Raw genomic sequence first — 55888 nt, 5'->3', positions numbered from 1 at the left:
CGCGAGCATCGCCAGCGTATTGAGGTATCGCGACACCACGACCGCATTCCCGCCCGCGCGCGGGTCGTAAAGCATCGCGAAGCCAAGGCCCATCTGCTGTCCGATGAATTCGCCGGCCGCATCGATGGCCGCAAACGCAATCTGCATCGTCATCCCAATGGCCGCGCCGATCAAAAACTGATTCACGATGATCCACACGCCCGCCGCCGAAAACACCGTCGCCTGCGGCATGGCCGGCAACGTCGGCGCAACGATCAGCGTAACGAACGCCGCAAGCGCGATCTTGACACGCATCGGAATGGCCATGTGGCTCAGAATCGGCGCCGTCGCCACGACCGCGAGAATACGCACGAACGGCCAGAGAAAGGCGGTCAGCCAGCCATTCAGCTGCGCATAGGTGACGGAAAACATCGCGGCGGCTCAGCCCGTAATGCCGGGCGTGATGGTGAACACATGCCGCATGTAGTCGAGCAACGTGGAAAGCATCCACGGCCCGGCGATGACGAGCGTCACCGCAACGGCAATCAACTTGGGAATGAACGACAGCGTCGACTCATTAATCTGCGTGGCCGCCTGAAACAGGCTCACCACCAGACCCACGACCAGCGCCACCAGCAGCAGCGGCGCGGCCAGCAAGAGCGCGACATACATCGCCTGATGCGCCATCGTCATGACGGATTCGGGTGTCATCTCAAAGTCTCAACAAGTCAACAAACGAAGGTCGATCAACGAAGGTCGACCAACGAAGGTCAGGAAACGAAGCTCTGCGCAAGCGAGCCGATCAGCAACTGCCAGCCATCGACGAGCACGAAAAGCATCAGCTTGAACGGCAGCGCAATCGTGGAAGGCGAAACCATCATCATGCCCATCGACATCAGTACGCTCGCCACCACCATGTCGATGATAAGAAACGGAATGAAGATCGTGAAGCCGATCTGAAAGCCCGTCTTCAACTCGCTCGTCACGAACGACGGCACGAGCAGCGAGAGCGGCACGTCCTCGGGACCGTTCATCGGCGGGGCCTTCGAAATGCGGGCGAAAAGCGCAAGATCCGATTCGCGCGTCTGCTTCAGCATGAACTGCTTGAAGGGCGCGACGCCGCGCGTCATCGCCTGCTCCATCGCGATCGTGCCTTCGGAGAAGGGCTTGTACGCGTCGTTATACGCCTTGTCGAGAACCGGCGACATCACGAAGAACGAAAGAAAGAGCGCCAGTCCGACGAGCACCTGATTCGGCGGCGTGCTCGACGTGCCGAGCGCCTGGCGCAGCAGCGACAGCACGATGATGATGCGCGTGAAGCTCGTCATCATCAGGACCATCGCGGGGAGGAACGAGAGCATCGTCAGCAGCAGCATCGTCTGCACACTGAGCGAATACGTCGTGCCGCCGTTGGGGCCGGGGCTCGTGTTGAACGCGGGCAAACCCGCCGTGCTTTGCGCGAGCGCCGCGTACGGCATCACCGCGATGACAACAGGCAGCGCGACTTTGATTCCGCGCACGATGTGACGACTGACCTGCATTACTTGCTCCCGCCTACGAAAACGTAGTCATGTTCGACAGGCTGAATTGTCGATCAGGCGGCTCGCAAACGATGGCGGGAAAAGAGGGGGGATTCGGGGCTAACTCGTCCTATTGCGAACGACGTTCAGGCCCGTTTTCCGGCGCCGAAATCAAAAGCGCGCGGCCCTCGCGGACCGCGCGCTCAGTGACCACTGCCAGAGCGACAGCTTACTTGCCGCCGCCGGCGAACTTCTGCAGCCGCTTGCTCGCTTCGCCTGCGAGGGCATCGCAAAAGCGCTGGCCGAACGAGCCTTGCAACGTTTGCGCGGGCGAGGGCGCTTGACCGGCGGGAACATCGACTTCAGCCGATCCGGCCGGCATCGTATGCAGGAGCCGCACGTTGCCGGGCCCCGCGCCGAGCACGAGCCACGTGTCGCCCACTTCGACGACCGCCACGCGTTCCTTGTTGCCGAGCGATGCACCGCCTACCACCTTGACGATGCCGCTTCGCTTGCCGCCCTGAAAGCCGAACTTGCGGGCGAGCCATGCGCAGCCGAACACGAACCCGATCACGATGAGGAGACCGAGCAGCGTCTGCAGCACCGCGCCGAAACCGAGCGACGGCACCGCGCTTCCCGCACCGACGCCCGATGCGATCTGCGCCGCGTGGTTCACCGCGTTCATATCGGCGGCGCGGGCGAAGGACGACACCGCCAGAAGCGGTGCGGCGAACAACGAGCCAGCGGCGATGCGTTTCATCGATTCAGCTTCCGGATACGTTCGGACGGCGTGATGATGTCCGTCAGGCGGATGCCGAACTTGTCGTTGACGACGACCACTTCGCCTTGCGCGATGAGGCAGCCGTTCACGAGCACGTCCATCGGTTCGCCGGCGAGACCGTCGAGTTCCACGACCGAGCCTTGCGCGAGCTGCAGCAGGTTGCGGATGGCGATCTTCGTGCGGCCGAGTTCCACCGTCATCTGGACGGGAATGTCGAGAATCATCTCGATGTCGTTGCGCGTGGACGGCGTCGCGGCTTTCGACAGCGGCTGGAACACGCCGGCGGAGGCGACCGGCGTATCGTTGCCGTTCTGTTCGGCGAGCGCGGCGGCCCAATCGTCCATGGCCATTTCTTCGTTGTTCGAAACGGTCGCGCCGGGCTGCGTGTCTTCCTGCATCAAATCACTCATAACTACCTTCCTTCGGGGAATCGCTTGCGCTGATCATGTTCTGGACGCGCAGCGCGTATTGACCATTGAAAATTCCGTAGCCGCATTCCATGACGGGCACGCCATCCACTTTCGCGACGACGTGCTCGGGAATGTCGATCGGCAAAACATCGCCCGCGCGCATGTTGAGCAACTTCTCGAACGACGAGCGAATCTCCGCGAGATCGACCGTCAGCTCCACTTCCGCCGATTGCACTTGTTGCGACAGCACACGCACCCAGCGGCGGTCCACTTCGAGCGCTTCGCCCTGAATCGGCGATGAGAGCACGTCGCGGATCGGTTCGATCATCGAGTACGGGAAGCAGATATGCAGCGTGCCGCCCGTCGAGCCGAATTCGATCGTGAACTGCGTGACGATGACGATTTCGTTCGGCGTCGCGACGTTCGCGAACTGCGTGTGCATTTCCGAGCGCATGTATTCGAACTGCAGCGGACGCACGCTGCGCCAGGACGCCGCGTAGTGTTCGAACACGAGGTTGAGCAGCTTGTGGATGATGCGCTGCTCGGTCTGCGTGAACTCGCGGCCTTCGACGCGCGTATGGAAGCGCCCGTCGCCGCCGAAGAGGTTATCGACGACGAAGAACACGAGATTCGGATCGAACACGAACAGCGACGTGCCGCGCAGGGGCTTCACGTGGACGAGGTTCAGGTTCGTCGGGATCGGCAGATTGCGCGTGAATTCGCTGTACTTCTGCACCTTCACGGGACCGACGGAGATTTCCGCCGAGCGCCGCATGAAGTTGAAGATGCCGACGCGCATGAGGCGCGCGAAGCGGTCGTTGATGATTTCGAGGCCGGGCATCCGGCCGCGGACAATGCGTTCCTGCGTCGCGATGTTGTAGGGACGTACGCCGGCGCCGGGTTTGTTCTCGTCGGAGACCTGGTCTATTTCGCCGGTGACGCCTTTGAGGAGGGCATCGACCTCCTCTTGCGACATGAACTCTTCGTGGCCCATGACTCTTTCCGTTCCTTAGTTTGGTGCCGGGGGCTTACTGGACGACGAACTCGGTGAAGAGCACTTCATCGACGCCGGCGGGCTGATCGGGCGTGCTGGCGGTGGCTTCGACTGCGCTGCGCAGTTCGGCTGCGAGCTTGCGTTTGCCGTCGATGGTCGCGAGTTCTTCCGGGTGTCTGGCGGAGAGGATCAGCAGCACGCGGCTGCGGATTTCCGGCATGCGTTCGGTGAGGGCGGCCTGGCCTTTTTGATCCTTGAGCTTGAGCGTGAGCCCGACGCGCAGGTAGTGCATGATGCCGTCGTCGGATTGCAGGTTGACGGTGAGCGAGTCGAGCGGGAAAAACACGGGGGGCGGCAGCGGCGCGGGTTTCGCGGGGCCGTGGTTCGTCTTGCCGATGAGGAAGTAGGCGCCGCCGGCGCCTGCGCCGAGCAGGACGATTGCGCCGATCGCGACGATCAGGATGCGCTTGAGTTTGCCGCTTTTCGCGGGAACGATGGGTTGCTGGTTTGCGGTCGTGGTAGCCATGAATGCGTGCCTCTTTCGATAGGATGCATTGTTCGCTATCGCACCGAATTGTGATGGGGGGAATAGAGGGGGGTTTCGGGGTTATCTTTGGGTTTTGGACGGGGATTGGCGCTCGAGGGGGGACGCTGGCGCTTGGTCTTCGGTTCTCGGCGCTTTGCCTGGCGTTGTGCTTGTTATCGCGTCGGGCTATTGGCTCGCACGCCTTCTCGCGGCAGGGCAATTTTTCTTTGCGGTGAACTTGTATTCGTGTCGGTCTATTAGCACGCCCCTCCCCGGGGCGGGGGTCACTTTCTTTGCCGCTGCAAAGAAAGTAACCAAAGAAAGCAGCTTTTCTGGCCCAAAGCACAGACGCGTAACCACTTCGTAGAACATCGGTGGCACTCAGCTTGACAGAGCCCTGAATCACCTTCCACGCCCACTGACGACTAACGTCCTCCGAGCCCCTTGGCTCGACAAAACCAGTGGGGCACCATGCGCAACGCACGCTCAGCGCGAATCGGTATTCACAGTCCAAGATTTGCCTCCCACGCCCACTGACAACTAACGCCCCGAACCTCTTGGCTCTACAAAAACCAGTGGGGCGCGAGACGCTACTCACACTCAACGAGAACGATCACTGTGCAAGAGTGGATAAAAGGAGCACGCTGCTGGGGCGCACACCAAGCGTTGCACGGCGGCAAGTTTGATGATTAACCGAGTGAGTTTCTGTGCGCGTGGTACTGAGCGCACAGTAGGTTTTGACGAGCCAAGGGGCTCGGAGGACGTTAGTAGTCAGTGGGCGTGGAAGGTGATTCAGGGCTCTGTCAAGCTGAGTGCCACCGATGTTCTACGAAGTGGTCACGCGTGTGTGCTTTGGGCCTGAAAAGCTGCTTTCTTTGGTGACTTTCTTTGCAGCAGCAAAGGGTAATGTACCGAGAACTGTGCAAAAAGCTGCTGGCGGGAAAGTGCTTAGGAACGGTGGCCGTGGTGTAAGTTGATGAGTGTCGAATTCGTCAACCTGCCTTCGGGAGGGCTTGCACCATGGCCACGACCAAGCGTAGTACGAACCGGCGGCCAGTGGAAGCGCTGGTTGCCGGCGACCGCGACCTGATGAAGGCGCTCATGAAGGATGCGCTTCAGGAAGTGCTCGAAGCGGAGATGACCGAGCTGCTGGGGGCATCGCCTAACGAGCGGACCGAGACACGCAGTGGCTATCGAGCCGGTTACTACAGCCGCGGGCTGGTAACGCGCATCGGCAAACTGGAGCTGCGCGTGCCGCGTGATCGGCATGGTGAATTCTCAACGGCGCTGTTCGAGCGCTATGCGCGCAGCGAGAAAGCATTGGTGGCCGCGCTCGCCGAGATGTACGTACAGGGCGTCTCGACCCGCAAGGTCAAGGCGATTACCGAAGAGCTATGCGGTCACAGCTTCTCGGCCTCAGCGATCTCCGCCATCAATAAAGGGCTGGACGCGACGCTGGCGAAGTTCGCGCATCGGCCGTTAGAGGAAGCGTATCCGTATCTGATTGTCGATGCGCGCTATGAGAAGGTGCGTGATTCAGGCGTGATTCGCTCGCAGGCGGTGCTGATTGCCATCGGCATCAACTGGGAAGGTCACCGGCAAGTGCTGGCCGTGGAGCTGGCGAACCGCGAGAGCCATTCGAGCTGGAAGGAGTTCTTGCTGGGGTTAAAAAAGCGCGGGCTCTCAGGCGTGGAGTTCGTCGCCTCGGACGATCATGCGGGCCTGAAGAAGGCCATCGGCGAGGTGCTTCCTGAGGCCGCCTGGCAGCGCTGCTACGTGCACTTTCTGCGTAATGCGCTGGACTATCTGCCACGCAAGGCCGATGACGACTGCTTGCAGGAGTTGCGCTGGATGTACGACCGACGCGATTTGCAGGAGGCGCAACGAGATCTCGCGGCGTGGATTACCAAGTGGCAAGGAAAATATCCGAAGCTAGTAGATTGGGTTGAAGGCAACATCGCCGAGACGCTGACGTTCTACCGGCTGCCGCGTGCGCATCACAAGCATTTGAAGTCGACCAACATGCTTGAGCGCCTGAACGAAGAGATCAAGCGGCGCACGCGCATCGTGAGGATCTTCCCGAACGAGGCCGCGTGTCTGCGCTTAGTCAGGGCGCTATGCAGTGAAACGCATGAAACGTGGCTGGAGGATAGCCGCTATCTGAACATGGCCCTGCTGGCCGAGCAGAAGAAGGAGTTCTTGCGCGCTGCTGCATAACGGGCGTGCGGCGCTGCGGGCTACGCCCTTCGCACCGCACGCCGCAAAGAAGGATCAACTGAAACCACCGGCATCCGGTTTCTGCACAACTTGACGCACAGAACTCAGCAAAGAAAGTTACCCCCGCCCCGGGGAGGGGCGTGCTAATAGACCGACACGAATACAAGTTCCCCGAAGCGAAGGCCAACGCAGACGCAAGAGCAAAAGCAAAAGCAAAAGCAAAAGCAAAAGCAAAAGCAAAAGCAAAAAAGCTACCGCCTGAAGCCTCAGGCAAACGTATCCACGAGTCCCACAACCCGCCGCACCGGCAAACCAGCCCCCGAAGCGCTGCCAGCGATACCAACACCGCCAGCAGTACCCCCACGCCGGCCGCCACTGTCGCCCTGCTCACGCGAACCCTGATCCTGCCGCCCAAACGCCGATCCATCCGAAACAGAAGCACTCCCAAGGCTAATGCCATTCGCCTCCATGGCCTCCCGCAGCTTCGGCATAGCCGCCTCGACGGCCTCCCGAACCTGCGCATGCTGCGAAACAAACAGCGCATGCGCATGGTTATCGGCGACCTGGAGCGTCACTTGCAGCGGCCCAAGATCCTTCGGATTGAGCGTCAATTCAGCACTCTGCTGATCCGCATTCGACAAAAACACCACCTTCTGACTGAACGCATCGTCCCAGCCGGACCCGCCCACGTGCGGCGCAATCGCCGCGCTCGTCGCCGCCGTCATCGCGTCCTGCGGATTCGATACCACCGAACCCGCCGATGCCGTCTGCATCGCCACCGCGTGCGCCGCCGCGTCCGCTGCCTGCTTGTACGCGGCAGTCGCTCCATCGGCAATAACCGGCGTCAGCGCGGCCTGCGCATGAGTCACCGCAGTCGCGTCACCCTGAACAGCGGCGGCCGCATTCTTGCCATCGCCCGTCGATGCATTCGTCAACACCACACCACGCGCGCCCTTGCCGCCGCTCGGCAAATCCTTGCCGGCTTCCGCGCCAGCGTGTCCCGACGCCGCCGTCACGACCGCAGCCGCCGGCGGATTGCTCATCGCCGCCAGCGCAGCTTGCAACGCGTCCGGCGCCGATTTCGCATCGCCGGTTTTCTTCGTGTCGCCAGTCGCGGATGCATCGTCATCCGTCGATACCGTCGTCAAGCTGCCCGTCGCCGCATCCGCGAGATCGGCGAGCGTCGCGTCGTCGGCAGCAGCATCGGAATTCGCGTCTGCATTCGCAGCACTAGCCGCATTCGCAGCATCGGCGCGCGCCTTCGCGTCGGCGGCAGCCTTGGCCGCTGCATCGGCGGAACCGCCCGGCTTCGTCGATGACGTCGCCTTCGATCCATCCGCGCTTTCGGTCTTGTCCGCAGGCTTCGATGCGTCCGCCGCAGCATCGCTCGCATCCGCAGACGACGATGCCTGCGCGTCATCACTTTGCTTGGCAGCGCTGTCGTCGGACTTGGGCGCGTCATGCACGCTCGACTTGTCGCCCGAAGTCAGCGCCTGCGCCGCTTGCGCCTCTGCATTGGCGCGATCGGTGATGCTCTGCAGCGTCAGCCCGAACGACGCGCCCGCGCTCGCCGCGCGCCGGGCCGCCGATGCGCCCGAAGACGAAGACGATGACGATGACGAAGCACCCGTCAGCGCGCCAGTAAATGAAACGGAGGACATATCAGTCTCTGAAAATCGATGAATGAACTACACGCGGACAAACGCCGCTATAAATCTCAAGCCCGTGCAGCACGCATGCGAAGCACCTTCGCCGCATGCTCGTCGGCCTCGCGCTGTTCGACGCGCGCCGCTTTCTTCGCAAGCACCGCTTCGCCGCGCGCCGCAAGCACTTCGTAACTGCCGACCTTCTGCTTCTTGAGCCGCCACTCGGGCTTCATCGCCTCGATGCGGTGATCCGCCATGACGAGCGCCGCGCGCTGCTGCGCGATGGCCGCATCGAGCGTATCGACGAAAGCCTGAAAATTGCGCAGCGTCTGCGCCGTCGTGCCTTGCTGCGCCGATGCCGTGAACTTCGCGTGGTACTCGTCGCGATAAGTCACGAGCGATGCGAGCTGCGCCTCGGCGTCGTTTTTTTCCTGCTGCAGTTTGCCCAGCTTTTTGGTGGCGGAGTCGAGCTCTTCTTGCGCGAGTTCGATAAGCGTGTTGATCGGCAGATTCTTGGACATGGACGTGCGGTCTCTGTGGTCGGGGTCTACGCGTTCTTATGACGAATGGCTCGAATACTAGTCGAAAAGCTGATGCAACAAATCGAGGCTCGGTTCAAAATTTGCCTGCTCACGAAAGCCTTGCTGTAAAAACGACTCCATCCGCGGATACAGCGCAATCGCACGGTCCAGCAACGCATCCCGTCCGTGCGAATACGCACCGACATTGATCAAATCCTTGTTCCGCTGATAGCGCGAAAGCATCTGCTTGAAGAGACGCACGCGCTCGAGATGCTTGTCGTCGATGATCGATGTCATCACGCGGCTGATCGACTGTTCGATGTCGATCGCCGGATAATGCCCCGCTTCCGCCAGCGACCGGTTCAGCACGATATGCCCGTCGAGAATCGCGCGCGCGGAATCGGCGATCGGGTCCTGCTGATCGTCGCCTTCGGTGAGCACCGTGTAGAACGCGGTGATCGAACCGCCGCCTTCCGGTCCATTGCCCGTCCGCTCGACGAGCGCCGGCAGCTTCGCGAACACCGACGGCGGATAGCCCTTCGTCGCGGGCGGCTCGCCGATGGCAAGCGCGATCTCGCGCTGCGCCATCGCGTAGCGGGTGAGCGAATCCATCAGCATCAGCACGTGCTTGCCCTGATCGCGGAAATATTCGGCAAGCGAGGTCGTGTACGCGGCGGCCTGCATCCGCAGCACGGGCGATACGTCCGCCGGCGCGGCGACGACCACCGAGCGGGCAAGTCCGTCCTCGCCCAGAATCTGCTCGATGAATTCCTTCACTTCGCGGCCGCGCTCGCCGATCAGCCCGATCACGATCACTTCCGCGCTCGTGTAGCGCGCCATCGTGCCGAGCAACACCGATTTACCGACGCCCGAGCCCGCGAACAACCCCATGCGCTGGCCGCGTCCGACCGTGAGCAGCGAATTGATCGCGCGCACGCCGACGTCGAGCACTTTATGAATCGGCTCGCGATTCAGCGGATTGATGACGGGCCCGGCCAGCGGCGCATCCATCTTCGCGCCAAGCGGGCCGAGGCCATCGAGCGGGCGGCCGGAAGCATCGACCACGCGGCCGAGCATTTCCCAGCCGACGGGCAAACGCTTCGCGCCCGCCATCGGATCATTGATCGGCGCGCTCTCCAGCGGATACACCCGCGCGCCGGGCAGAAGACCCGCGACTTCGGTCGTCGGCATCAGGAACAGCTTGTCGCCCGCGAAGCCGACGACTTCGGCTTCGGCTGCCGGGATCGCGCTGCCGGGCGGCAACTCGATCATGCATTCCGATCCCACGCCCATCTTCAGACCGACCGCTTCGAGCACGAGACCCGCGGCGCGCGTGAGGCGGCCGCACGGACGCAGCGGCTTCGCAATGGCGTTGCGCGACTTCAGCGCGTCGAGCTTGTCGCGCCACGTGTCGATGTGCGGATTGCCCGCGAGCGCGGCCAGTTCGGCGATCGTGCGCGCGGCGTGCGTGTCGGCCTGTTCGTCGGCGGCGGCTTCGTCGCCCGCGAGCGGTCCGAACGACGCCCGCGCGAGTTCCTGTTCGAGCGCGCTCAGTCCATCCTGCGTAATCCGGTTGTTCACCACGGCTTGTTCCTCCCGAGCGCGGCGGCCACGCGTTCCCATCGCGATGCGTTGGTCGCATCGATTTCCCCGGTCGCGGCGTGCGCCTTGCAGCCGCCGCGTTCGATGGCCGGATCGGGCCGCACCGTCCAGCCGGCGGCTTCGAGTTCTTCCTTCAGATACGAATCGACGACCGGCAAATCCGTCGGGCTGACGACGAGCGTCGGCGCGCCCGAAAGCTCCGGCTCGGCGGCGATCACTTCACGCGCCACGGCCACGAGCGCGGTCGGATCGAGCGTCAGATGCTGACGCACGACCTGCTGCGCGATGTCGATGGCCAGCGCCGCGAGCGATTCCGCGATGGCGGCGTCGGCGGCCTGCAGCGCGGTCTTGAACGTGTCGGCGATTTGCGCGAGTTGCGCCGCTTGCGCGAGCGCTTCCTTGCGGCCTTCCTCGAAGCCCCGCGCCTCGCCCTGCTCGAAGCCCGCCTTGAAGCCCAGCGCCTGACCGGCGACGTGCCCCTTCGCGAGACCCTGCGCATGGGCGTCTTCCTCGACGCGGCGCAGATGCGCTTCGAGCGCAGCCTGTTCCGCCGCGCTGTTGTCGACGGTGACGGGATCGAACGACGCCATCTCCCAACGCTGATACGCCGACACGTTGGCCCTTGCCGCGGCAGCGTCAGACATATGCGTCCTCCGCCTTGCCGCCTAGCTGGATCTGGCCGTTCTCGGCGAGATTGCGGACGATCTGCAGGATCTTGCGCTGCTGCTGCTCCACTTCCGACACACGCACCGGACCGCGTGAATCGAGGTCTTCGGCGAGCAGTTCCGCCGCGCGCTGCGACATGTTCGACAGGAACTTCTGGCGCAAGCCGGGCTGCGCGCCTTTCAGCGACACGATCAGCGTTTCCGACTCGACTTCCTTCAGCAGCAACTGGATCGCGCGGTCTTCCAGATCGAGCAGGTTCTCAAACACGAACATCTGGTCGATGATCTTCTGCGCGAGTTCGGCGTCGTACTCGCGCACGTTCGACAGCACGCCTTCCTCGTGATTGCTCGACATGAAGTTGAGAATCTCCGCCGCCGTGCGGATGCCGCCCATCGGCGCGCGCTTCAGGTTGTCGCTGCCCGAGAGGAGCGTGGTCAGCACGTCGTCGAGTTCGCGCAGCGCGGCGGGCTGAATGCCGTCGAGCGTCGCGATGCGCAGCAGCACATCGTTACGCAGCCGGTCGTTCAGGAGCGACACGATTTCCGAAGCCTGATCGCGGTCCAGGTGCACGAGAATCGTCGCGATGATCTGCGGATGCTCGTTCTTGATGAGTTCCGCGACCGCGCCCGAGTCCATCCACTTGAGGCCTTCGATACCGCTCGTATCGCTGCCTTGCAGAATGCGGTCGATCAGCGCGCCGGCCTTGGTTTCGCCGAGCGCCTTCGTCAGCACCGAGCGGATGTATTCGCTCGAATCGAGCGACAGCGCGGTGTGCTTTTCGGCTTCCTGCACGAATTCGGTCAGCACGTTGTCGAGCTGCTCGCGCGTCACGTTCTTCAGCGCCGCCATCGTCGCGCCGATTTTCTGCACCTCGCGCGGCGCGAGATACTTGAAAACGTCGGCGGCTTCTTCCTCACCGATCGACATCAGGAGGAGAGCGGCTTTATTCAGGCCTTCAGCGTTCATCGGACACCCAGTTCTTCACGACGGTCGCAACGATTCTCGGGTCCTGGCGCGCGACCATCCGCGCGTAGTCGAGATTGCGATCGAATTTAGCCTTGTTGCTTTCATGACCGAGGAGACTCACCTCGGCATCCATTTCTTCGTCAACCTTCTTCTCGCCGGCCGCCGCCGGGCCGTCGAGCAGCGAGAGCTCGTCCGGCGCACCGGCCAGCGCGGGCGCGACTTCAGGCGGCGGCGGGAAGGCGCGGCGCATCGCCGGCTTCACCATGCTGAAGTACAGGAACAGCGCCACGATGCCGATGCCCACGTACTTCGCGAGCGAGATGCCGCGCGCGATCATGTCGGGCGTGCGCCACCACGGCACATCCGGCGTCGCGTTCAGGTCCGACGAGAACGCGCTGTTCACCACGTTGACGGAATCGCCGCGCTTCTCGTCGTAGCCCATTGCGTCCTTCACGAGCTGCTGCACTTGCGCGAGCTTGTCGGCGGCGAGCGGCGTCATCGTGACGTTGCCCTTCGCATCGACCTTGCGCTCGAAGTTCACGACGACCGCCACGGACAGACGCTTGATGCCGCCCGTCGCCTGCTCGAAGTGGCGCACGGTGCGATCCACTTCATAGTTCGTCGTCGTGTCGCGGCGCTGATTCTGCGGCGTGGACTTCGTCGCGGCCGTGCCGGATGCGGCGGCATCGATCGGCGCGGATGCCGCTTGCGGCGGCTGGTTCGACAGCGCGCCCGGCACGCCCGTCGCACCGCTGCCCGACGTTTCGCTCGATTCGCTCGATTGCTGGCTGCGGATCGCCGTGCTCTGCGGATTCGCGTTCGGACCATAGCTTTCGGCCGTCTGCTCGAGCTTCGAGAAATCGATATCCGCGCTCACCTGTGACCGCGCATTGCCGGCGCCGAAAAGCGGCGCGAGGATCGCGTCGATGCGCTTTTGCGTGTTGTGCTCGATCTGCTGCACGTACTTCAGTTGCGATGCGTCGAGGCCGCTCGCGGCGCTCTGGCTCGTGAGCAGGTTGCCGTCCTGATCGACGATGTTCACGTTCTTCACCGGCATGTCCGGCACGCCCGACGACACCATGTGCGCGATCGCGAGCACTTGCCCTTCGTCGAGCACGCGGCCGGGGTAGAGGTTGACCATCACGGAGGCGGTCGGCAGTTCCTTGTCGCGCACGAAGACGCTCGGCTTCGGAATCGCCAGGTGCACGCGCGCCGACTTGACCGACGAGATCGAGCCGATGGTGCGCTCGAGTTCGCCTTCCAGCGCGCGCTGATAGTTGATCTGCTCGGCGAACTGGCTGATGCCGAACTTCTGGTTGTCCATCAGTTCGAAGCCGACCGAGCCGTTCTTCGGCAGACCCTGGCTCGCGAGACGCAGACGCGTCTCGTGAACCTGCTCGGCCGGAACCAGAATGGCGCCGCCGCCTTCGGCCAGCTTGTACGGAATGTTGCCCTGCTGAAGCGCGGTAACGATTGCGCCGCCATCGCGATCCGACAGATTGCTGAACAGCACGCGATAGTCCGGCTGGCGCGACCAGAGCAGCAGCCCCGCGACGACCATCGCCAGCACGGCCACCGCGATGATCAGCGGCACGCGCGGGTTCGAGCGGAATTGCGAAAGCATCGGCACGCGCTGTGCGAAGCCGCCGAAATTGCCGCCCGACAGGCCCGCGCCCGCAGCGGCGCTTGCGGCCGCGCCGGGTTGCGCGCCCGCCAGGCCCATTCTGGCGTCGGGCGTAATCAAAGAGTTGTTGGGCGTTTCCATTTGGCGTCGATACTCCGAATCTTGGCGTCTTCCCGTCGCCGCCGTTCGTCAGCGGTTGAGGAGTCTTTTCACGATGGGGATTATCCGCACAACATTGCAAGTCGATTCGATGAATAGAGCCGGGTTTCCCCCGTTCTTCGGGCGGTTTGGAAGCGCACCCGCTGCTAATCTTTTTCAAGCCCGGCGAGGCGTCAAATGCGCCGCCCGGACATCCTTCTGTTCTTTGCAATAGCGTTGCAGTCATACGGAGTCAACATGAACTTTCCGATCAATCCGCTTTCCGCCGCACTGAGCGCGATCCAGTCGATGTCCGCGCAGGCGGCCGGCGGCGCGACGGCGTCCGGCGCAGTCACCGGCGCGGCCTCCGGCGCAGGCGCAAGCTCCGGCGCGGTGAGCGCGGGCAGCTTCGCGGATGCGCTGAAATCGTCCATCGACAAGATCAGCGACAACCAGACGAAAGCGGTCAACGAAGCGCACGCGTTCGAAATCGGCGCGCCGAACGTCTCGCTCAACGACGTGATGGTGGACATGCAGAAGGCGAACGTCGGACTGCAGTTCGGCCTCCAGGTCCGCAACAAGCTGGTGTCGGCGTACAACGAAATCATGCAGATCTCCGTCTGACGCGTTCAGACGCCGTCCGTGCGACCCGGCCGTTCGGGCCCCGCAGCCTTGCCCCTAAAGCTTTGCCGCGTTTCTCCGATAACCCCGATAACAGCACGGCGAACGATGGTTCGCTCGCGACAGCGGGCGGCGCCTTCGTGATTTCCGCCGGCACCGATTTCTTTCCGGACACGCGATGGGCGTCCGGACGGGCGGCGAATCGCCGCGCCGGCATCGCATTCAGGGAGAGCCACGATGTATTCGCAGGGACAGGCGGGAGCCAACGCATATGCGCGCGTCGGCGTTCAGACGGGCGTGATGGGAGCCAGCCCGCACCGGCTCATCGTGATGCTTTATCAGGGCGCGCGGCAGGCCATCGCGCAGGCGCGGATGCATCAGCAGCAGAACAACATCGGGGCACGCGGGGCGGCGATCACCAAGGCGATCAACATCGTCGAAAGCGGCTTGCAGCAGGCGCTGAACAAGGAAGCGGGCGGCGAAATCGCGCAACGGCTGGACGCGCTGTATTCGTACATGACGCGCCGGCTCCTCGAGGCGAACCTGAAACAGGACGAGAAGATGCTCGTGGAAGTCGACGACTTGCTCGCGACGCTCGAGGAAGCGTGGGTTGGAATCGGACCGGAAGTGGCGCAGATGACCGCGGCAGCCGTCTGAACGAAGCGGCGGGCGACTGCCAGAGAAGAATGAAAACCACACAAGAATACTTCGCTCACTACGAAGCCATCGCCGCACTTTCCGCCCAGATGCTGGTCGCGGCGCGCGAAGGCGACTGGAGCGAACTAAAGGCGATGCAGGGTGTGTATCGCGAGCTGATCGACCAGTTGCAGGAGACGGATGCCGGGTCGGAGCTCGACGAAAGCGCCCGCGCGCGCAAGCTGGATCTGGTGAAGAAGATTCTCGCCGATGACGCCGCCATTCGCGATCTGAGCTCGCCGAGCCTTGCCCGCCTGTCGGCGCTTTTCACTGTCAACAGCACGGCGCGCGTTCTTAAGAAGATGGTCGGACTGCGTTGAAAGACGCGCCGCGCTTAGCGGACGCACTTGAGGATTTCGGCATGACAGGACTCGACTCCACGCTGGCGGCACTGCTTGCGAGCCGCACCGACCTCGTCCTGTCCGCTATCCGCGCGGCCGATGGCGTCAAAGGCGCAGCCGGCGCCGCCGCTGGCCGCACGACGACCCAGGCGGATACATCGCATTCCGTCGATACGCCCGTCACGCCCGCATCCGGCGCGGCGAACGCGGCGGCATCGGCGAGAACGGAGCTTTCGGACGTCGCGCGCACGCTCGACGTCATTTCGCGGCTCGGCGGCGCGGCGCCCGCCGTCATCGGCGATACGCCTCTCTGGCCGACGCCCCCACGCCCCGCGAGCGCCTTCGCCGCGCTCACCACCGGTCTTTTCGATACCGCTTTCTCCGCCAACGCTGCCGCCGTCGCCGCTGCGCGCGCCGCGAGCCTGAACCTGCCGCCGCTGCCGGCGTCCGTGCTGGCGGGCGAACTGGCGAAAACCGTCCGCGACAGCGGGCTCTTCTACGAATCGCATCTCGCGCAGTGGCTGGCGGGGCAGCGCACGGCGGCGTCGCTCGGCAACGAGCCGCAGGCGCACGTCGATGCCCGCGCGATGCCGCTCGACTTCACCGACGAATTCCACACCGCAGCCGGCGTTCCGGACACGCCCGCGCCGGCGCCGATGCCCGCGCGCCCCGTCGCGATGCCGCAGACGCCGCAGCAGGCGGCGGCGCTCGCGGCATCGGTGCGCGACGCCCCGGCATCCGTGCTATCGAATTCGCAGACGGCGAGCGCCGCGCCGGCGACGAGCGCGCAGCCGGGATCGCATGAATCGGCGGTGCAGGCGTCCGTGACGGCGGGCATTCATCCGGCGACGCTCGATGTCGTGCGCCAGCAGCTCGACATGCTCGCCAACGGGCAGTTTCGCTGGCAGGGCGAGGCGTGGCCGGGGACGCGCTTCGAATGGGAAATCGGCCGCGAGCCGCGCGACGCCCGCACGCCCGACGCGCCCGCCGACGATCGCGCCTGGCGCACGCGCGTGACGCTTTCGCTGCCGGCGCTCGGCACGGTGGACGCCGAACTCGTGCTGACTGGCGAGCAATTGACGGTGCGCATAAAGGCGAGCGATCGCGGCGCGGGCCGCCTTGCGTCGGATGGCGCGGCTTTCGCGCGTCAACTGGAAGCGGCGGGGATCGCGCTGGCGTCATTCTCCGTGCGTCCGGCGGACGGCGCCGCGGACTTCGACCTCGGCGAGCACGGCGCGAGCGCGAAGCCGGTGCGCTCGCCGCTCGCGCATCTGTTTGGCAGCGACGGAGGCTCGGCATGAGCACGCCCTACAGCCGTAAGCAGGCGACGGCGCTGACCTACGACGCCGCGAATCACGAAACGACGCCGCGCGTCGTCGCGAAGGGTTACGGGCTGGTCGCGGAAATGATCGTGCAGCGCGCGAAGGAAGCGGGCGTGTACGTGCACGACTCGCCCGAAATGGTGTCGCTGCTAATGCAGGTCGATCTGGACGCGCATATTCCGCCCGCGCTTTATCAGGCGGTGGCGGAATTGCTGTCGTGGGTTTATCGGCTGGAGAACGAGGAGCCGATTCGGGAAGCGGGGCGAGCGGTTCGCTGACGTACGACGCATCGCTCCCCGCTATCCCGCAAGCGCCCTTTCCACGATCCCCCCGTGATCGAACCGCGCCGGCAACGTTCCGTATACCCGCCCGGTATCGCCGCGCGCATCGCCGAGTCGCGTGTCGAGGAACGCCTGCGCCACATCCGCAGGCGCATGGCGCGCCATCAGCACGGCTTGCGCGCATAACGCCAGCCGCTGGGCGATGCCCCGCGCCGACGCCTCGCGCGACGACGCATCGCCCGTCAGCATCGCCACCAGTCCCTGCAGCGCCGCCCCGAGCGCCGGCTGCGTCGCCGCCGTCTCGCGCCAGTCGTCGAACAGCGCGTGCGCCGCGTCCTGTTCGCGCTCGAACGCGCGCAGCACGTCGAGACACATCACGTTGCCGGAGCCTTCCCAGATCGAATTGACCGGCGCTTCACGATAGAAACGCGCCATCGGTCCGGTCTCGACGTAGCCGTTGCCGCCCCAGACTTCCATCGCCTCGCCGGTGAATTCGAGCGCGCGCTTGCACACCCAGAACTTCGCCGCCGGCGTCACGATGCGCCGCCACGCGCGCTCGTGCGGCGCGCTGCCCGCCGCCGCGCTCTGCTCGAACGCGCCCGCGAGCCGCATGAACAGCAGCGTCGCCGCTTCCGATTCGAGCGCGAGGTCCGCCAGCACGTTGCGCATCAGCGGCTGATCGGCGAGCCGCGCGCCGAACGCGTTGCGATGCCGCGCGTGATGAATCGCCTGCACGAGCGCCGCACGCATCAGCGCCGCGCTGCCGATCGCGCAGTCGAGCCGCGTGAAGTTCGCCATCTCGATGATCGTCGGCACGCCGCGTCCTTCGTCGCCGATCATCACGCCGTAGGCATCGAAAAATTCGACTTCGCTGCTCGCATTCGAGCGGTTGCCGAGCTTGTCCTTCAGCCGCTGCACATGCACCGCGTTCTTGCGGCCGTCCGGCGCGAAGCGCGGCACGTAGAAACACGACAGCGCGCCTTCGTCGGCGGTGCGCGCGAGGACGAGATGCGCGTCGCATTGCGGCGCCGAGAAGAACCACTTGTGGCCGATCAGCCGATATTCGCCGCCGCGCCCGCCGCCACCGATCGCATGCGCCCGCGTGCGATTGCTGCGCACATCCGAGCCGCCTTGCTTTTCGGTCATGCCCATGCCGATCATCATCGAGCGCTTGCCCGCTTCGAGCGGGATGTCGCGCGGATCGTGTTCACGCGACAGCAGCGGCGCCGCGAGCCGCGCGTACAGCGCCGGTTCGCGGCGCAAGACGGGAATGCTCGCGAAGGTCATCGTGACCGGACAGAGCGACCCGGATTCGAGCTGGCCGTGCAGAAAGTAGCCCGCGCAGCGCGCGGCCATCGATCCGGCGCGCGCCCGGGGTTCGAACGGAAGCGCCTGCAGGCCCTCGTGACGCAGCCGGCGCAGCAATTCGTGCCACGCCGGATGAAACTCGATGGCGTCGATCCGTTCGCCGCGCGCATCGTGCGTCGCGAGTTCCGGCGCGTGGCGGTTCGCCAGGTCCGCGAGCGCGAGCACGTCGGGCTGCGTGAGGGCGCGGGCATCGCGCGACAGCGCCTCCGCATGCCACTGCGCGCCCTCGCGCCCGACGGCGGCGGCGAGCGCGCGGTCGGCCGAGAAGGCGTCGTAATCGCAAAGCGGCGGCGCCTGATTCGTGACGTGATGCGTCGCGCCGAAAGAAAGGGCGTGTGCGTCGGCCAATGGCGAATCCATGCGTCGGTCTCCCTCATGCGTGGCGCGGCAACGGCGCCGTGTGTTCCACGCGACACTTGCCGCATGCGTCGCCGCCATCTCGAATTTTTCCATCATAGGCCGCGCTTCCGGCCGGGGTGTAGAGGCATCGCTCTGTTCAATCGGGCCGGGCGTGGCGGCGCGGTTGTCACAGCATCGTCAACTTTTCTGCGGCGCAGTCTGAAAGCACTGTGCGCTGAGACAAATCCGATTGTTCAGGCGTCCACGCTGACGGGCCGGAACCCGAACCTATAATCGGCCCGACCTACCGGGCACGACTGCCCGCGCGACCACGCCTTTTCTGGAAGTAATCCGAATGAGCATCAACCTCAATCAATTGGTACAGGGCGCTTTGAACGAAAGCGTGTTGCAGCATCTGGCCACACGCGTCGGCTGCACGCCGGAATCCGCCAAGCGCGTGATCTCGTTGTGCGGTCCTGCGCTTATCGGCGCGATGATGAGCAAGGCGTCGTCGCTCGATGGCGCGCGCAACCTCTTCGCATCGGTCATGTCGCCGAGCGTGAACACGCATATCGCCGACGAACTGCCGCACTTCGTCATGCACGAAGAAGGCATGCAGTCGCTGCTGGCCACGGGCGCATCGGTGGAAGGCGCGGTCGCCTCACACGACAGCCTCAACAGGCTGAGCGAGCGCATCGCCGACCACACCGGCGTCGCGGCGGACTCGACCCGCGCGCTGACGGGCGTGGTCGGGGCAACCGTCCTCGGGCTGCTCAAACGCTATTTCATGCAGCACAACGGTCAGGTCGGCTCTTTGCCGACGCTGCTCGGTCATCAACTGCCCGTCGTGCGCGCGAACATGACGGACGCCTTCGCGCAGGCGCTCGGGCTCGGCTCGGTCGGCGCGTTTCTGGCGGGCGTGGCGTCGCGGCTGAAGGCGGTGTCGTCGCACCTGGAGCATCCGGCTACGCACGAGGCGGCGGCATTCCCCATTCAAAACGACCGCCCGCCCGAGCCGGAGGCCCCCGACGAAACGCATGACGCGCCGGGCAAGCGCAAATGGCTGTGGGTGGCGAATGCGGCTGCGCTCGCGCTATTCGCGGCGCTCGTCACGCGGGGCTGCGCGACCGACGACAAGCCGAAGGAGCAAGCAGCCGATGCCCAAGCGGACGCTTCGGCCGCGTCGGATTCTTTCGCGGATTCGCCCGGCGGCATCGCCGCGGATGCGTCCGCATCCGCGCCGGGTCAGGCGTCCATCCCGACGTTGCTGCCTGGCAGAGAGGCGGTGGCTTCGTTCACCGTCGATGCGTCCGGCGTGCCGACGCTCAGCGCGAAGGTCGGCAGCGACGAGGAGCGGCAGGTCCTGATCGACACGTTGTCGTCCATGCTCGGCGGCGACAAGTTCCATGCAAACGTGACCGTCGATCCGGACACCAAGCCGTCCACGTGGGTCGGCAAGCTCGACAAGCTGCTTCCCGTGCTGACGCTGCCCGGCGCGCGCGTGCACATCGCGGGCGACAAGATCGAACTGGGCGGCGAGGCCGCCGACGCGAAGCTCGGCTGGCTCGACAAGCTGAAGTCGGTGTTCGGCTCGGACTGGAAGATCGGCGCTGCATCAAGCCCAGCGGATGCGCCGGCATCGGCCGCATCGGCCGCGTCCGGTAGTTTGGTCGTGTCGAACGGCGAGGCGTGCTCCCCGCCGGCCATCGCCCGGATGCTGAACCAGAAGCCGATCAACTTCCGCGTCGGCTCGAATACGCCTCCCGCCGCCGCAATGGCGGCGCTCGCCAAGTCCGCCGAGACGCTCAAGGCATGCGACGAAAGCGTGTCGCCGATCAAGCTGCAGATCGCCGGCTATTCCGACAACACGGGCAGCGCGGCATTGAACGTCGCGCTGTCGAAGAAGCGTGCGGAAGCGGTGCGCGCCTATCTGGTGAAGCACGGCATTCCGGCGACTTCGCTGACGGCGCAAGGCTTCGGCGAAGCCAGCCCGATCGCCAGCAACGACACGCCCGCCGGACGCATGGCGAATCGCCGCATCGAGTTCCAGGAAGTGCGCTGATCCGGCATTCGTTTCCATTCCCGCGCCGATCCCCGCGTCGATCCCCGCGCCGGGCCGCCATTCGCGGCTGCGGCGCGGTTTTCGTTTCAGCGGCGTCTGCGCGCGAAGCCATCGGCCATGAAGTCCTGGTCCAGATTCGCCGGCAAGGTTTCGCGCGCGACTTCGATCCACGCGCGCGCCGCATGCGACAGATACCCGTTGCGCCGCCAGCCGACCGCCATGTCCCAGTGAATTTCGGGCGCGACGACCGGGCGGCACGTGAATGCCTCCGCGTCGAGGCGGCGGCAATACGGCGCGGGCAATAGCGCGATGCCGACGCCCGCCTGCACCAGCGCCGCCATGAAATCCCAATGTCCGCTGCGGCCGACGATCGTCGGCGAAAAGCCCGCCTCCCGGCACGCGTGCAGCACCACGTCGTTGAGCGCGAGGCTCTCGCCATAGAACACGAAAGGCTCGGCGGCGAGATCGGCGAGCGGCACTTCGTCGACTTCGTCCCAGCGCGAGCCTTTTTGCGCGACCAGCCACAGAATCTGACGGCTGACGGGCAGCACGTCGAACATTTCGGTATCGACCGGCTGCAGGACGCCGCCGAGTTCCAGTTCGCCGTCGATCAGCGCGGCTTCGATCGCCTTCGATCCGCGCTCGAACAGTTTCAGCTCGACTTTCGGATACCGCTTTCGGAACGCCGCGATGGCCGGCGTGAAAAGCGAGCCGCCCATCGGCGGAATGCCGATAGTGAGCGTCCCGCGCCCGAACGTGCCGAGGTCGTTCAATTCGGCCTCGAGCCGGGCGTGGGCCGCGAGCACGTTGACGCCGCGCTGATAGACGATCTGCCCGGCGTCGGTCAGCACCATCTGCCGGCCCTCGCGCAGCAAAAGCGGCGAGCCGATTTCGTCTTCGAGCGCCTTGACCATCTTGCTGATGGTCGGCTGCGTGACGAACATGTGCTCGGCGGCGGTCGTGAAACTCTTCTGCTTCACCACTTCAACGAAGTAACGCAGCGCACGCAGTTCCATTTCGGCCTCCGGATTCCATTCAGGAATGATGTGGATAAGCTTAAGTCATTTTTTTTATGGGAAGAGTGCCCATATACTCGGACTACAGGTAAACCCTAGTCATATTCCTAATCCGGAACTCGCCATGTCCGCCGTTCTTTCGCATCAGACGCCGTCCAGCAACGCCCGCGCTTCGGCAGCGCGTTTCATGCGCGTTGCGGTGCAGTCGGCGGGCATCGCCGGCATCTGGTTCGCGGCGGATTTCGTCGCGCGCACGCTGGCGCTGCCGGTGCCGGGCGGCGTCATCGGATTGATCGCGCTGCTCCTCCTGCTGATGTGCGGCGGCGTGGCGCCGCGCTGGGTCAAGGCGGGCGCGGACTGGCTGCTCGCCGACATGCTGCTGTTCTTCATTCCGGCAGCGGTCGCGGTCGTGCAATACGGCGGTCTGTTCAGAGAGGAAGGCTGGCGGCTCGCGCTGGTTGTCATCGGTGGAACGCTGATGGTGATGATCGCCGTGGCGTTCGCCGTCGATCGCGCTGCGCGGCTCGAACGCCGTCTCGCGCTGCGACGCGCGCGCGTCGCACGGCACGCGGCCCGCGCCTGACCGTCGTCCACGCACCGATGAATCACTTCTGCGCATCCCTTTTCCATGACGACGCCGGCCGCCTGATCGCGGCCGCCTGCTTCGTGCTGACGGTCGCGCTGTACTTCGCGTCCAAGCGCCTCTACGCGCGCTACAAGAGCCCGTGGCTCACGCCGCTCCTCGCGGTTCCGGCGGTGCTCGCGCTGATAGTCGTGACCGCGCGCATTCCGTATTCGGTCTACTTCGCCGACACGCGCTGGCTGATGTGGCTGCTCGGCCCCGCGACCGTCGCGTTCGCCGTGCCGATCTACGAATATCGCGGGCTGCTGAAACGCCACTGGATTTCGCTGACGGTCGGCGTGACGGTCGGAATTCTCGTGGGCGTCGGCGGATCGCTGGCGCTGGCGAAGCTGCTGCATCTGTCGCCGGAACTGCAGCGAAGCCTCGCGACGCGCTCCGTTTCCACACCGTTCGCGCTCGCCGTATCCGACAAGATTCACGCGTCGAAGGATCTCACCGCGCTTTTCGTGATCGCCACAGGCGTGTGCGGGATGCTGTTCGGCGAACTCGTGCTCGCGCTCGTGCCGCTGCGCACGCGGCTCGCGCGCGGCGCGCTCTTCGGCGCGGCGGCGCACGGCGTCGGCACCGCGAAGGCGCGCGAACTCGGTAGCGAAGAGGGCGTCGTCTCCAGCCTCACGATGATGATCGCGGGTGTCGTCATGGTGCTGCTCGCGCCGCTGCTTTCCGCGTTGCCATTCTGAGCGAAATCGGCCAATCAAGAGCCAAACCATCTCAAAAGACTTTGCTACAATCCACCCTCGCCCCCGAGGAGCGTTGCGACGGATGACCCGCTGAAAAGCATCATTCGCCAGGCTCGGAGGCATTCAATCCGGACGGCCTTCCAAGCCACCGCATTCGAACGGCGCTCACGTCAACATTTCTAGTCTTTTTAGAAAAGGAGGGCGTGATGAACGCCGCAGTTCTCGATTCCCAAAACACCAAGGATTTCGTCGTCGCCGACATGTCGCTCGCCGCATGGGGCCGCAAAGAGCTCGACATCGCCGAGACGGAAATGCCGGGCCTCGTGCAGATTCGCGAAGAATACAAGGCGCAGCAGCCGCTGAAGGGCGCGCGCGTCGCCGGTTCGCTGCACATGACCATTCAGACCGGCGTGCTGATCGAAACGCTGAAGGCGCTGGGCGCGGACGTGCGCTGGGCGTCGTGCAACATTTTCTCGACGCAGGATCACGCTGCCGCGGCAATCGCCGACGGCGGCACGCCGGTGTTCGCGTTCAAGGGCGAATCGCTCGACGAGTACTGGGAATTCTCGCACCGCATCTTCGAATGGCCGAACGGCGAATTCGCGAACATGATTCTCGATGACGGCGGCGACGCCACGCTGCTGCTGATCCTCGGCTCGAAGGCGGAGAAGGATCGCTCGGTCATCGCCAAGCCGACGAACGAAGAAGAAGTCGCGCTGTACAAGTCGATCGAGCGCCACCTCGACGCCGATCCGACGTGGTATTCCACGCGCCTCGCGCACATTCAGGGCGTGACGGAAGAAACGACGACGGGCGTGCATCGCCTGTATCAGATGGAAAAGGAAGGCCGTCTGCCGTTCCCTGCCATCAACGTCAATGATTCGGTCACGAAGTCGAAGTTCGACAACCTGTACGGCTGCCGCGAGTCCCTCGTGGACGGCATCAAGCGCGCGACGGACGTGATGATCGCGGGCAAGATCGCGGTCGTGGCCGGCTACGGCGACGTGGGCAAGGGCTGCGCGCAATCGCTGCGCGGTCTGGGCGCGACGGTGTGGGTCACCGAAATCGATCCGATCTGCGCGCTGCAGGCGGCGATGGAAGGCTATCGCGTCGTGACGATGGAATACGCCGCCGACAAGGCCGACATCTTCGTGACGGCGACGGGCAACTACCACGTCATCAATCACGACCACATGAAGGCGATGCGCAACAACGCGATCGTCTGCAACATCGGTCACTTCGATTCCGAAATCGACGTTGCGTCCACGCGCCAGTACACGTGGGACAACATCAAGCCGCAGGTCGATCACATCATCTTCCCGGACGGCAAGCGCATCATTCTGCTGGCCGAAGGACGTCTCGTGAACCTCGGCTGCGCAACGGGCCATCCGTCGTTCGTGATGTCGAACTCGTTCACGAACCAGACGCTCGCGCAGATCGAACTGTTCACGCGCGGCGACCAGTACGAGAACAAGGTCTACGTGCTGCCGAAGCATCTCGACGAGAAGGTCGCGCGTCTGCACCTCGGCCGCATCGGTGCTGAGCTGACCGTGCTGTCGGATGAGCAGGCAGGCTACATCGGCGTCGAAAAGAACGGTCCGTTCAAGCCGAACCACTACCGCTATTAATTAACGCGGCAAACGCGACGGCTGTCGCGCGCGGGCGCCTCGTGCATCCGCGCGCCGCTGCGCCCGACGACGACCATCCCGGAGAACTTCGATGACCGTGCTGCTGACATGGCTGATCAACGCGCTCGCGCTTCTGATCATCACCTATCTGGTGCCGTCGATTCACATTCGCAGTTTCGGCACGGCGCTCATCATCGCGGTCGTGCTGGGGCTGATCAACGCGGTGCTGCGCCCGGTCCTCATCGTCCTGACGCTGCCGGTCACCGTCCTCACGCTCGGCCTCTTCATCCTCGTGGTGAACGCGCTGTGCTTCTGGCTGTGCTCGTCCTTGCTGAAGGGCTTCGAAGTATCGGGATTCTGGTCCGCGTTCTTCGGCTCGATTCTGTACAGCATCGTGTCGTGGCTTCTGTCGGCGCTCGTCTTCGGGCAGCGCAACTTCGGGTAGCCGCCGCGCTTCTCGCGCACACATCAACATGAAACCGATCGAACTCTCATTCGAGTTTTTCCCGCCGAAGACGCAGGAAGGCGTGGACAAGTTGCGGGCTTCGCGCGCGCAGCTGGCGAAGCTCTCGCCGAAGTTCGTCTCCGTGACCTTCGGCGCGGGCGGCTCCACGCAGCAAGGCACGCTCGACACGGTGCTCGAAATGGCGGCGGAAGGCTTCGAGGCGGCGCCGCATCTTTCGTGCATCGGCTCGTCGAAGGAAAGCCTGCGGGCGATTCTCGGCGCGTATCGCGAGCACGGCATTCGCCATATCGTCGCGCTGCGCGGCGATCTGCCTTCGGGCATGGGCGAAGTCGGCGAACTGCGCTATGCGTCCGAGCTCGTGGCATTTATTCGCCAGGAGCACGGCGACTGGTTCCACATCGAAGTCGCTGCGTATCCGGAGTTTCATCCGCAGTCGCGTTCGCCGCGCGTCGATCTCGAGAACTTCGCGCGCAAAGTGAAAGCGGGCGCGAACGCGGCGATCACGCAGTACTTCTTCAACGCGGACGCGTACTTCGAGTTCGTCGACGAAACGAAGAAGCTGGGCGTCGATGTGCCGATCACGCCGGGCATCATGCCCATCACCAACTTCTCGCAACTCATGCGCTTCTCCGACATGTGCGGCGCGGAAGTGCCGAAGTGGATCGCGCGCCGGCTGGAAAGCTATGGCGACGATCGCGAGTCGATCCGCGCGTTCGGCCTCGACGTGGTGACGGGCCTGTGCCGCCGTCTCGTCGATGAAGGCGCACCGGGGCTGCATTTCTATACGTTGAACGGTGCGGCCGCGACGAAGACCATCTGCGAGCGCCTCGGCTTCGGCAAAGCCTGATCCTCGTTGTCTGCATCACCCGCGCGGCGTTCGTCGCGCGGTTCTTCTTCCCTCCCGAATCAACGCCTGCGCCTCACGGCTTCGCTCGCGGCGAAACTGGGGAAAACCGCGTATCCACGTCATATTTGTTCGTGCTAGTGTTGCGCCCGGTTTTTTCGTCCGCTAACAAGGCGGAGGACGCGATCAAGTAAGATCGCGCTACGCTGGCCAGAAGCCGGCACTGACCTGGAGGAAACATGAATAAGAATGGCCTGTTGCGAGCCGCCCGCTTGTCGGCGCTCATGGGCGCTGTCGCTACGGCAACGCTGTTCGCGGCGAGCGCTGCGAACGCGGCAATCCCGAACAAGACACTGATTTACTGCTCCGAAGGCAGCCCCGCCGGTTTCGATCCCGCGCAATACACCACCGGCACCGATTTCACCGCGAACACGTTCACTGTGTACAACCGCCTCGTGGAATTCGAGCGTGGCGGAACGAAGGTCGAACCGGGCCTCGCCGAAAAGTGGGAAGTCTCGCCCGATGGCCTGACTTACACGTTCCATCTGCGCCACGGCGTCAAGTTCCAGACGACGTCCTACTTCAAGCCGACGCGCGAATTCAACGCCGACGACGTGCTCTTCACGTTCAACCGCATGCTGGATGCGAATCATCCGTTCCGCAAGGCGTACAACGTGCAGTTCCCGTACTTCACGGACCTGGGCCTCGACAAGCTGATCGCGAAGGTCAACAAGGTCGATCCGTACACCGTCAAGTTCACGCTGAAGGAAGTGAGCGCGCCGTTCATCCAGAACATGGCGATGGAATACGCGTCGATCCTCTCCGCCGAATACGCGGACAAGCTGCTCAAGGACGGCAAGGCCGCGGACATCAATCAGTATCCGCTCGGCACGGGTCCGTTCATCTTCCGCAGCTATACGAAGGACGCGACCATCCGCTTCGACGGCAATCCGGACTACTGGAAGCCGAACGCGGTGCAGATTTCGAAGCTCATCTTTTCGATCACGCCGGACGCCGCCGTGCGCGTGCAGAAGCTGAAGAGCAACGAATGCCAGGTGATGAGCTATCCGCGCCCGGGCGATATCTCGGCGCTGAAGTCCGCATCGAATGTGGATACGCCGTCGCAGGCCGGCTTCAACGAAGGTTACGTCGCCTATAACGTGACGAAGAAGGACCTCGGCAACGCCGATGTTCGCCGTGCGCTCGACATGGCCATCAACAAGAAGGCGATCATCGATTCCGTGTATCAGGGCGCGGGCCAGGCGGCCACCGCACCGATGCCGCCCACGCAGTGGTCCTACGTCAAGAATCTGAAGACGAACCCGTACGACACCGCGAAGGCAAAGGAACTGCTCTCGAAGGCCGGCTTCCCGAACGGTTTCGAAATCACGCTGTGGGCCATGCCCGTGCAACGCGCATATAACCCGAATGCCCGTTTGATGGCCGAAATGATCCAGGCCGACTGGGCGAAGATCGGCGTGAAGGCGAATATCGTTTCGTACGAGTGGGGCGAGTATCTGAAGCGCGCGCACGCGGGCGAACACGATGCCATGCTCATCGGCTGGACCGGCGACAACGGCGATCCCGACAACTGGCTCGGCACGCTGCTCGGCTGCGACGCCGTGAAGGGCAGCAACTTCTCGAAGTGGTGTTACAAGCCGTTCGACGATCTCGTCGTGAAGGGCCGCTCGACCACCGATGTCGCCGCGCGCACGAAGGCTTACACCGACGCGCAGCAGATCTTCGCGCAACAACTTCCGTTCTCGCCGATCGCGCATTCGACCGTCTATCAGCCGGTCAGCAAGAAGGTGACGAACATGAAGATCGAGCCGCTCGGCTACGTGCGCTTCGATGGCGTCGGCGTGCAGTAAGCTAGTCGACGGAACGCTTTTTGCGCTTGTAAATAATTAGTCGAAACATGGCCGGCGGCGCGGATCGAACGATCCGGCCGCCGGTCACGTATTGATCCCACGAACGATATCAAAGGGCGATCATGTTCCGATTCGTTTTGCGACGCATAGGAATGGTGATACCGACGTTCATCGGCATTACGATTCTCGCGTTCGCACTCATCCACCTGATCCCGGGCGATCCCATCGAAGTGATGATGGGCGAGCGGGGCGTGGACCCGGCAATGCACGCCGAAGCCATGAAGCGCCTGGGGCTCGACCAGCCGCTTCCGCTCCAGTACCTCACGTATGTCGGCCATGCGCTCAAGGGCGATCTCGGCACGTCCATCATCACGAATACGAGCGTGATGGGCGAGTTCATGGCGCGCTTTCCGGCCACCGTCGAGCTGTCCATTTGCGCGATGATCTTCGCGCTCGTCGTCGGCTTGCCGGCTGGCGTCGCGGCGGCGCTCAAGCGCGGCACGGTCGTCGATCATGGCGTGATGGGCACCGCGCTCACCGGCTATTCCATGCCGATCTTCTGGTGGGGCCTGATCCTCATCATGTTCTTCTCCGCGAAGCTCGGATGGACGCCGGTATCGGGCCGCATCGCGGTGGAGTACGACATTCCGCACGTCACGGGCTTCATGCTGATCGACTCCCTCTTCTCGACCGATGAAGGTGCGTTCACATCGGCGTTGTCGCATCTGATCCTGCCGACCATCGTGCTCGGCACGATTCCGCTCGCGGTCGTCGCGCGCATGACGCGCTCCTCGATGCTCGAAGTGCTGCGCGAGGACTACATCCGCACGGCGCGCGCGAAGGGCTTGTCGCCGTTGCGCGTGGTCGTCGTGCATGCGCTGCGTAACGCGCTGATTCCTGTCGTCACCGTGATCGGCCTGCAGGTCGGCACGCTGCTCGCGGGCGCGGTGCTGACCGAGACGCTGTTCTCGTGGCCAGGCGTCGGCAAGTGGCTGATCGACGCCATTTCGCGGCGTGACTATCCGGTCGTGCAAGGCGGCATTCTGATGATCGCGTCGCTCGTGATCGTCGTGAACCTGGTCGTCGATCTGCTCTACGGCGTGTTGAATCCGCGCATTCGCCATACTCGCTGAGGAACACGATGGCCGACATTCAAAACAATCTTCCGCCCGGCGCGCTGACGCCGCCGTCGGGCCGCATCGTCGCGGCGCGCGAGTTCTGGGCGAACTTCTCGCGCAATCGCGGCGCCGTTGCGGCTGGCGCGATCGTCATCGCGCTCATCTTCGTCGCGATCTTCGCGCCGCTGATCGCGCCGCATAGCCCGATCGAGCAATACCGCGACTTCGTGAAAATTCCGCCCGCGTGGCTCGAAGGCGGCAATCGCATGTTTCTGCTCGGCACCGACGAAGCGGGCCGCGACATCCTTTCGCGCCTGATGTACGGCGCGCGGCTGTCGTTCTGGATCGGCTTCGTGTCCGTGGTGCTCGCGCTGATTCCGGGCGTCGTGCTCGGGCTGATGGCCGCGTTCTTCAACTGGCTCGATACGCCGATCATGCGCGTGATGGACGTGCTGCTCGCGCTGCCCTCGCTGCTGCTCGCGGTCGCCGTCGTGGCCATCATCGGGCCGGGCCTCGTCAATACGATGCTCGCCATTGCGATCGTCGCGCTGCCGGGTTATGTGCGCCTCACGCGCGCTTCCGCGCTGGGCGAGCTGCAGAAGGAATACGTGACGGCATCGCGCGTCGCGGGCGCGGGCACCGTGCGGCTCATGTTCTCGCAAGTGCTGCCGAACTGCGCCGCGCCGCTGATCGTGCAGGCGACGCTCGGTTTCTCATCCGCCATTCTGGATGCCGCCGCGCTCGGCTTTCTCGGCCTCGGCGTGCAGCCGCCGGCGGCGGAGTGGGGCGCGATGCTGGCATCGGCGCGCGATTACATCGAAAGCGCATGGTGGATCGTGACGATGCCCGGTCTCTCTATTCTCATCTCGGTGCTCGTCATCAACCTGCTCGGCGACGGGCTGCGCGACGCGCTCGATCCGAAATTGAAACGGATGGGATGACATGAACGATCTATTGACTATCCGTAACCTGCAAGTCACCTTCGGCGGCACGCAGGCCGTCGATCGCATCAGCCTGTCGGTGGCGCCCGGCGAAGTGGTCGGCGTCGTCGGCGAATCCGGTTCGGGCAAGAGCGTCACGATGATGGCGCTGATGGGCCTCATCGATGCCCCCGGCAAGGTCACTGCCGATCAGGTCACCTTCGACGGCCGCGACTTGCTGAAGGCGTCGGCGCGCGAGCGTCGAAGGATCATCGGGAAGGACATCGCGATGGTGTTTCAGGATGCGCTCACCAGCCTGAACCCAAGCTATACCGTCGGCTATCAGATCAAGGAAGTGCTGAAGCTGCACGAAGGCTTGCGCGGCGATGCGTTGCACAAGCGCGCGCTCGAACTGCTCGACCAGGTGGGCATTCCGGATGCGAAAAGCCGCATCGATGCGTTCCCGCATCAGATGTCGGGCGGCATGAATCAGCGCGTGATGATCGCGATGGCGGTCGCGTGCAATCCGAAGCTGCTCATCGCCGACGAACCGACCACCGCGCTCGACGTGACCATTCAGGCGCAGATCATGGAACTGCTGGTGCGCCTGCAGAAGGAACGCGGCATGGCGCTCGTGCTGATCTCGCACGATCTCGCGGTCGTGTCGGAAGTGGCGCAGCGCGTGGCGGTGATGTACGCGGGCGAGATCATCGAAACGAATCATGTGCCGGCGATCTTCAGCGAGCCGCATCATCCGTACACCGAAGCGCTGCTCGCCGCGATTCCCGAGCACAGCCGGGGCGCGGCGCGTCTTGCGGCGTTGCCGGGCATGGTGCCGGGCCGCGACGACCGGCCGAGCGGGTGCCTCTTCGCGCCGCGCTGCAAGTATGCCGTCGACGATTGCTGGAAGGGACGGCCGCATCTTTATCAACTGGACTGGAACGATCCGGCCGTGCGTGCGCGCTGCATCAAGCCGCTCAATGTCGCTCGCGATGTCGAGCAGGCGGTGCGCGAGGAGCGTGAAGCACAGATCGTCGGGGAGGGTGCGCGATGAATGCAGTACCGAAGGAACTCAGTCGGGACATCGTGCTCGCCGCCGACAAGCTCACGAAGCATTACTCGGTCAAGCGCAGCATGTTCACGCAGGGCACCGTGAAGGCGCTCAACGGCGTGTCGTTCGAATTGCAGCGCGGGCGCACACTGGCGGTCGTCGGCGAATCGGGATGCGGCAAGTCCACGCTCGCCCGTCAGTTGACGATGATCGAAACGCCCACGTCGGGCCGGCTGCTGATCGAAGGCGAGGACGTGGCGGGCGCGAGCAAGGCGAAGATCGCCGAGTTGCGGCAGCGCGTGCAGATGGTGTTTCAGAACCCGTTTGCGTCGCTGAATCCGCGCAAGACGGTGGAGCAGACGCTCGGCGAGCCGCTCGCGATCAACACGAAGCTCTCGTCAACGGAACGCGCGGAACGCATCGCGAAAATGATGCGCACCGTCGGCCTGCGGCCCGAACATGCATCGCGCTATCCGCACATGTTTTCGGGCGGGCAGCGTCAGCGCGTGGCGATTGCGCGCGCGATGATTCTCGATCCGCAGATCGTCGTGGCGGACGAGCCGGTGTCGGCGCTCGACGTATCCATTCAGGCGCAGATTCTGAATCTCTTCATGGATCTGCAGCAGGAGTTCGGCACGAGCTACGTGTTCATCTCGCACAACCTGTCGGTCGTGGAGCATATCGCCGACGACGTGATGGTGATGTACTTCGGCGGTATCGCGGAACTCGGCGACAAGAAGACCATCTTTGCGAATCCGCGCCATCCGTACACGCGCTCGCTGATGTCCGCGACGCCTGCGCTCTTCGAGGAAGACCGCCGCATCAAGATCAGGCTGCAGGGCGAAATGCCGTCGCCGCTGAATCCGCCATCGGGCTGCACGTTCCATCAGCGTTGCCCGTATGCGATCGAGCGATGCCGGGTGGAGGAACCGGCGCTGCGCGTCGTCGATGGCCGCCAGGTGTCGTGTCATCGCGCCGAGGAGGTCGGTGAAGGCGAAGCCTGAATCGCAGGCGGCGCGCCGGTTGATCGACCGGGCGCGCCGCTTCGTGTCCTGTGGCATGGCGCTGCTCGCGCGGCGTGCTGGCGTCGTGGCGTACGCAATGGCGCTGTGGTTCACGCTGTCGCTTGCGTTGTCGACGGCGGCGTTCGCGGTCTCCGGATCGCGCAGTCCGCCAGGCGGCACGCCTCAACCCGCAGGCGATGCAAGCGCGACGGATGTGCCCGCATCGATTGCATCGCCCGCGACGCCGCCGAGAACCGACCGCTCCGACGGCACGACGGCAAGCGGCCCCGTCCGTGCGCAACCGCCGCGCATGCCCTTTTACGTTGCGACGAAGGGCGCGACGACGATCTATCTGCTCGGCACGCTGCACGTCGGTTTCCCGACCGACTATCCGCCCGAGCAACCGTTTCGCAGACCGATTCTCGCGGCGCTGTATGCATCGCCGACACTGGCGCTCGAAATCTCCCCCGACGAACTGCTGCTCGCGCAAGACGACGTCAACCGCTACGGCATGTGCCGCAGCGAATGTCTGATCGACTATCTGCCGGATTCAATGTGGAGAAAGGTCGAGGCGCGCATGCGCGGCAATCCTGTTGCGCTGAAGAACCTGCGGCATACGAGGCCGTGGCTCGCATCGATGCTGATCCAGACCTATGACACGCTGAAGGCCGGGTTCCAGAGCGAATACGGCACGGAGGCGCAATTGCAGAACGTCTATCTGCGGGTGCGCGGGAAGATAGTGGGGCTGGAGACGCTGAACGAGCAAATATCGACGTTTACGCATCTTTCGTCGGCGCAGCAACGCGAGATGCTGGCGCAGGATCTCGTGCAGACCTCGGCGGAGAATGTGGCCGATGTGAAGGAGTTGCATCGGCTATGGCGTATCGGCGATGCGGACGCGCTGAAGGCCTGGGACGATGCGAAAAGCAGCAAGCTCGCGCGGTCGAAGGCGCTGGCGGCGCAGGTGGATAACCGCGTGGTGTATGAGCGCAACCGGCGATTCGCGCAGCGGATGGTGACGCTGGCCGCGCCCGATCGGCCGGTGTTCGTCGCGATCGGGGCGTTGCATCTTGGAGGGGAAAGGGGCGTGCTGGAGTTGTTGAGGAGGAGGGGGTTCGTGGTGGTTTCGGGTTAGCCTTTCAGCAACCGGGACCGGCTGCTTCGACCGTTGCCGATGGCGTCACCGCGTTGCAACGGCGCGCGCAACCTCACTCGACACGCGCCGTTTCTCAGTGCCGCTTCAAATAAACATCAGCCAGTTCAACAGAAAAATATTCACGACCAGCAGCGTCAGCGCAGTCGGCACCTGCACCTTGATGACCGCGTTCTTGTCGGGTAACTCGAGCAGCGCCGCAGGCACGATGTTGAAATTCGCGGCCATCGGCGTCATCAGCGTGCCGCAGTAGCCGGAGAACATGCCGATGGCGACCATCGTCGCGGGATTGCCGTGGAAGACGCCGACGAGAATCGGCACGCCGACGCCGCCCGTCATCACCGGAAACGCGGCGAAGCCGTTGCCCATCACCATCGTAAAGAGCGCCATGCCGATGCAGTACACGGCCACCGCGACGAGCCGATAGTCGAGATTGACGTAAGCCGTCGTCACGTGCGCGACGGCCTTGCCGACGCCCGCATCCGAGAACACCAGCCCGAGCATGCCGAGCATTTGCGGCAGCACGGCGGCCCACGACAGCGCATCGATCAGGCGGCGCGCCTCGCGCATCGACTGGCCGACCGTATCGCGCGTCATCACGCACGCGACAGCCAGCGCGATCACGCAGCCGATCCCGAAGCCGATCAGCGTCACGTTCTTCAACTCGATCAGCGGCCTGCCGCCGAACACGAGATGGCTCGCACCGAGCGTCAGGATCACGGTGACGACGGGAATCGTCAGCGCGGGCACGAAGAGCTTGTTGCCGAGACGCACGGCGCTCTGGCGGCGCGTTTCTTCGGAGAGCATCTTCGGCTTCGCGCCGGTGACGCCGCCGAGGCCCGCGATCAGCGCCATCGCCACGACGAGCACGCCGACGACCGACACCGGCAGCCAGTCCCCGATCAGGAAGATCAGCGCGTACACGAGCCAGAACACGCCCGCCGTCAGCCGGCGCGGATGCGACTTGTCCGTGAGGATCATGCCCGCGACGACCACGAGGACGATGCCGACGAGATAGAAGAGATAGTTGATCGTGAGCGTCATGCTTTCTCTCCTGCGACATTGCGCGTGAGCGCATCGAGTTCGCGCGTCAGTCGACGGTCGAGCAGCCAGAGGCGAAAGCCGTGGATCAGGAACGCGCAAATGGCGGTCGGGATGCCCCAGACGGCCACGTGCATCGGCTCGACGATGATGCCTGCCTCCTTCAGGAACGTGACCATCAGCACGATTGCGCCGAACGCCACGAAGATGTCCTCGCCGAAGAACAGGCCGACGTTATCGGTTGCGGCGGAGTACGCGCGCAGCTTGTATCGCACCGCGTCGGACAGCTTGCCGTAGCGCGCTTCCGTCGCGCCTTCGGCCATCGGCGCGAGCAACGGCCGCACCATTTGCGGATGACCGCCCAGGCCCGTCAGGCCGACGGCCGCCGTCAGTTCGCGCACCAGCAGATAGACGATCAGCAGACGCCCCGCCGTCGCCGCGCGGATGCCCGAAATCCAGATCTGCGCGCGTTCGCGCAGTCCGTGCCGCTCCAGCAGGCCGATGACCGCGAGCGGCAACAGGATGATGAGCGGAATGTTTCGCGTCTTGAGAAAGCCGTTGCCGATGGCGCTCAGGATGCGCTCGGGCGGAAAGTGCGCCGCGAATCCGGTGATGATCGCGGCGGCGGCTACGATCAGCATCGGATTGAAGCGCAGCACGAAGCCCACGATGATGACGGCCACGCCGATGAGCGGCCATAAACTGACTGGGGTTGCCATGAGATCTCCAAACGAACATGGATAAACACACCGCGCCTCGAACCGGGCGCGTGGTCGACTGCGCGGCTCTCGTGGCCGCTTGCTAAAACGCCCCGCTGGGCGGGGCGTTCAATGCTCGGTTACGGCCTTCAGGCGGCGCCGGCGGCGCGCACGCCGATGCCCGCGACGGCCAGTGCGCCACGAATGCGCCGCGCGAACGCGAGCGCGTGTTCGCCGTCGCCATGCAGGCAGATGGTCTGCGCATTGAGCGGCACCCATTCGCCCGATACCGCCTGCACGCGCTGCTCGCGCACCATCGAAAGCGTGCGGTCGAGCACGACGTCTTCATCGTCCAGCAGTGCGCCCGGCTCCTTGCGCGGCACGAGAGAACCATCGGCGCGATAGCCGCGATCCGCGAACACTTCTTCGACCGCGCGAAGCCCCGCGCGCTTCGCGGCATCGACGAGACCGCTGTTCGCCAGCCCGAAGACGAGCAGCGTCGGATCGAAATCGCGCACGGCGGCGACGATCGCATCGGCGATCTGCGGCGTTCTCGCGGCCTGGTTGTACAGCGCGCCGTGCGGCTTCACGTGCGCGATGCGCCCGCCTTCCGCTTTGGCAATCGCAGCCAGCGCGCCAAGCTGATACAGCACGCCCGCGTAAATCTCTTCGGGCGGCAGGTCCATTTCCTTGCGGCCGAAGTTCTCCGGATCGTTGAAGCTCGGATGCGCGCCGATCGCCACGCCCTTCGCCACCGCCCAGCGCACGCAATCGCGCATCGCGGTGGCGCCGCCCGCATGCCAGCCGCACGCGATGTTCGCGGAACTCACGAGGTCGAGCAGCGCTTCGTCGGAGCCGCAGCCTTCGCCGAGGTCGGCGTTGAGATCGATTTCCATGTTAGTCGTCGAGAGAGTCGTTGGGTTGGTGCGTCATCGCGCGATGCGCTCCTCGTGCATCGCGATGGCCGTTTCCACTTGCGCTACGTACTGCCGTTCTTCAGCGAGCGCGTGCCGCGCTTCTTCCACCGAGGTCTCGATGAAGCGCACGCCTCCGTTGAGCCGTGCCTGCGCGAGCTTCCACAAGTCGGCGCGGATGACCGCGCCGATCTTCGGATAACCGCCGGTCGTCTGCGCATCGCCCATCAGGATGATCGGCTGCCCGTTCGGCGGCACCTGGATCGTGCCGGGCAAGACCGCATGAGAGAGCAGCTCCGTCCGGTCGCGGCGCTCGAGCGGTGTGCCCGCGAGCCGGAAGCCCATGCGGTTGCTGTTCGGCGTGATCGTCCATTCCTCGTTCCAGAAGTCCTCGTGCGCCTTGTCGCTGAAGCCCGCATATTCCGGACCGCGCAGCACGCGAATGGGCGCCGCCCAGGCGAGACCGGGCGCGTGCCGGCCGCGCCGCACGGGTTCATCCACGAGAACGAATTTGCACCACGCGGGCGCCTTGACGCCGAAGGCCGGTTCTTCCGGCGAGAACGCGATGCCCTTGCGCGGCTGGGGCACGCCGACCGGCAAGCGGTCGCCGTCGCGCAGCGCCCGCCCGCCGAGTCCGCCGAAGCACGCGCCGAGGTCGGTGCTGCGCGAACCGAGCATCGGCAAAACGTCGATGCCGCCCGCGATGCTCACATAGCAGCGCATGCCGCGCTTCGCCGCGCGCAGCGTCAGTTCCTGGCCCGCGCGCACCGGCAGGCTCCACCACGAATAGACCGGCGCGTCGTCGAGCGTCGCGCCGAAGTCGGTGCCCGTGATGGCGATGCGCGTCGCGCGCTTGAAGCGCAGGACGGTCGGCCCGAACGTCACTTCGATACCCGCCGCATCCGGCCGGTTGCCGACCAGCCGATTGCCGATTTCCAGCGACAGCGAATCCAGCGCACCGCCCGAACTGACGCCGAGATGGCGATACCCGTGGCGGCCCAGATCCTGCACCGTGGACAGCACGCCTGCGCGAATCACGTCGATCATGCGCGGACCTCCAGCGCCGTGAAGCGGACGCGGTCGCCAGGCTGCATCAGCGTCGGCGGATTGCGCGACGGGTCGAAGAGCCTGAGTTCGGTGCGGCCGAGCAGTTGCCATCCGCCCGGCGACACAGCCGGATAGATGCCCGTCTGCGCCCCGCCGATGCCCACCGATCCGGCCGGCACTTCGAGGCGCGGCTCGCGGCGGCGCGGCATGTGCAACGCGGGATCGAGCCCGCCGAGATACGCGAAGCCCGGCTGGAAGCCCAGGAAGAACACGATGTATTCGGCTTCGGTGTGCCGCTTCACGACTTCATCGATGGACAGCCCCGCGTACTTCGCCAGCTCGGCGAGATCCGGGCCTTCCTCGCCGCCGTAGCGGACCGGAATCTCGATCTGCGCGCCGGGCTCATCGGCGCTGCCGGCGGCGTCCCATCCCGCTTCCAGTTGCGCGGCGAGGCTTGCATAGTCGGCTTCGAGCGGATCGAAAACGATCGTCAGATTGTTCATGCCGGGCACGACTTCGACGACATGCGGCATCAGGCGCGCGCGGTCGGCCAACGCCCAGATGCGCCGCTGGCAGTCGATCGTGGCGGGCGGCGCGGCTTCGCAAACAAGCGCGCTGTCGCCCAGCGGATGGATTCGTGGTGGTGTCATGGCTTCCAGTCTTGCGTCGGCACGGCGCGAAGAACGCGTTTCTCTTCGCCGCGTCGTGCACACGATGTTACATTGTCAATAAATTATCAAGAAGTTATCAATACGCGTTTGTCTGGAGTGTGGCGCACGTGGGTTCCGCTAGACTCCGGTTCAATTTCCAATGGTCATCGCCATGTCGCGTCATCCTGCCAAGATTGTGTCGTCCGAACATCTCGTCTCCGAAACCAGCGCGGAACTGTCCGAGTTCGAATACGCGCTCATCATGGCGAGCAACGCGTTCAATCGATGGATGGTGCGCTGCATGTCCGCGGCCGGCGCGAAGGACATGACGGCGGTGGAAGTGTCGCTGCTGCATCACGTGAACCATCGGGATCGCAAGAAGAAGCTCGCCGATATCTGCTTCGTGCTGAATATCGAGGACACGCACGTCGCGACTTATGCGCTGAAGAAGCTCGTCGCGCGCGGCTATGTGACGAGCGAAAAGACCGGCAAGGAAGTGTTCTTTTCCGCAACGCCCGAGGGGCGCGAGTTGTGCGGCAAATACCGCGAAGTGCGGGAAAGCTGCCTGATTTCGGCGCTTCGCGAGAGCGGATTGACCAACGAGCAGATCGGCGAGGCCGCGCAACTCATGCGCAACGCGTCCGGTCTCTACGACACCGCCGCGCGCGCGGCGGCATCGCTCTGAGCGCGACCGGCGGTCAGTAAAGCGCGGCTTCGGTGACGATCGCATCGAGCGGCATGTCGTGCGATTCGCGCGGCAGCGCATCGAGCTTGCCCGCTTCATACGCGATGCCGATCGTGACCGGCTTCTTCGCGACCGGCCACGCCGCGAGCGTGCGGTCGTAATAGCCGCCGCCATAGCCCAGCCGATAACGGTCCGCATCGAAACCGACGCACGGCACGAGCAGCAGTTCCGGCGCCACGACGCGCTCCTCCTCGGGCACGGGGATTCGATAGCGGCCCGACTTCATCGGGGAATCGGCGCGCCACGCGTGGAAGGCCATCGGTGCGTGAGGCTGGACGACGATGGGCAGCGCGGCTTCTCGCGCCTCATCCGCGGCGAGCCACTCGGCGAGTACGGCGCGGGCGTCGAACTCGCCGGCCACCGGCCAGTAGAAGCCGATGCATCCGACCGCGCGTGCTTCGAGCACCGCGCGAAGGCGCGCGGCCAGCGCGGCATCGGCGTGCGCGCGGGACGGCTCTTCCTGCTGGGCTTCGCGGGCTGCGAGCAGCGTCGCTCGAAGGGTGCTTTTGGGTTCCGCGCAAACGTTGCGTGCTATGCTTTGGACCGATCTTTGGACCACCTCGCGCTCCAGTAATAACGATGTCAAAACGCCTCAACCGAGTATATCTCGCGGCCGGTTACGCTCTTGCCGCCGCGACGCTCGTCGCTTGCGCAACGGCCACCGCCGTCCCGCCGGACGCCGACTTCTCGCCGTCCTCCGACGACCGCATTTTCATGCAATTGCGCGAAGCCTCGCGCGCGAACGATGCAGGCCGCGCCGCTTCGCTCGCCTCGCAGATTCCGAATTATCCCGCGCCCGGCTACATCGAATATTTCACGATCAAGCCGCAGCTTTTCGATGCGCAAGGCCACGCGCGCCCCGACGCGCCGGACGCGCCCGTGCTCTCGTTCCTGCAGCGCTACGACGGCCAGGCCATTGCCGACCGCATGCGCAACGACTATCTCGTCGTGCTCGGCGGCCGTCACGACTGGCGCAACTTCGAGCAGCAGTATTCGCGTTTCGTGCTGAACGACGACACGCAGGTCAAGTGTTATGCGCTCGAAGCCCGCATGTCGCGCGGCGAGAACGTCGCGGATGCGGCGCGCGCGCTGCTCGTCGATCCGAAATGGTACGGCGACGGCTGCGTCGATCTGATCGCCGCGCTCGCCGAGTCCGGCCAGTTCACGAGCGACGACATCTGGCAGCAGATCCGCCTCGCCTACGAGCAGAACTACACGACGACCGGCGCGAATATCGTCGATGCGCTCGGTCAGGAAAGGCCGAAGCCCGAACTGCTGGACAATGCCGTCAGCAAGCCGCCGCTCTATCTCGCGCGGGGCGTCATGCCGAACACGCCGGCGCATCAGTTGACGCTGCTCGCCGTCACGCGCCTCGCGCGCAACGATCCGGCAATGGCCGCCGCCACGTTCAGTTCCGTCGCGCCGAGCCTCACGCCTGCCGAGCGCGCGATCGGCTGGGGCGCCATCGGCTATCAGGCGGCGTTGAAGCGCATGCCGGCGGCGGCGGACTGGTATCGGCTGTCGGCGAATGCGCAGTTGTCGAATCCTGCGTACGAATGGCGCACGCGCAGTGCGCTGCTCGCCGGCGACTGGAACATGGTGCGGTGGTCGGTCGAGCAGATGCCGCCGACGCTGCGCAGCCAGCCCTCGTGGACCTACTGGCATGCGCGCGCCGTGAAGCAGGCCGGCGACACCGCCACGGCGAATCAGGAGTTCCAGAGCATCGCGGATCAATACAACTTCTACGGCCAGCTCGCGCTGGAAGAACTCGGCCAGAAGATCACGGTGCCGCCGCGCACGACCGTATCCGATGCGGAAATCGCGCAGATGCAGTCGGTGCCGGGCTTCGCGCTGTCGCAGCGTTTCTATGCGCTCAACATGCGGCTGGAAGGCAATCGCGAATGGAACTGGCCGCTGCGCAGCATGACCGACCGGCAATTGCTCGCCGCGGCGCAGTACGCGAAGCGCATCGAACTGTTCGACCGTACTGTGAACACCGCCGACAAGACGAAGGCCGAGCATGACTTCTCGCTGCGGTATCTCTCGCCGTTCCGCGAGATCGTCGAGCGCGATGCGCAAAACACCGGGCTCGATATCGAATGGGCGTACGGGCTGATCCGCCAGGAGTCGCGCTTCATCATCAACGCGCGGTCGGAAGTCGGCGCGGGCGGCCTCATGCAATTGATGCCCGGCACAGCGCAACTGGTCGCGAAGAAGATCGGTCTCGGGCCGGTGTCGCGCGCGCAGATGAACGACATCAACACGAACATCCTGCTCGGCACGAATTACCTGTCGATGATCTACAATCAATTCGATAACTCGCCCGTGCTCGCCACCGCTGGCTACAACGCCGGTCCCGGACGGCCGAAGCAATGGCGGCAGGATTTGCGGGCGCCCGTCGAGGGCGCGGTTTTTGCTGAAACCATTCCGTTTTCCGAGACGCGCGATTACGTGAAGAACGTGCTGTCGAACACCGTGTATTACGCAGCGCTGTTCGAAGGCCGTCCGCAATCGCTGAAGGCGCGGCTGGGTTATATCGCGCCGTAAGCGCATTCACACGACGCCGCGCGTTTCGAGACGCGCGGCGGCTCGTCTTCGCATCTGTCTGCGCATCGTCAGCCGCAATCGGCAAGCCGTGATATCCAAGAGGCGAACATGCGACATCAAAACGTAGCGCTCATCGGCGGTTCCGGTTTCATCGGGAGCCATCTCGTCAACGCGCTCGTCGATCTCGGCAAGAACGTCCGCATCGCCACGCGGCGGCGCGCGAACGCGGCGCATCTGACGCTGCTTCCCGTCGATGTCCTCGAAACCGACGTGCACGATCCCGTGAAACTCGCCGGCTTCGTTGCGGAAGCGGACGCGGTCATCAATCTCGTCGGCGTGCTGCAGGGAAGCCGCGGCGACCCTTACGGCCCGGAGTTCGCGCGCGCGCATGTCGAGTTGCCGCGCAAGATCGCCGCCGCATGCGAGGCGAAGGGCGTGCGCAGGCTGATCCACATGAGCGCGATCGGCGCCGACGCGCACGGCCCGAGCATGTATCTGCGATCGAAAGGCGACGGCGAAAAACTGATCCGCGAGTCGGGTCTCGACTGGACGATCTTCCGAAGCTCGGTGGTCTTCGGTCCCGAGGACAATCTGCTGAATCAGTTCGCGTTCCTTCAGCGCATCTTTCCGGTGATTCCGCTTGCCTGCGCCGATGCGCAATTTCAGCCCGTCTTCGTCGGCGATGTCGCGAAGGCGATCGTCAATGTGCTCGACCTCGATGCAGCGAACCGCATGACCTACGAACTCGCGGGTCCGGGCGTGTACACGCTCGCTGAACTCGTGCGCTTCGCGGGCGCGACGATCGGACGGCGTGCGCGCATCATCAAGCTGCCGGAAAGCCTCGGCCGGCTACAGGCGATGACGCTGGAAATGGCGCCGGGCGAGCCGGTCATGTCGCGGGACAATCTCGATTCGATGAAGACGCCGAGCATCGCGAGCGGCCCGCTCGCGCCGGAACTCGGCATCGGCGAGCCGGCGAGCATCGAGGCGATTGCGCCGCTGTATCTCACCGGCAATTCGCCGCGTTCGCGCTTCAATACTTTCCGCGCCACGGCGCATCGATGAACTCGGAACCGCATGAAACTCGTTATCGGTGACAAGAACACTTCTTCCTGGTCCATGCGTCCGTGGGTGCTGCTCACGCACTTCGGCATTGCGTTCGACGAGACGCTGATTCGCCTTGGCCAGCCCGACACGAAAGCGAGGATTCTCGACGTCACGCCATCGGGCAAGGTGCCGTGTCTCATCACCGATAGCGGCGATGCCGTGTGGGAATCGCTCGCGATCATGGAAACGATCGCGGAAAGCCATCCGCAACACGCGATGTGGCCGCGTGACGCCGCTGCCCGCGCGCTTGCCCGCAGCATCAGCGCGGAGATGCACGCCGGCTTCGTGAACTTGCGTCAGAACATGCCGATGCAGATTGCCAATCATGCGCCCGGCATCGGTGCGACGCCGGCGACGCTTTTCGATATCGCGCGCATCGATGCAATGTGGAGCGACTGTCTCGCGCGATCGGGCGGACCGTTTCTGTTCGGTGACTTCGGCATCGCGGATGCGATGTACGCGCCGGTCGTCATGCGCTTCAATTCTTACGAGCCGGCGCTGAGCGAGGGATCGCGCGCGTATGCGCGCCGCGTGACGGAGTTGCCGGCGGTGGCTGCGTGGATCGACGATGCCCGCAAGGAAGCCGCGCGATGAATATCTACGCGGTAGGCGGCGCGATCCGCGATGAGTTGCTCGGCATGCCGGTGATGGATCGCGACTACGTGGTTGTCGGCGCGACGCCCGAGCAGATGGTGGCGCAGGGGTATCGACCGGTCGGAAAGGATTTTCCGGTGTTCCTGCATCCGCAGACGCACGAGGAGTATGCGCTCGCGCGCACCGAGCGCAAGACGGCGGCGGGGTATCACGGCTTCCAGTTCTACTATTCGCCGGATGTCACGCTCGAAGAAGATCTGGCGCGCCGCGATCTGACGGTCAACGCGATGGCGCGTGAAGTGACGCCGGCAGGCGAGCTGACGGGTCCGGTGATCGATCCGTTCAATGGCAGGGCTGATCTGGAGAACAAGGTCTTCAGGCATGTGGGCGATGCGTTCGTCGAAGATCCGGTGCGGATTCTTCGGCTTGCGCGATTCGCTGCGCGCTTTGCGGATTTCAGCGTCGCGCCGGAGACCGGGGCGTTGATGAAGAAGATGGTCGAGGCCGGCGAAGTCGATGCGCTCGTGCCAGAGCGCGTGTGGCAGGAAGTGTCGCGCGGTTTGATGGAGGCGAAGCCCTCGCGGATGTTCGAGGTGTTGCGCGGATGCGGTGCGCTTGCGCGGATTCTTCCGGAGGTCGATGCGCTTTGGGGTGTGCCGCAGCGTGCGGACTATCATCCGGAGGTCGACACGGGCGTTCATGTGATGATGGTGCTCGACTATGCGGCATCGCAGGGATTCACGTTACCGGTGCGCTTCGCCGCGCTGACGCACGATCTCGGCAAGGCGACGACGCCTGAGGATGTGCTGCCGCGTCATATCGGGCATGAGGGACGCAGTGTCGATTTGCTGAAGCCTTTGTGCGAGCGTTTGCGCGTGCCGAACGAGTGTCGCGATCTGGCGATGCTCGTCGCGCGTGAGCATGGGAATATTCATCGCGTGATGGATATGGGCGCGGCCGCGCTGGTGCGCTTGTTCGAGCGATCGGACGCGTTGCGCAAGCCGGCGCGCTTTGCGGAGGCGCTGCAGGCTTGTCTGGCGGATATTCGCGGAAGGCTCGGGCTCGAGGCGCAGCCTTATCCGCAGGCCGAGCGGTTGCGGGTTGCACTTGTCGCTGCTCGCGGGGTCGATGCCGGTGCCGTGGCTTTGAGGCTGGCTTCCGAGCCTTCCCGGATCAAGGATGCCGTGCATGAGGCACGGGTTGCGGCGGTGCAGGCTGCGGTTTTCTCCTGAATCTCTTTCATCGTCGAGCTCGTTATCGCGTCGGTCTATTGAGTCGCCCGCCCCGGGGAGAGGCGCACTAATAGACCGACACGAATACGAGTTCAACGCAAAACAAAAACACCTAAAGCGCCCGAGCAATCAAAGAAAGCAGAATAGAAAGCAAAAGCGTCAACATGAAGGGAAACGAGTACTCCCGCCCGAAGATGCGCAAATTGAAGTCCCCGGGCAACCGCCCGATGCCGAGCTTCCTGAGCCAAGGCCAGCACCCAGAAAGAATCACGAGCGCGATAAAAGTAGTGAGTACCCAGCGGATCATGGTCGAAAGAACCTAAAGCGTATGCGACCGGTCGCCCGACGAAAACGCATCGACCGTACCCGGGATACCGCGTGAAAACGCAATCACCTTGAACAACTCGCCCATCTCCGCCTCGGACAAGAGCTTCTGCACGGCATTAGCCGCAGGCAAAAAACGCTTCACATCCGCAGGATCGAATTCATTGAGCACATCCGTGATGCCGGCGTTCATCAGAAACCGCGCCTGCGATGTAAAGCCCAGCAAATCAGCACCCGTCCCCACGCCCGCTTCCGCAATGCCGGTGAATTCCACATGCGCTGTAATATCCTGCAACCCCGGATACAAAAACGGATCGGTGTGCGCACGATGCCGGTAATGGCACATCAGCGTCCCGCCCGCGCGCTGCGCATGATAAAACTCGCGGCGCGGAAAACCATAATCGATAAAGAACGCCGCCCCGCGCACGAGCATCGTGCAAACGGTTTTCGTGAATGCAAGCGCGGCCTCATGCGTCTCCGTCAGATATTCGGCGAAAGGCTCGTCATTGGTCTCATCGATGGCTTCATCGATCAAACGGATCGGCTCATCGACAGAAAGAGAACAATCCTCGAACCCAAAGCCATCGTCCCGGACAACGACGCCCCGCTCGTGCCACGCGCCCAGCTTGCGCACCACCAGACGCACCGGCATCGCGTCGAGCACTTCGTTGCCGATCACCACGCCTTCGAACGCATCGGGCAACGCATCGAGCCATTCGACCTTCGCGGCGAGCGCGGGCGCTTGCGCCGTCAACGTCTCGCGCTGCCGATCGCGCAGCTCGCCCGATAGATCGACAATCGAGTAACGCTCGACGTCCACGCCGAGTTCCGCAAGCGCCGACAGCAGCCCTGACGCGAGCTTGCCCGTGCCGGCGCCGAACTCCATCAGAGCTCGCGTGCCGCTTTCCCGCAACGCCTGCGCCACCGGCCGCGCCAGCGTCTTCGCGAACAAGGGCGACAGTTCGGGCGCCGTCACGAAGTCGCTGCCGTCTTCCGCGCGACGGCCGAACTTCATCGCACCGCCGCTGTAGTAGCCAAGGCCGGGCGCGTACAGCGCCAGGTCCATGTATCGGTCGAAGGGAAGCCAGCCGCCCGCCGCCGCGATGCGCTCGCGAATCAGGTGAACCAGCGCCTCGGACTGCGCGAGCGCGTCGGCGCCCGGAGCAGGTAAACTATCGGATCGTTGAGCATTCGGATTCATCCCAGCATTGTAAATGAGCGCTTCCTCGCCGTTTTCCCCCGCAAATCCGCCTGTTTCCCGCTCCGGGGAATCGCGTCCACGCGCCGTGCTCGTGACGGGCGCAGGCAAACGCATCGGGCGGGGCATCGCGCTGGAATTCGCCCGCCAGGGATGGAACGTCGCGGTTCACTACGGCCAGTCCGAACGCGAAGCACGCGAAACCGTCGCGCAGATCGAAGCGCTCGGCCGCCGCGCGGTCGCCCTCCAGGCCGATCTCGCCGATGAAGCCGCCGTCGCCCAACTCGTGCCCGCGTGCGTCGAATCGTTCGGCGGGCTGCAGTGCGTGGTGAACTGCGCGTCGCGCTTCGACGAAGACACCGCCGCGAACTTCGGCTACGCGAAGCTGATGCAAATGACCGCGGTGAATCTCGCCGCGCCGCTCACGCTCGCCCGCACGCTGCACGAAGCGACGCCCGACGACGCCGCCAACGACGACGCGCGCCGCGGCGTCGTCATCAACGTGCTCGATCAGAAGCTCTACAACATGAACCCGGATTACCTCTCGTACACGCTGACGAAGGCCGCGCTCGACAATGCGACCGTCGCGCTGGCGCAGGCGCTCGCGCCCAGGCTGCGTGTCGTCGGGCTCGCGCCGGGACTCACGCTCGTCTCGGCGTGGCAGACGCCCGCGTCGTTCGAGGCGGCGCATCGCGTGACGCCGCTCGGGCGCGCATCGACCGTCAACGATCTCGCGCAGGCCGCGTGCTATCTGGCGAACGCGCACGGCGTGACCGGCACGACGCTCGTCGTCGATGGCGGGCAGCATCTCGTGCCGAGCCCGCGCGACGTGATGTACATGATCGACGCGCAAAAGCCTTAACCTTGGAACCCCACACATGCTTGCCGCTCTCTCGCATCCCCGGCTGACCGATTGCCGGCGGCTTTTCCTGCGCAATTACGAAGTGCGCATCAACATCGGCGTGCACGACTTCGAGAAGCGCGGCGAGCAACGCGTCGTGATCAACGTCGAGCTGTTCGTGCCGCTCGCGCTGTCCACACCCGTCGCTGACAAGCTCGCGGAAGTCGTCGATTACGATTTCATGCGATCCACCATCGCGGAGCGCGTGAAGCGCGGCCACATCCATCTGCAGGAAACGCTCTGCGACGACGTCGCCGCCGCGCTGCTCGCGCATCCGAACGTCCGGGCCGTCGCGGTATCGACGGAAAAGCCCGATGTCTATCCGGACTGCGACGCGGTCGGCGTCGAAGTCTTTCGCATCAAAGAGGAACGAGCATGAACGCGCGTGAAGCCATCGACCACGTAGAAGAAGAAAAGCCCGCGCGCGAAGCCATGACGAAGCGCCAGCAGAAAGAAGCCTACGAGAACAACAAGCTGTTCAAGCGGATCGCGCGGCAGGTCGGCCAGGCGATCGGCGACTTCAACATGATCGAGCAGGGCGACAAGGTAATGGTCTGCCTGTCCGGCGGAAAGGACAGCTACGCGATGCTCGATATCCTCATGCGCCTGCGCGAGCGCGCGCCGATCGACTTCGATATCGTCGCCGTCAATCTCGATCAGAAGCAACCAGGCTTTCCGGAGCATGTGCTACCGGAGTATCTGTCGAAGCTCGACATTCCGTTTCATATCGAGAATCAGGACACGTACAGCATCGTCAAGCGGCTCGTGCCGGAAGGCAAGACGACGTGCTCGCTGTGCTCGCGGCTGCGGCGCGGCATTCTGTATCGCGTGGCGGGCGAGCTCGGCGCGACGAAGATCGCGCTGGGGCATCATCGCGACGACATCCTGCAGACGCTTTTGCTCAACATGTTCTACGGCGGCAAGCTGAAGGGCATGCCGCCCAAGCTGCAATCGGACGACGGCAGGAACGTCGTCATCCGTCCGCTCGCTTACCTGAAGGAAACGGACCTCGAGAAATACGCCGAACTGCGCGAATTCCCGATCATCCCGTGCAATCTGTGCGGCAGCCAGCCGAACCTGAAGCGCGCGGAAATGAAGGCGCTGATCCGCGAATGGGACAAGCGTTTTCCGGGGCGCGTCGAGAACATGTTCAACGCGCTGTCGAACGTGGTGCCGTCGCATCTGATGGACAGCGCGCTGTTCCCGTTCGCCAGCCTGCGCGCGACCGGCGAGCCCGATCCGCAAGGCGACATCGCGTTCGACGAAGAACCGTGCGCGAGCGAACCGTCAGGATCGTCGAAGGCCATTTCAATTGTCCAGTTCGACGACCTGTAAAAGCTCGTCCGACAAGGCCGGGCGTGGTTTCGGGGCGCCGTTTCGGACAAGTTCGCATGCTATATTGGCCCGACCTCAAACCCGGCTTCAACCTGCAAGAAACTCGCGATGAACATCGTCATCCTCGCTGCCGGCATGGGCAAGCGCATGCGCTCCGCCCTGCCGAAAGTACTTCATCCCCTGGCGGGCCGGCCGCTGCTGGCACATGTCATCGAAACGGCGCGCACGCTGTCGCCTGCGCGTCTGGTGGTCGTCGTGGGACACGGCGCGGACAAGGTCCGCGAAGCCGTCGGCGCGCCCGACGTGCAATTTGCCATTCAGGACAAGCAACTCGGCACCGGACACGCCGTGCAGCAGGCGCTGCCGCTGCTCGATCCCTCCGTGCCGACGCTCGTGCTCTACGGCGACGTGCCGCTCACGCGCGCCAGCACGCTGAAGCGCCTGCTCGACGCGGCCGGACCCGAACGCTACGGCGTGCTCACGTTAACGGTGGATGATCCGAGCGGCTACGGCCGCATCGTGCGTGACGCGGGCGGCGCGGTGCGAAAGATCGTCGAGCAGAAGGATGCGAGCGAAGAAGAACGGCGCATCGCGGAGATCAACACGGGCATCGTCGTATCGCCGACGCGCACGCTGGACGCATGGCTCGCGTCGCTCAAGAACGACAACGCTCAAGGCGAGTTCTATCTGACCGATGTCGTCGAGCGCGCGATCGAGGCCGGCGTCGAAGTCGTCACGGCGCAGCCCGACGCCGAATGGGAAACGCTCGGCGTGAACAGCAAGGTTCAGCTCGCGGAACTGGAGCGCGTCCATCAGCGCAACGTCGCGCACGCGCTGCTCGAAGCCGGCGTGACGCTGGCCGATCCCGCGCGCATCGACGTGCGCGGCACGCTGGAATGCGGCGCGGACGTATCCATCGACGTGAACTGCGTGTTCGAAGGCCGCGTGACGCTCGCGGACAACGTGAGCATCGGGCCGAACTGCGTCATTCGCGATGCATCGATCGGTGCGGGCACGCGCGTCGATGCGTACACGCATATCGAAGGCGGCACGACGGGCGCGAAGGTCGTGCTCGGACCGTACGCGCGGCTGCGTCCGGGCGCGGTGCTCGGCGACGAAGCGCACGTCGGCAACTTCGTCGAAGTGAAGAACGCGGTGATGGGTCACGGCGCGAAGGCGAACCACTTGAGCTATATCGGCGATTCCGATATCGGCGCGCGCGTGAATGTCGGCGCGGGCACCATCACCTGCAATTACGACGGCGCGAACAAGCATCGCACGATCGTGGAAGACGATGTGTTCATCGGCTCGGACACGCAACTCGTCGCGCCGGTGCGCGTCGGGCGCGGCGTGACGATCGCGGCGGGCACGACGGTCTGGAAGGACGTGGGCGAAGGCGAACTCGTGCTCAACGAGAAGCGCCAGGTCAGCAAGACGGGCTACGTTCGCCCGACCAAGAAGAAAAGTTGAAGCGCGCTGGGCCGTGCCGAAAGGCGCGGCCTTCTCATTGGTGCGTTCGGTTCGGATATCAAAGGAAAACGCCATGTGCGGAATTGTCGGCGCGGTTGCGCAACGTAACATCGTCCCGGTGCTCGTCGAAGGTTTGCGGCGGCTCGAATATCGCGGCTATGACTCGTGCGGCGTCGCCGTATTGAGTCATGGCGAGCCGCGCCGCGCGCGCAGTGTCGCGCGCGTGTCGGATCTCGACGCGCAAGTGAAGGAAACGGACCTCGCCGGCATGACGGGCATCGCGCACACGCGCTGGGCGACGCACGGCGCGCCCGTCACCGACAACGCGCATCCCATCTTTTCGCGCGATACGGTGGCGCTCGTGCACAACGGCATCATCGAGAACTACGAGTCGCTGCGCACGATGCTGCGCGACAAGGGTTACGAATTCGTCTCGCAGACGGATACCGAAGTCATCGCGCATCTGATCCACAGCATGTATCGCGGCGATCTCTTTCAGACCGTGCGCGAAGCCGTCAAGCAATTGCACGGCGCGTATGCGATCGCGGTGATGCACAAGGATCAGCCGCATACGGTGGTGGGCGCGCGCCAGGGTTCGCCGCTCGTCGTCGGCGTGGGCGAGGGCGAGAACTTCCTCGCCTCCGATGCACTCGCGCTGGCGGGCAGCACCGATCGCTTCGCGTTCCTGGAAGAAGGCGATGTCGTCGAAATCGCGCTGGATGGCGTGAAGATCGTCGATCGCCAGGGCTTGCCCGCCGAGCGCGAAGTGCGCGTGGTGACGGCGTATGGCGGCGCGGTGGAGCTCGGGCCGTATCGCCACTTCATGCAGAAGGAAATCTTCGAGCAGCCGCGCGCGATCACCGACACGATCCCGCAAACGGACGGCTTCGATCCGGTTCTCTTCGGCGAGAACGCGAGGGATGTGTTCGCGGGCATCGACAGTCTGCTGATTCTCGCGTGCGGCACGAGCTATTACTCGGGGCTGACGGCCAAATACTGGCTGGAGTCGATCGCAAAGATTCCGACGCAAGTGGAGATTGCGAGCGAGTATCGGTATCGCGAGTCGGTGCCGAATCCGAAGGCGCTGGTCGTCGTCATTTCGCAATCGGGCGAAACCGCCGATACGCTCGCCGCGCTGAAGCACGCGCAGTCGCTCGGCCACGCGCATACGCTCGCCGTATGCAACGTCGCAACGAGCGCGATGGTGCGTCAGACGGAGCTCGCGTTCTTGACCCATGCGGGAACGGAGATCGGCGTGGCGTCAACGAAAGCGTTCACGACGCAGCTCGTCGGCCTGTTCGTGCTGGCGGTGACGCTCGCGAAGCTGCGCGGCCGCGTCGATGCGAAGCAGGAAGCCGCGTATCTCGGTCAATTGCGCCACTTGCCGGCGGCGCTCAATAGCGTGCTGGCGCTGGAGCCGCAGATCATCGCTTGGTCGGAAGAGTTCGCGCGCAAAGAGAATGCGCTGTTCCTCGGGCGCGGGCTGCATTATCCGATCGCGCTGGAAGGGGCGCTGAAGCTCAAGGAGATTTCGTATATTCACGCGGAGGCGTATCCGGCGGGCGAGCTGAAGCACGGGCCGCTCGCGCTCGTGACGGAAGCAATGCCGGTCGTGACGGTCGCGCCGAACGATACGCTGCTCGAAAAGCTGAAGTCGAACATGCAGGAAGTGCGGGCGCGTGGCGGCGAGCTGTACGTGTTCGCCGATGCGGATACGCGCATCGTCAGCGAAGACGGGATTCATGTCATCCGGATGCCGGAGCACTACGGGGCGTTGTCGCCCATCCTGCACGTGGTGCCGCTGCAACTGCTCGCGTATCACACGGCGTGTGCGCGCGGGACGGATGTCGATAAGCCGCGGAATCTGGCTAAGTCGGTGACGGTGGAGTGATGTCGTTGCGGGTGTAGTTGGATGCAAGCCAGGAGCGCCTCTTCCGAGGCGCTTTTTTATTGCTGCACGCAGTCCGATTCCGCGTTTACCTGTGGACAACCCTGTAAACACCCGCCGCGTAAACTGTTCACCCTTTCTGCATAACCCGCCGTCTCGCTGGAATGACTAAAAGTTGTCCTGGCTTCGCGTGGAAATCCGCTGACAAATACCGAAGTTGTTTACTCGGCAAGTCATTGACGCAAAACGAGCGAAGGGGGTTATCCACTGAAACGGCGCGGGCTTGTTAACTACTACCACGTATACATACGAATCCTTTTGTTTACCTAGAGACGCGCCGAGCGCTGCCCAAAACAAAAGCACCGCCACTCACTCGACAGCCGTCTCGTGAACCTGCCGCAGCCGCTCACGGCTGTTGCTCAAGTGCATCCGCATCGCGGCGCGGGCATCGTCGGCATCCTGTCGAACGATGGCCTGATAAATCGCCTTGTGTTCGTTCAGCACATTACGCAATCGCTCGATCTGGTCCAGTTCCGCGATCTCGGCTTTGCCGAGGCGCGTGCGCGGGCTCACCGCGCGCCCCATCTGACTGAGCACATCGTAGAAATAGCGATTGCCGCTCGCCCGCGCGATCTGCAAATGGAACTCGACGTCATGCTCGAGCACATCGGTGCTGTGATTCGCGATCTGCTCTTCGTAACGTTCGATGGCGCGGGCAATCTGCCTGAGATGCTGCTCCGTCCGGCGCCCCGCCGCGAGCGCAGCCGCCGCGCCTTCAAGATCGATTCGAAATTCGATGATCGCCATGATGTCGAGCAGGCTCGACAAGTCGGCATCGTAAAGCCGCACCGACTCTCGATCCGCCAGCGCGCGGATGAACGTCCCGACGCCGTGCCGCGTCTCCACGATGTTCGCCGCCTGCAACCGCGATACCGCTTCCCGCACCACCGAGCGGCTCACCGTCATCTGTTTCATGAGCGCGGCTTCGGTCGGAATCTTGTCGCCGGGGCGAAGCACGCCACGTTCGATCTCTTCGATGAGCGCGGCGACGACTTTGTCGGTGAGGCTGGCCATTTTCGGTGTTCGTTCTGATAGTGATCGATGTCGGATGACGCTGTTGACGCGCCGGCGCAGGTTACGCCGGGACGTCCGATGAACCATCATGGAGTCACGGTTGCGCTCCGTCAATTCTGCACGTTCATCGATCATAAGACATCATATCTCCGGGAGCTGATGCGACATACTAGTGAAACGCCTTTACTGCAACGACGTTTAGGGTTAACGCTCCGTTCCAACCGCGCGAAAAGCGGGTATCTTCTGTTAAGACGTCCTATGACTTAATCACCTAGCCATCGCGCAGCCGCCACCAGGGAGGCACCATGCCGTCTTCGACACCGTATCAACCTTTACCCAATGCGTTCCGCACATCGCTGCGTGCGCGAGACAAGCTGATCGGCTGCTGGTCCTCGCTGGCGAGTCCGATCGTCACCGAGTTGCTGGGCGTCGTCGGCTTCGACTGGATCCTGCTGGACGCCGAGCACGCGCCCAACGATGCGCTCACGTTGATACCGCAACTGATGGCGCTCAAGGACAGCGTGAGCGCGCCCGTCGTGCGCCCGCCCGCGAACGAACCGGTCGCGATCAAGCGGCTGCTGGATGCCGGCTTCGTCAACTTCCTGATTCCGTTCGTCAACAGCGCCGCCGACGCTCGCCGCGCCGTCGCAGCCACGCGTTATCCGCCGCACGGCATCCGTGGCGTGTCGGTCGGGCATCGCGGGAACCGGTACGGGACGGTCGCGGACTACTTCAAGGTGGCGAACGACAACATCAGCGTCGCGGTGCAGATCGAAAGCCGCGCGGCCGTCGATGCGATCGACGAAATCGCGGCCATCGATGGCGTCGATGCGCTGTTCGTCGGCCCGTCCGATCTCGCCGCCTCGTACGGCCATCTCGGCAACGCGAATCATCCGGACGTGCAGGCCGCCATCGCCCGCGTGTTCGAACGGGCGCACGCGGCCGGCAAGCCGAGCGGCATTCTCGCGCCCGTGCAGCAAGACGCGGAACGCTATCTGTCGATGGGCTGCACGCTCGTCGCCGTCTGCGCGGACCTCGGCATGCTTCGCAACGCCGCGCAGGGCGTGAAGAAACATTTCATCGAAGAGTAAGCTGCGGAAGGTCCGCGCTTCTCTCGCAACTCCAGGACATCGATACCTGAACACAAGGAGCAATACATGGCGACAAAAGCAGGCTTCATCGGTCTCGGCATCATGGGTCTTCCCATGGCGGCCAATCTCGTCAAGAACGGCGTGGAGCTGGCCGCGTTCACGCGCAGCGGCGTGCCGGCCGAACTGACGCAGGCGGGCGCCACGGCATGCGACAGCCCGGCGGCCGTGGCAGAGAAAGCCGACATCGTCTTCCTGATGGTGCCGGACACGCCCGATGTCGAGCGCGTGCTGTTCGGCGAGAACGGCGTTGCAAATTCGCTGCGCGCCGGGCAGATCGTCGTCAACATGAGCTCGATTTCGCCGATCGCCACGCGCGAGTTCGCCGCGAAAGTGCGGGAGCGCGGCGCCGATTACCTTGATGCGCCCGTCTCCGGCGGCGAGGTCGGAGCCAAGGCGGCGTCGCTCACGATCATGGTCGGCGGCGCGCAGGCCACCTTCGACAAGGTGAAGCCGCTCTTCGAGATGATGGGCAAGAACATCTCGCTGATCGGCGAGGTCGGCGCGGGGCAGGTGTGCAAGGTCGCGAACCAGGTGATCGTCGCCGCGACGATCGAAGCGGTCGGCGAAGCGCTCCTGCTCGCCTCGAAAGCCGGCGTCGATGCCGAAAAGGTCCGCACCGCGCTGATGGGCGGATTCGCATCCTCGCGGATTCTGGAGGTCCACGGCGAACGGATGACGAAGCGCACGTTCAATCCGGGCTTCCGCATCGAGCTGCATCAGAAGGACTTGAACCTGGCGCTTTCGACCGCGCAATCGCTCGGTGTATCGCTGCCGAATACCGCGACGTGCCAGGCGCTATTCAACGCCTGCGCCGCGCACGGCGGCAAGGCATGGGACCACTCTGGCATGGTCCGGGCGCTGGAGATTCTGGCCGATCACGAAATCGGACAGGGCGCGAAGTAAGCGTTCAAACCCTCCGTCAGCTTCGAGCCGGCGCAAGCCGGCTTTTTTACGCCCGTCGTGTCCGGTTGTCGGACGTCTACTAACCTCATTGCAGTGATTCGGTCAAAACCCGCGCCAGCCGATGCAGCGGGTAAACACGTGATGGCAAAGTCGTCCGATGACCATAAAATGTCATCAGACAACCTACCACATTCCGGAGACAACCTTGCGATCCGCTCCCGTCACGCGCGCCGACGACTTGCTCGAGTCGGCCAGTTCCAAGGTCAAGCGCCACGTCCTGCCCTTGTTCCTCATCATGTTCATCGCGAACTACATCGATCGCGTGAACGTCGGTTTCGTCAACTCGCACATGCAGGCCGATCTCGGCATCGGCGCGGCCGCCTACGGGCTGGGCAGCGGGCTGTTTTTCATCGGCTATGCGCTGTTCGAAGTGCCGTCGAACGTGCTCATGCAGAAGTACGGCGCGCGTGCTTGGCTCACGCGAATCATGGGAACGTGGGGCATCGTCGCGGCGGCGATGGCCTTCGTCTGGAACGACACGTCGTTCTACGTGCTGCGCTTTCTGCTCGGCGTGGCCGAAGCGGGCTTCTTCCCCGGCGTCGTTTTCTATTTCACGCAATGGCTGCCGCAGAAGGAGCGCGGCAAGGCGATCGCCGTGTTCCTGGGCGGCTCCGCAATCGCGTCGGTGCTGTCGGGGCCGATCACGGGCGGCCTCCTGTCGATTCGCGGGCTCGGCCTGCACGGCTGGCAGTGGATGTTCCTCATCGAAGGCGGCTTCTCCGTGCTGCTGTGCGGCCTGAGCTGGACGCTGCTGAAGTCGCGCATTGCCGATGCCCACTGGCTCACCGCCGACGAGCGTCACGCGCTCGAGAAAGCGATCGCGAACGAACAGGCCGAGCGCGAAGCCACGAGCGGCCGTCATGTTTCCGCGCTCAAGCTGCTGAAAGACCCGCAGATCGTGCTCTTCTGTTTCCTCTACTTCGCGATCCAGCTCACCATTTACGCCGCGACGTTCTGGCTGCCGACGATCATCCGCAAGATGGGCGGCCTCACCGATTTCCAGGTCGGCTTGTTCAACGCCGTACCGTGGCTGATCGCGATGGTCGCGATGTACTGCTTCGCGCTGCTCTCCGCGCGGTGGCGCTTCCAGCAGGCGTGGCTCGCGACGGCGCTCGTCATCGCGGCGTGCGGGCTGTTCGCATCGACAACGGGCAACCCGGTGCTGTCCTTCGTCGCAATCTGCTTCTCGGCAATCGGCTTCAAGGCGGCGGCGTCGCTGTTCTGGCCGATTCCGCAAGGCTATCTCGATGCCCGCGTCGCGGCGGCCGTGATCGCGCTCATCAACTCGGTCGGCAATCTCGGCGGTTTCTTCGCGCCGGCCACCTTCGGCTATCTTCAACAACATACGGGCTCGGTGTCGGGCGGGTTGTACGCCCTCGGCGTCGCGTCGCTGATCGCGGCGGCGGCGGCCTTTTTGACGCGCAACCGGCGCTCGCAAGGAACGCCCGTCGGCAACGCATCGCCCCGCAACGCACATTGAACGCGGCTTGACCATCCACTTCGGGAACACTCACATGTCAACCAACGCTATCCAATCGAACGCCACTCCGAAAGTCACGGAACTGCGCGTCGTGCCCGTCGCGGGCCGCGACAGCATGCTGATGAACCTCTCCGGTGCCCATGCTCCGTTTTTCACGCGCAACATCGTCATCCTCAAGGACAGCGCGGGGAATACCGGTGTCGGCGAAGTGCCGGGCGGCGAGAACATCCGCAGGACCATCGACGATGCCCGCGCGTTCGTCGTCGGGCAATCCATCGGCAACATGCAGGCGGTGCTGAACCGCGTTCGCACGCAGTTCGCGGATCGCGATGCCGGCGGGCGCGGCCTGCAAACCTTCGACCTGCGCACGACGATTCACGCCGTCACCGCGCTCGAAGCGGCGCTGCTCGACCTGCTCGGCCAGCATCTGGGCGTGCCCGTCGCGGCGCTGCTCGGCGAAGGCCAGCAGCGCGAGGAAGTCGAAATGCTCGGCTATCTGTTCTATATCGGCGACC

The 55888-nt window shown here is 64.2% G+C and carries 56 protein-coding genes and 1 riboswitch (2 of these 57 cut by a window edge); of the genes, 32 read left to right on the top strand and 24 right to left on the bottom strand.

What is annotated here, in order from left to right; all coding sequences use genetic code 11:
- The 7 genes from fliR to fliL all read right to left on the bottom strand — a co-directional run.
- Window positions 1-411, bottom strand: the 5' portion of a protein-coding gene (fliR, locus tag P9255_RS18540) for a flagellar biosynthetic protein FliR (protein WP_309763790.1). The gene continues 384 nt to the left of window position 1, outside the view; the window shows 411 of its 795 coding nt (coding positions 1-411); its start codon is at window positions 409-411; the stop codon falls past the left edge of the window.
- A gap of 9 nt (window positions 412-420) precedes the next feature.
- Window positions 421-690: a flagellar biosynthesis protein FliQ gene (gene fliQ / locus P9255_RS18535; RefSeq protein ID WP_035962223.1), complete on the bottom strand. Its 270-nt coding sequence runs from the start codon at window positions 688-690 to the stop codon at window positions 421-423.
- Window positions 691-749: 59 nt separating this feature from the next.
- Window positions 750-1457 carry a flagellar type III secretion system pore protein FliP gene (gene fliP, locus P9255_RS18530; protein WP_309765385.1) on the bottom strand — a complete coding sequence of 236 codons (708 nt, stop codon included), beginning with the start codon at window positions 1455-1457 and terminating at the stop codon, window positions 750-752.
- Window positions 1458-1728: 271 nt separating this feature from the next.
- On the bottom strand, window positions 1729-2259 hold the full coding sequence (gene fliO, locus P9255_RS18525) for a flagellar biosynthetic protein FliO (RefSeq protein WP_309790228.1): 531 nt from the start codon (window positions 2257-2259) through the stop codon (window positions 1729-1731).
- Window positions 2256-2690, bottom strand: coding sequence for a flagellar motor switch protein FliN (fliN, locus tag P9255_RS18520; protein ID WP_035962228.1), 435 nt, complete (start codon window positions 2688-2690; stop codon window positions 2256-2258). Before fliN ends, fliO begins: the two co-directional genes overlap by 4 nt.
- Window positions 2683-3684: a flagellar motor switch protein FliM gene (fliM, locus tag P9255_RS18515; RefSeq protein WP_309763792.1), complete on the bottom strand. Its 1002-nt coding sequence runs from the start codon at window positions 3682-3684 to the stop codon at window positions 2683-2685. Before fliM ends, fliN begins: the two co-directional genes overlap by 8 nt.
- A 34-nt stretch (window positions 3685-3718) precedes the next feature.
- Entirely contained in the window at window positions 3719-4210 is a 492-nt protein-coding gene (fliL, locus tag P9255_RS18510; protein ID WP_309790227.1) for a flagellar basal body-associated protein FliL, read from the bottom strand.
- A gap of 1020 nt (window positions 4211-5230) precedes the next feature.
- Between fliL and P9255_RS18505 the strand changes: the two genes are divergently transcribed.
- Window positions 5231-6427: an IS256 family transposase gene (locus P9255_RS18505; protein WP_309790226.1), complete on the top strand. Its 1197-nt coding sequence runs from the start codon at window positions 5231-5233 to the stop codon at window positions 6425-6427.
- Window positions 6428-6693: 266 nt separating this feature from the next.
- Here P9255_RS18505 and P9255_RS18500 read toward each other — a convergent pair whose 3' ends face one another.
- The 6 genes from P9255_RS18500 to fliF are packed head-to-tail and all read right to left on the bottom strand — an operon-like array spanning window position 6694 to window position 13593.
- Complete coding sequence (locus P9255_RS18500; protein WP_309790225.1) at window positions 6694-8088, bottom strand: flagellar hook-length control protein FliK; 1395 nt, start codon at window positions 8086-8088, stop codon at window positions 6694-6696.
- A gap of 56 nt (window positions 8089-8144) precedes the next feature.
- Window positions 8145-8594: a flagellar export protein FliJ gene (gene fliJ / locus P9255_RS18495; protein WP_309763795.1), complete on the bottom strand. Its 450-nt coding sequence runs from the start codon at window positions 8592-8594 to the stop codon at window positions 8145-8147.
- 57 nt (window positions 8595-8651) lie between these two features.
- Window positions 8652-10178, bottom strand: coding sequence for a flagellar protein export ATPase FliI (fliI, locus tag P9255_RS18490; protein ID WP_309790224.1), 1527 nt, complete (start codon window positions 10176-10178; stop codon window positions 8652-8654).
- A complete protein-coding gene (fliH, locus tag P9255_RS18485; protein WP_309790223.1) occupies window positions 10172-10840 on the bottom strand; it encodes a flagellar assembly protein FliH in 669 nt (222 codons plus the stop codon). Before fliH ends, fliI begins: the two co-directional genes overlap by 7 nt.
- On the bottom strand, window positions 10833-11828 hold the full coding sequence (gene fliG, locus P9255_RS18480; protein WP_309763798.1) for a flagellar motor switch protein FliG: 996 nt from the start codon (window positions 11826-11828) through the stop codon (window positions 10833-10835). Before fliG ends, fliH begins: the two co-directional genes overlap by 8 nt.
- The gene (fliF, locus tag P9255_RS18475) at window positions 11818-13593 is read right to left on the bottom strand and encodes a flagellar basal-body MS-ring/collar protein FliF (protein ID WP_309790222.1); all 1776 of its coding nucleotides are present in this window, start codon (window positions 13591-13593) and stop codon (window positions 11818-11820) included. The genes fliG and fliF overlap by 11 nt, the downstream gene beginning before the upstream one ends.
- Window positions 13594-13848: 255 nt before the next feature.
- Here fliF and fliE point away from each other — a divergent pair, with 255 nt between their 5' ends.
- The 5 genes from fliE to P9255_RS18450 all read left to right on the top strand — a co-directional run bounded on the left by fliE (window position 13849) and on the right by P9255_RS18450 (window position 16848).
- Complete coding sequence (gene fliE / locus P9255_RS18470; RefSeq protein ID WP_309790221.1) at window positions 13849-14214, top strand: flagellar hook-basal body complex protein FliE; 366 nt, start codon at window positions 13849-13851, stop codon at window positions 14212-14214.
- Between the two features lie 234 nt (window positions 14215-14448).
- A complete protein-coding gene (fliS, locus tag P9255_RS18465) occupies window positions 14449-14868 on the top strand; it encodes a flagellar export chaperone FliS (RefSeq protein ID WP_309763801.1) in 420 nt (139 codons plus the stop codon).
- 29 nt (window positions 14869-14897) lie between these two features.
- Window positions 14898-15227, top strand: coding sequence for a flagellar protein FliT (locus P9255_RS18460; RefSeq protein WP_309763802.1), 330 nt, complete (start codon window positions 14898-14900; stop codon window positions 15225-15227).
- A 41-nt stretch (window positions 15228-15268) separates the two neighbouring features.
- Window positions 15269-16549 carry a flagellar hook-length control protein FliK gene (locus tag P9255_RS18455; protein WP_309790220.1) on the top strand — a complete coding sequence of 427 codons (1281 nt, stop codon included), beginning with the start codon at window positions 15269-15271 and terminating at the stop codon, window positions 16547-16549.
- On the top strand, window positions 16546-16848 hold the full coding sequence (locus tag P9255_RS18450) for an EscU/YscU/HrcU family type III secretion system export apparatus switch protein (RefSeq protein WP_309763804.1): 303 nt from the start codon (window positions 16546-16548) through the stop codon (window positions 16846-16848). The genes P9255_RS18455 and P9255_RS18450 overlap by 4 nt, the downstream gene beginning before the upstream one ends.
- A 21-nt stretch (window positions 16849-16869) precedes the next feature.
- Here P9255_RS18450 and P9255_RS18445 read toward each other — a convergent pair whose 3' ends face one another.
- A complete protein-coding gene (locus tag P9255_RS18445) occupies window positions 16870-18579 on the bottom strand; it encodes an isovaleryl-CoA dehydrogenase (protein ID WP_309790219.1) in 1710 nt (569 codons plus the stop codon).
- A gap of 334 nt (window positions 18580-18913) precedes the next feature.
- Here P9255_RS18445 and P9255_RS18440 point away from each other — a divergent pair, with 334 nt between their 5' ends.
- Window positions 18914-20620 (top strand): OmpA family protein, encoded by a 1707-nt coding sequence (locus P9255_RS18440; protein WP_309790218.1) that lies wholly within the window; start codon window positions 18914-18916, stop codon window positions 20618-20620.
- 86 nt (window positions 20621-20706) lie between these two features.
- Here the strand turns inward: P9255_RS18440 and P9255_RS18435 are convergent, their stop codons facing one another.
- Window positions 20707-21636, bottom strand: coding sequence for a LysR substrate-binding domain-containing protein (locus tag P9255_RS18435; protein ID WP_309790217.1), 930 nt, complete (start codon window positions 21634-21636; stop codon window positions 20707-20709).
- Window positions 21637-21823: 187 nt separating this feature from the next.
- On the opposite strand from P9255_RS18435, the gene P9255_RS18430 reads away from it, so the two are divergent.
- The 11 genes from P9255_RS18430 to P9255_RS18380 all read left to right on the top strand — a co-directional run bounded on the left by P9255_RS18430 (window position 21824) and on the right by P9255_RS18380 (window position 32996).
- Window positions 21824-22219, top strand: a complete 396-nt coding sequence (locus P9255_RS18430; protein ID WP_404980441.1) for a CidA/LrgA family protein — start codon at window positions 21824-21826, stop codon at window positions 22217-22219.
- Window positions 22220-22236: 17 nt separating this feature from the next.
- Window positions 22237-22959, top strand: a complete 723-nt coding sequence (locus tag P9255_RS18425; RefSeq protein WP_309790216.1) for an LrgB family protein — start codon at window positions 22237-22239, stop codon at window positions 22957-22959.
- 59 nt (window positions 22960-23018) lie between these two features.
- A riboswitch (S-adenosyl-L-homocysteine riboswitch) is annotated at window positions 23019-23133 on the top strand.
- A 32-nt stretch (window positions 23134-23165) separates the two neighbouring features.
- Window positions 23166-24587, top strand: coding sequence for an adenosylhomocysteinase (ahcY, locus tag P9255_RS18420; protein ID WP_309763810.1), 1422 nt, complete (start codon window positions 23166-23168; stop codon window positions 24585-24587).
- A 91-nt stretch (window positions 24588-24678) separates the two neighbouring features.
- Window positions 24679-25032 carry a phage holin family protein gene (locus P9255_RS18415; RefSeq protein WP_309790215.1) on the top strand — a complete coding sequence of 118 codons (354 nt, stop codon included), beginning with the start codon at window positions 24679-24681 and terminating at the stop codon, window positions 25030-25032.
- Between the two features lie 28 nt (window positions 25033-25060).
- Entirely contained in the window at window positions 25061-25900 is an 840-nt protein-coding gene (metF, locus tag P9255_RS18410) for a methylenetetrahydrofolate reductase [NAD(P)H] (RefSeq protein WP_309763812.1), read from the top strand.
- Window positions 25901-26136: 236 nt separating this feature from the next.
- A complete protein-coding gene (locus P9255_RS18405) occupies window positions 26137-27768 on the top strand; it encodes an ABC transporter substrate-binding protein (protein ID WP_309790214.1) in 1632 nt (543 codons plus the stop codon).
- 122 nt (window positions 27769-27890) lie between these two features.
- On the top strand, window positions 27891-28901 hold the full coding sequence (locus P9255_RS18400) for an ABC transporter permease subunit (RefSeq protein WP_309763814.1): 1011 nt from the start codon (window positions 27891-27893) through the stop codon (window positions 28899-28901).
- An 8-nt stretch (window positions 28902-28909) separates the two neighbouring features.
- Entirely contained in the window at window positions 28910-29827 is a 918-nt protein-coding gene (locus tag P9255_RS18395) for an ABC transporter permease subunit (protein ID WP_309763815.1), read from the top strand.
- 1 nt (window position 29828) lies between these two features.
- Entirely contained in the window at window positions 29829-30860 is a 1032-nt protein-coding gene (locus P9255_RS18390) for an ABC transporter ATP-binding protein (protein WP_309763816.1), read from the top strand.
- Window positions 30857-31861 carry a peptide ABC transporter ATP-binding protein gene (locus P9255_RS18385; protein WP_309763817.1) on the top strand — a complete coding sequence of 335 codons (1005 nt, stop codon included), beginning with the start codon at window positions 30857-30859 and terminating at the stop codon, window positions 31859-31861. Before P9255_RS18390 ends, P9255_RS18385 begins: the two co-directional genes overlap by 4 nt.
- The gene (locus P9255_RS18380) at window positions 31845-32996 is read left to right on the top strand and encodes a TraB/GumN family protein (protein ID WP_404980371.1); all 1152 of its coding nucleotides are present in this window, start codon (window positions 31845-31847) and stop codon (window positions 32994-32996) included. The genes P9255_RS18385 and P9255_RS18380 overlap by 17 nt, the downstream gene beginning before the upstream one ends.
- Window positions 32997-33101: 105 nt before the next feature.
- Here the strand turns inward: P9255_RS18380 and P9255_RS18375 are convergent, their stop codons facing one another.
- The 5 genes from P9255_RS18375 to pxpB form a co-directional block, all read right to left on the bottom strand.
- Window positions 33102-34058, bottom strand: coding sequence for a DUF979 domain-containing protein (locus P9255_RS18375; RefSeq protein ID WP_309763818.1), 957 nt, complete (start codon window positions 34056-34058; stop codon window positions 33102-33104).
- Entirely contained in the window at window positions 34055-34774 is a 720-nt protein-coding gene (locus P9255_RS18370) for a DUF969 domain-containing protein (protein ID WP_309763819.1), read from the bottom strand. Before P9255_RS18370 ends, P9255_RS18375 begins: the two co-directional genes overlap by 4 nt.
- Before the next feature lie 128 nt (window positions 34775-34902).
- Entirely contained in the window at window positions 34903-35649 is a 747-nt protein-coding gene (gene pxpA, locus P9255_RS18365) for a 5-oxoprolinase subunit PxpA (protein WP_309763820.1), read from the bottom strand.
- Between the two features lie 33 nt (window positions 35650-35682).
- Window positions 35683-36714 (bottom strand): biotin-dependent carboxyltransferase family protein, encoded by a 1032-nt coding sequence (locus P9255_RS18360; protein WP_309763821.1) that lies wholly within the window; start codon window positions 36712-36714, stop codon window positions 35683-35685.
- Entirely contained in the window at window positions 36711-37364 is a 654-nt protein-coding gene (gene pxpB, locus P9255_RS18355; protein ID WP_309763822.1) for a 5-oxoprolinase subunit PxpB, read from the bottom strand. The genes P9255_RS18360 and pxpB overlap by 4 nt, the downstream gene beginning before the upstream one ends.
- Window positions 37365-37536: 172 nt before the next feature.
- On the opposite strand from pxpB, the gene P9255_RS18350 reads away from it, so the two are divergent.
- The gene (locus P9255_RS18350) at window positions 37537-38049 is read left to right on the top strand and encodes a winged helix DNA-binding protein (RefSeq protein WP_309763823.1); all 513 of its coding nucleotides are present in this window, start codon (window positions 37537-37539) and stop codon (window positions 38047-38049) included.
- Window positions 38050-38062: 13 nt separating this feature from the next.
- On the opposite strand, the gene P9255_RS18345 is transcribed toward P9255_RS18350, so the two are convergent.
- On the bottom strand, window positions 38063-38680 hold the full coding sequence (locus tag P9255_RS18345; protein ID WP_404980440.1) for a 5-formyltetrahydrofolate cyclo-ligase: 618 nt from the start codon (window positions 38678-38680) through the stop codon (window positions 38063-38065).
- Between the two features lie 8 nt (window positions 38681-38688).
- On the opposite strand from P9255_RS18345, the gene P9255_RS18340 reads away from it, so the two are divergent.
- The 4 genes from P9255_RS18340 (at window position 38689) to P9255_RS18325 (ending at window position 43589) form a co-directional block, all read left to right on the top strand.
- Window positions 38689-40656, top strand: a complete 1968-nt coding sequence (locus P9255_RS18340; RefSeq protein ID WP_309763825.1) for a transglycosylase SLT domain-containing protein — start codon at window positions 38689-38691, stop codon at window positions 40654-40656.
- A 108-nt stretch (window positions 40657-40764) separates the two neighbouring features.
- Window positions 40765-41721 carry a complex I NDUFA9 subunit family protein gene (locus P9255_RS18335; RefSeq protein WP_309763826.1) on the top strand — a complete coding sequence of 319 codons (957 nt, stop codon included), beginning with the start codon at window positions 40765-40767 and terminating at the stop codon, window positions 41719-41721.
- Between the two features lie 12 nt (window positions 41722-41733).
- Entirely contained in the window at window positions 41734-42357 is a 624-nt protein-coding gene (locus tag P9255_RS18330; RefSeq protein WP_309763827.1) for a glutathione S-transferase family protein, read from the top strand.
- Window positions 42354-43589 (top strand): multifunctional CCA addition/repair protein, encoded by a 1236-nt coding sequence (locus P9255_RS18325; RefSeq protein ID WP_309763828.1) that lies wholly within the window; start codon window positions 42354-42356, stop codon window positions 43587-43589. Before P9255_RS18330 ends, P9255_RS18325 begins: the two co-directional genes overlap by 4 nt.
- Window positions 43590-43701: 112 nt before the next feature.
- Here P9255_RS18325 and P9255_RS18320 read toward each other — a convergent pair whose 3' ends face one another.
- Both P9255_RS18320 and P9255_RS18315 read right to left on the bottom strand, forming a co-directional pair.
- Window positions 43702-43896, bottom strand: a complete 195-nt coding sequence (locus P9255_RS18320) for a DUF2905 domain-containing protein (RefSeq protein ID WP_309790212.1) — start codon at window positions 43894-43896, stop codon at window positions 43702-43704.
- A 12-nt stretch (window positions 43897-43908) separates the two neighbouring features.
- Complete coding sequence (locus tag P9255_RS18315; protein ID WP_309763830.1) at window positions 43909-45114, bottom strand: SAM-dependent methyltransferase; 1206 nt, start codon at window positions 45112-45114, stop codon at window positions 43909-43911.
- Between the two features lie 13 nt (window positions 45115-45127).
- Here P9255_RS18315 and P9255_RS18310 point away from each other — a divergent pair, with 13 nt between their 5' ends.
- From P9255_RS18310 to glmS, 5 genes are all read left to right on the top strand, one after another.
- Window positions 45128-45973, top strand: coding sequence for an SDR family oxidoreductase (locus P9255_RS18310; RefSeq protein WP_309790211.1), 846 nt, complete (start codon window positions 45128-45130; stop codon window positions 45971-45973).
- 16 nt (window positions 45974-45989) lie between these two features.
- Window positions 45990-46391: a dihydroneopterin aldolase gene (locus P9255_RS18305; protein ID WP_035962310.1), complete on the top strand. Its 402-nt coding sequence runs from the start codon at window positions 45990-45992 to the stop codon at window positions 46389-46391.
- Window positions 46388-47347 (top strand): tRNA 2-thiocytidine(32) synthetase TtcA, encoded by a 960-nt coding sequence (gene ttcA, locus P9255_RS18300; protein ID WP_309790210.1) that lies wholly within the window; start codon window positions 46388-46390, stop codon window positions 47345-47347. The genes P9255_RS18305 and ttcA overlap by 4 nt, the downstream gene beginning before the upstream one ends.
- 108 nt (window positions 47348-47455) lie before the next feature.
- Window positions 47456-48817 carry a bifunctional UDP-N-acetylglucosamine diphosphorylase/glucosamine-1-phosphate N-acetyltransferase GlmU gene (gene glmU / locus P9255_RS18295; RefSeq protein ID WP_309790209.1) on the top strand — a complete coding sequence of 454 codons (1362 nt, stop codon included), beginning with the start codon at window positions 47456-47458 and terminating at the stop codon, window positions 48815-48817.
- Between the two features lie 73 nt (window positions 48818-48890).
- A complete protein-coding gene (glmS, locus tag P9255_RS18290; protein ID WP_309763834.1) occupies window positions 48891-50708 on the top strand; it encodes a glutamine--fructose-6-phosphate transaminase (isomerizing) in 1818 nt (605 codons plus the stop codon).
- Between the two features lie 366 nt (window positions 50709-51074).
- Here glmS and P9255_RS18285 read toward each other — a convergent pair whose 3' ends face one another.
- On the bottom strand, window positions 51075-51779 hold the full coding sequence (locus P9255_RS18285) for a FadR/GntR family transcriptional regulator (protein WP_309763835.1): 705 nt from the start codon (window positions 51777-51779) through the stop codon (window positions 51075-51077).
- A 305-nt stretch (window positions 51780-52084) separates the two neighbouring features.
- Here P9255_RS18285 and garL point away from each other — a divergent pair, with 305 nt between their 5' ends.
- The 4 genes from garL to gudD all read left to right on the top strand — a co-directional run.
- Window positions 52085-52870, top strand: a complete 786-nt coding sequence (garL, locus tag P9255_RS18280; protein ID WP_309790208.1) for a 2-dehydro-3-deoxyglucarate aldolase — start codon at window positions 52085-52087, stop codon at window positions 52868-52870.
- 66 nt (window positions 52871-52936) lie between these two features.
- Entirely contained in the window at window positions 52937-53833 is an 897-nt protein-coding gene (locus tag P9255_RS18275; protein WP_309790207.1) for a 2-hydroxy-3-oxopropionate reductase, read from the top strand.
- 205 nt (window positions 53834-54038) lie between these two features.
- Window positions 54039-55373, top strand: coding sequence for an MFS transporter (locus tag P9255_RS18270; RefSeq protein WP_309790206.1), 1335 nt, complete (start codon window positions 54039-54041; stop codon window positions 55371-55373).
- A gap of 34 nt (window positions 55374-55407) precedes the next feature.
- Window positions 55408-55888: the 5' end (the start) of a glucarate dehydratase gene (gene gudD, locus P9255_RS18265; protein WP_309790205.1), read on the top strand. It continues 869 nt past the right edge of the window; only the first 481 of its 1350 coding nucleotides appear in the window; the start codon lies at window positions 55408-55410; the stop codon falls past the right edge of the window.

This window comes from Caballeronia sp. LZ019 (assembly GCF_031450825.1).
Classification (GTDB): domain Bacteria; phylum Pseudomonadota; class Gammaproteobacteria; order Burkholderiales; family Burkholderiaceae; genus Caballeronia.
Note: the sequence above shows the minus strand (reverse complement) of the source record. Positions and strands in the feature narration are given on the sequence as shown.

What these genes read in the sequence shown, in the direction of transcription:
- fliQ (WP_035962223.1), bottom strand. Translation starts at nt 690, where the DNA reads ATGACACCCGAATCCGTCATGACGATGGCGCATCAGGCGATGTATGTC.
- fliP (WP_309765385.1), bottom strand. Translation starts at nt 1,457, where the DNA reads ATGCCGTACGCGGCGCTCGCGCAAAGCACGGCGGGTTTGCCCGCGTTC.
- fliO (WP_309790228.1), bottom strand. Translation starts at nt 2,259, where the DNA reads ATGAAACGCATCGCCGCTGGCTCGTTGTTCGCCGCACCGCTTCTGGCG.
- fliN (WP_035962228.1), bottom strand. Translation starts at nt 2,690, where the DNA reads ATGAGTGATTTGATGCAGGAAGACACGCAGCCCGGCGCGACCGTTTCG.
- fliM (WP_309763792.1), bottom strand. Translation starts at nt 3,684, where the DNA reads ATGGGCCACGAAGAGTTCATGTCGCAAGAGGAGGTCGATGCCCTCCTC.
- fliL (WP_309790227.1), bottom strand. Translation starts at nt 4,210, where the DNA reads ATGGCTACCACGACCGCAAACCAGCAACCCATCGTTCCCGCGAAAAGC.
- P9255_RS18505 (WP_309790226.1), top strand. Translation starts at nt 5,231, where the DNA reads ATGGCCACGACCAAGCGTAGTACGAACCGGCGGCCAGTGGAAGCGCTG.
- P9255_RS18500 (WP_309790225.1), bottom strand. Translation starts at nt 8,088, where the DNA reads ATGTCCTCCGTTTCATTTACTGGCGCGCTGACGGGTGCTTCGTCATCG.
- fliJ (WP_309763795.1), bottom strand. Translation starts at nt 8,594, where the DNA reads ATGTCCAAGAATCTGCCGATCAACACGCTTATCGAACTCGCGCAAGAA.
- fliH (WP_309790223.1), bottom strand. Translation starts at nt 10,840, where the DNA reads ATGTCTGACGCTGCCGCGGCAAGGGCCAACGTGTCGGCGTATCAGCGT.
- fliG (WP_309763798.1), bottom strand. Translation starts at nt 11,828, where the DNA reads ATGAACGCTGAAGGCCTGAATAAAGCCGCTCTCCTCCTGATGTCGATC.
- fliF (WP_309790222.1), bottom strand. Translation starts at nt 13,593, where the DNA reads ATGGAAACGCCCAACAACTCTTTGATTACGCCCGACGCCAGAATGGGC.
- fliE (WP_309790221.1), top strand. Translation starts at nt 13,849, where the DNA reads ATGAACTTTCCGATCAATCCGCTTTCCGCCGCACTGAGCGCGATCCAG.
- fliS (WP_309763801.1), top strand. Translation starts at nt 14,449, where the DNA reads ATGTATTCGCAGGGACAGGCGGGAGCCAACGCATATGCGCGCGTCGGC.
- P9255_RS18460 (WP_309763802.1), top strand. Translation starts at nt 14,898, where the DNA reads ATGAAAACCACACAAGAATACTTCGCTCACTACGAAGCCATCGCCGCA.
- P9255_RS18455 (WP_309790220.1), top strand. Translation starts at nt 15,269, where the DNA reads ATGACAGGACTCGACTCCACGCTGGCGGCACTGCTTGCGAGCCGCACC.
- P9255_RS18450 (WP_309763804.1), top strand. Translation starts at nt 16,546, where the DNA reads ATGAGCACGCCCTACAGCCGTAAGCAGGCGACGGCGCTGACCTACGAC.
- P9255_RS18445 (WP_309790219.1), bottom strand. Translation starts at nt 18,579, where the DNA reads ATGGATTCGCCATTGGCCGACGCACACGCCCTTTCTTTCGGCGCGACG.
- P9255_RS18440 (WP_309790218.1), top strand. Translation starts at nt 18,914, where the DNA reads ATGAGCATCAACCTCAATCAATTGGTACAGGGCGCTTTGAACGAAAGC.
- P9255_RS18435 (WP_309790217.1), bottom strand. Translation starts at nt 21,636, where the DNA reads ATGGAACTGCGTGCGCTGCGTTACTTCGTTGAAGTGGTGAAGCAGAAG.
- P9255_RS18430 (WP_404980441.1), top strand. Translation starts at nt 21,824, where the DNA reads ATGCGCGTTGCGGTGCAGTCGGCGGGCATCGCCGGCATCTGGTTCGCG.
- P9255_RS18425 (WP_309790216.1), top strand. Translation starts at nt 22,237, where the DNA reads ATGAATCACTTCTGCGCATCCCTTTTCCATGACGACGCCGGCCGCCTG.
- ahcY (WP_309763810.1), top strand. Translation starts at nt 23,166, where the DNA reads ATGAACGCCGCAGTTCTCGATTCCCAAAACACCAAGGATTTCGTCGTC.
- P9255_RS18415 (WP_309790215.1), top strand. Translation starts at nt 24,679, where the DNA reads ATGACCGTGCTGCTGACATGGCTGATCAACGCGCTCGCGCTTCTGATC.
- metF (WP_309763812.1), top strand. Translation starts at nt 25,061, where the DNA reads ATGAAACCGATCGAACTCTCATTCGAGTTTTTCCCGCCGAAGACGCAG.
- P9255_RS18405 (WP_309790214.1), top strand. Translation starts at nt 26,137, where the DNA reads ATGAATAAGAATGGCCTGTTGCGAGCCGCCCGCTTGTCGGCGCTCATG.
- P9255_RS18400 (WP_309763814.1), top strand. Translation starts at nt 27,891, where the DNA reads ATGTTCCGATTCGTTTTGCGACGCATAGGAATGGTGATACCGACGTTC.
- P9255_RS18395 (WP_309763815.1), top strand. Translation starts at nt 28,910, where the DNA reads ATGGCCGACATTCAAAACAATCTTCCGCCCGGCGCGCTGACGCCGCCG.
- P9255_RS18390 (WP_309763816.1), top strand. Translation starts at nt 29,829, where the DNA reads ATGAACGATCTATTGACTATCCGTAACCTGCAAGTCACCTTCGGCGGC.
- P9255_RS18385 (WP_309763817.1), top strand. Translation starts at nt 30,857, where the DNA reads ATGAATGCAGTACCGAAGGAACTCAGTCGGGACATCGTGCTCGCCGCC.
- P9255_RS18375 (WP_309763818.1), bottom strand. Translation starts at nt 34,058, where the DNA reads ATGACGCTCACGATCAACTATCTCTTCTATCTCGTCGGCATCGTCCTC.
- P9255_RS18370 (WP_309763819.1), bottom strand. Translation starts at nt 34,774, where the DNA reads ATGGCAACCCCAGTCAGTTTATGGCCGCTCATCGGCGTGGCCGTCATC.
- pxpA (WP_309763820.1), bottom strand. Translation starts at nt 35,649, where the DNA reads ATGGAAATCGATCTCAACGCCGACCTCGGCGAAGGCTGCGGCTCCGAC.
- P9255_RS18360 (WP_309763821.1), bottom strand. Translation starts at nt 36,714, where the DNA reads ATGATCGACGTGATTCGCGCAGGCGTGCTGTCCACGGTGCAGGATCTG.
- pxpB (WP_309763822.1), bottom strand. Translation starts at nt 37,364, where the DNA reads ATGACACCACCACGAATCCATCCGCTGGGCGACAGCGCGCTTGTTTGC.
- P9255_RS18350 (WP_309763823.1), top strand. Translation starts at nt 37,537, where the DNA reads ATGTCGCGTCATCCTGCCAAGATTGTGTCGTCCGAACATCTCGTCTCC.
- P9255_RS18340 (WP_309763825.1), top strand. Translation starts at nt 38,689, where the DNA reads ATGTCAAAACGCCTCAACCGAGTATATCTCGCGGCCGGTTACGCTCTT.
- P9255_RS18335 (WP_309763826.1), top strand. Translation starts at nt 40,765, where the DNA reads ATGCGACATCAAAACGTAGCGCTCATCGGCGGTTCCGGTTTCATCGGG.
- P9255_RS18330 (WP_309763827.1), top strand. Translation starts at nt 41,734, where the DNA reads ATGAAACTCGTTATCGGTGACAAGAACACTTCTTCCTGGTCCATGCGT.
- P9255_RS18325 (WP_309763828.1), top strand. Translation starts at nt 42,354, where the DNA reads ATGAATATCTACGCGGTAGGCGGCGCGATCCGCGATGAGTTGCTCGGC.
- P9255_RS18320 (WP_309790212.1), bottom strand. Translation starts at nt 43,896, where the DNA reads ATGATCCGCTGGGTACTCACTACTTTTATCGCGCTCGTGATTCTTTCT.
- P9255_RS18315 (WP_309763830.1), bottom strand. Translation starts at nt 45,114, where the DNA reads ATGAATCCGAATGCTCAACGATCCGATAGTTTACCTGCTCCGGGCGCC.
- P9255_RS18310 (WP_309790211.1), top strand. Translation starts at nt 45,128, where the DNA reads ATGAGCGCTTCCTCGCCGTTTTCCCCCGCAAATCCGCCTGTTTCCCGC.
- P9255_RS18305 (WP_035962310.1), top strand. Translation starts at nt 45,990, where the DNA reads ATGCTTGCCGCTCTCTCGCATCCCCGGCTGACCGATTGCCGGCGGCTT.
- ttcA (WP_309790210.1), top strand. Translation starts at nt 46,388, where the DNA reads ATGAACGCGCGTGAAGCCATCGACCACGTAGAAGAAGAAAAGCCCGCG.
- glmU (WP_309790209.1), top strand. Translation starts at nt 47,456, where the DNA reads ATGAACATCGTCATCCTCGCTGCCGGCATGGGCAAGCGCATGCGCTCC.
- glmS (WP_309763834.1), top strand. Translation starts at nt 48,891, where the DNA reads ATGTGCGGAATTGTCGGCGCGGTTGCGCAACGTAACATCGTCCCGGTG.
- P9255_RS18285 (WP_309763835.1), bottom strand. Translation starts at nt 51,779, where the DNA reads ATGGCCAGCCTCACCGACAAAGTCGTCGCCGCGCTCATCGAAGAGATC.
- garL (WP_309790208.1), top strand. Translation starts at nt 52,085, where the DNA reads ATGCCGTCTTCGACACCGTATCAACCTTTACCCAATGCGTTCCGCACA.
- P9255_RS18275 (WP_309790207.1), top strand. Translation starts at nt 52,937, where the DNA reads ATGGCGACAAAAGCAGGCTTCATCGGTCTCGGCATCATGGGTCTTCCC.